General features: G+C 43.4%; 53 protein-coding genes (1 of these 53 only partly in view). 25 read left to right on the plus strand and 28 right to left on the minus strand.

Going from position 1 to position 53,719, the window contains the following annotated elements; translation table 11 throughout:
* The 3 genes in view from hisC to hisG are tightly spaced (at most 11 nt apart) and all read right to left on the minus strand, a layout consistent with a single transcriptional unit that may run on beyond the window.
* Positions 1 to 86, minus strand: the 5' end (the start) of a protein-coding gene (hisC, locus tag J1N09_RS06565) for a histidinol-phosphate transaminase (RefSeq protein ID WP_265199092.1). Its footprint begins 961 nt before the window's first position; only the first 86 of its 1,047 coding nucleotides appear in the window; its start codon is at positions 84 to 86; the stop codon falls past the left edge of the window.
* On the minus strand, positions 83 to 1,372 hold the full coding sequence (gene hisD, locus J1N09_RS06570) for a histidinol dehydrogenase (RefSeq protein WP_265199094.1): 1,290 nt from the start codon (positions 1,370 to 1,372) through the stop codon (positions 83 to 85). Before hisD ends, hisC begins: the two co-directional genes overlap by 4 nt.
* 11 nt (positions 1,373 to 1,383) lie before the next feature.
* A complete protein-coding gene (gene hisG / locus J1N09_RS06575; protein WP_265199096.1) occupies positions 1,384 to 2,238 on the minus strand; it encodes an ATP phosphoribosyltransferase in 855 nt (284 codons plus the stop codon).
* Positions 2,239 to 2,525: 287 nt separating this feature from the next.
* Here hisG and J1N09_RS06580 point away from each other — a divergent pair, with 287 nt between their 5' ends.
* From J1N09_RS06580 to J1N09_RS06590, 3 genes are read left to right on the plus strand one after another with little or no spacing between them, the layout of a single operon-like run.
* The gene (locus J1N09_RS06580) at positions 2,526 to 3,533 is read left to right on the plus strand and encodes an OmpA family protein (RefSeq protein ID WP_265199098.1); all 1,008 of its coding nucleotides are present in this window, start codon (positions 2,526 to 2,528) and stop codon (positions 3,531 to 3,533) included.
* Positions 3,526 to 4,215 carry a hypothetical protein gene (locus J1N09_RS06585; protein WP_265199099.1) on the plus strand — a complete coding sequence of 230 codons (690 nt, stop codon included), beginning with the start codon at positions 3,526 to 3,528 and terminating at the stop codon, positions 4,213 to 4,215. The genes J1N09_RS06580 and J1N09_RS06585 overlap by 8 nt, the downstream gene beginning before the upstream one ends.
* 1 nt (position 4,216) lies before the next feature.
* Entirely contained in the window at positions 4,217 to 5,944 is a 1,728-nt protein-coding gene (locus J1N09_RS06590) for a sodium:solute symporter family protein (RefSeq protein WP_265199101.1), read from the plus strand.
* A gap of 55 nt (positions 5,945 to 5,999) precedes the next feature.
* Here the strand turns inward: J1N09_RS06590 and J1N09_RS06595 are convergent, their stop codons facing one another.
* The 3 genes from J1N09_RS06595 to fabG are packed head-to-tail and all read right to left on the minus strand — an operon-like array spanning position 6,000 to position 9,618.
* Complete coding sequence (locus tag J1N09_RS06595) at positions 6,000 to 6,815, minus strand: prohibitin family protein (protein ID WP_265199102.1); 816 nt, start codon at positions 6,813 to 6,815, stop codon at positions 6,000 to 6,002.
* A gap of 15 nt (positions 6,816 to 6,830) precedes the next feature.
* A complete protein-coding gene (locus tag J1N09_RS06600) occupies positions 6,831 to 8,864 on the minus strand; it encodes a VWA domain-containing protein (RefSeq protein WP_265199105.1) in 2,034 nt (677 codons plus the stop codon).
* A 7-nt stretch (positions 8,865 to 8,871) separates the two neighbouring features.
* Positions 8,872 to 9,618, minus strand: coding sequence for a 3-oxoacyl-[acyl-carrier-protein] reductase (gene fabG, locus J1N09_RS06605; RefSeq protein WP_265199106.1), 747 nt, complete (start codon positions 9,616 to 9,618; stop codon positions 8,872 to 8,874).
* 140 nt (positions 9,619 to 9,758) lie between these two features.
* Here fabG and J1N09_RS06610 point away from each other — a divergent pair, with 140 nt between their 5' ends.
* Entirely contained in the window at positions 9,759 to 11,696 is a 1,938-nt protein-coding gene (locus J1N09_RS06610) for a S9 family peptidase (protein WP_265199108.1), read from the plus strand.
* 62 nt (positions 11,697 to 11,758) lie between these two features.
* On the opposite strand, the gene sucD is transcribed toward J1N09_RS06610, so the two are convergent.
* The 8 genes from sucD to J1N09_RS06650 form a co-directional block, all read right to left on the minus strand.
* The gene (gene sucD / locus J1N09_RS06615) at positions 11,759 to 12,631 is read right to left on the minus strand and encodes a succinate--CoA ligase subunit alpha (protein ID WP_265199109.1); all 873 of its coding nucleotides are present in this window, start codon (positions 12,629 to 12,631) and stop codon (positions 11,759 to 11,761) included.
* A 71-nt stretch (positions 12,632 to 12,702) separates the two neighbouring features.
* Positions 12,703 to 13,110 carry a nuclear transport factor 2 family protein gene (locus J1N09_RS06620; RefSeq protein WP_265199110.1) on the minus strand — a complete coding sequence of 136 codons (408 nt, stop codon included), beginning with the start codon at positions 13,108 to 13,110 and terminating at the stop codon, positions 12,703 to 12,705.
* Between the two features lies 1 nt (position 13,111).
* Complete coding sequence (locus J1N09_RS06625) at positions 13,112 to 14,050, minus strand: UDP-3-O-(3-hydroxymyristoyl)glucosamine N-acyltransferase (protein ID WP_265199111.1); 939 nt, start codon at positions 14,048 to 14,050, stop codon at positions 13,112 to 13,114.
* A 5-nt stretch (positions 14,051 to 14,055) separates the two neighbouring features.
* Complete coding sequence (efp, locus tag J1N09_RS06630; protein WP_265199112.1) at positions 14,056 to 14,622, minus strand: elongation factor P; 567 nt, start codon at positions 14,620 to 14,622, stop codon at positions 14,056 to 14,058.
* Between the two features lie 17 nt (positions 14,623 to 14,639).
* Positions 14,640 to 15,425, minus strand: a complete 786-nt coding sequence (lpxA, locus tag J1N09_RS06635; RefSeq protein ID WP_265199113.1) for an acyl-ACP--UDP-N-acetylglucosamine O-acyltransferase — start codon at positions 15,423 to 15,425, stop codon at positions 14,640 to 14,642.
* Positions 15,426 to 16,820, minus strand: a complete 1,395-nt coding sequence (locus J1N09_RS06640; protein ID WP_265199188.1) for a bifunctional UDP-3-O-[3-hydroxymyristoyl] N-acetylglucosamine deacetylase/3-hydroxyacyl-ACP dehydratase — start codon at positions 16,818 to 16,820, stop codon at positions 15,426 to 15,428. It abuts the gene before it with no gap.
* 8 nt (positions 16,821 to 16,828) lie between these two features.
* Complete coding sequence (lpxD, locus tag J1N09_RS06645) at positions 16,829 to 17,851, minus strand: UDP-3-O-(3-hydroxymyristoyl)glucosamine N-acyltransferase (RefSeq protein ID WP_265199115.1); 1,023 nt, start codon at positions 17,849 to 17,851, stop codon at positions 16,829 to 16,831.
* 37 nt (positions 17,852 to 17,888) lie between these two features.
* Positions 17,889 to 19,118, minus strand: a complete 1,230-nt coding sequence (locus J1N09_RS06650) for an HD domain-containing protein (RefSeq protein WP_265199117.1) — start codon at positions 19,116 to 19,118, stop codon at positions 17,889 to 17,891.
* Between the two features lie 116 nt (positions 19,119 to 19,234).
* Here J1N09_RS06650 and J1N09_RS06655 point away from each other — a divergent pair, with 116 nt between their 5' ends.
* The 5 genes from J1N09_RS06655 to J1N09_RS06675 all read left to right on the plus strand — a co-directional run bounded on the left by J1N09_RS06655 (position 19,235) and on the right by J1N09_RS06675 (position 23,717).
* Positions 19,235 to 20,785, plus strand: coding sequence for a bifunctional response regulator/alkaline phosphatase family protein (locus J1N09_RS06655; protein WP_265199118.1), 1,551 nt, complete (start codon positions 19,235 to 19,237; stop codon positions 20,783 to 20,785).
* A gap of 87 nt (positions 20,786 to 20,872) precedes the next feature.
* Positions 20,873 to 21,286 (plus strand): tRNA (adenosine(37)-N6)-threonylcarbamoyltransferase complex ATPase subunit type 1 TsaE, encoded by a 414-nt coding sequence (tsaE, locus tag J1N09_RS06660; protein WP_265199119.1) that lies wholly within the window; start codon positions 20,873 to 20,875, stop codon positions 21,284 to 21,286.
* A gap of 177 nt (positions 21,287 to 21,463) precedes the next feature.
* Positions 21,464 to 21,601: a hypothetical protein gene (locus tag J1N09_RS06665; protein WP_265199121.1), complete on the plus strand. Its 138-nt coding sequence runs from the start codon at positions 21,464 to 21,466 to the stop codon at positions 21,599 to 21,601.
* A gap of 536 nt (positions 21,602 to 22,137) precedes the next feature.
* Positions 22,138 to 23,337 (plus strand): alanine dehydrogenase, encoded by a 1,200-nt coding sequence (locus J1N09_RS06670; protein ID WP_265199123.1) that lies wholly within the window; start codon positions 22,138 to 22,140, stop codon positions 23,335 to 23,337.
* Entirely contained in the window at positions 23,337 to 23,717 is a 381-nt protein-coding gene (locus tag J1N09_RS06675) for a hypothetical protein (RefSeq protein ID WP_265199125.1), read from the plus strand. The genes J1N09_RS06670 and J1N09_RS06675 overlap by 1 nt, the downstream gene beginning before the upstream one ends.
* Here J1N09_RS06675 and J1N09_RS06680 read toward each other — a convergent pair.
* Positions 23,701 to 25,464: a helix-turn-helix domain-containing protein gene (locus J1N09_RS06680; RefSeq protein ID WP_265199126.1), complete on the minus strand. Its 1,764-nt coding sequence runs from the start codon at positions 25,462 to 25,464 to the stop codon at positions 23,701 to 23,703. The two genes, J1N09_RS06675 and J1N09_RS06680, sit on opposite strands and share 17 nt — an antisense overlap.
* Positions 25,465 to 25,965: 501 nt before the next feature.
* Between J1N09_RS06680 and J1N09_RS06685 the strand changes: the two genes are divergently transcribed.
* The gene (locus J1N09_RS06685) at positions 25,966 to 26,958 is read left to right on the plus strand and encodes a hypothetical protein (RefSeq protein ID WP_265199128.1); all 993 of its coding nucleotides are present in this window, start codon (positions 25,966 to 25,968) and stop codon (positions 26,956 to 26,958) included.
* Between the two features lie 41 nt (positions 26,959 to 26,999).
* Here the strand turns inward: J1N09_RS06685 and J1N09_RS06690 are convergent, their stop codons facing one another.
* The gene (locus J1N09_RS06690) at positions 27,000 to 28,064 is read right to left on the minus strand and encodes a family 16 glycosylhydrolase (protein ID WP_265199129.1); all 1,065 of its coding nucleotides are present in this window, start codon (positions 28,062 to 28,064) and stop codon (positions 27,000 to 27,002) included.
* 353 nt (positions 28,065 to 28,417) lie between these two features.
* Here J1N09_RS06690 and J1N09_RS06695 point away from each other — a divergent pair, with 353 nt between their 5' ends.
* Positions 28,418 to 28,993 (plus strand): hypothetical protein, encoded by a 576-nt coding sequence (locus J1N09_RS06695; RefSeq protein ID WP_265199131.1) that lies wholly within the window; start codon positions 28,418 to 28,420, stop codon positions 28,991 to 28,993.
* Positions 28,994 to 29,077: 84 nt separating this feature from the next.
* On the opposite strand, the gene J1N09_RS06700 is transcribed toward J1N09_RS06695, so the two are convergent.
* Positions 29,078 to 30,250 (minus strand): proline dehydrogenase family protein, encoded by a 1,173-nt coding sequence (locus J1N09_RS06700; RefSeq protein WP_265199133.1) that lies wholly within the window; start codon positions 30,248 to 30,250, stop codon positions 29,078 to 29,080.
* A gap of 66 nt (positions 30,251 to 30,316) precedes the next feature.
* Here J1N09_RS06700 and aroB point away from each other — a divergent pair, with 66 nt between their 5' ends.
* Together aroB and J1N09_RS06710 are read left to right on the plus strand one after the other, a co-directional pair.
* On the plus strand, positions 30,317 to 31,384 hold the full coding sequence (gene aroB / locus J1N09_RS06705; protein ID WP_265199134.1) for a 3-dehydroquinate synthase: 1,068 nt from the start codon (positions 30,317 to 30,319) through the stop codon (positions 31,382 to 31,384).
* Positions 31,385 to 31,459: 75 nt separating this feature from the next.
* The gene (locus J1N09_RS06710; RefSeq protein ID WP_265199136.1) at positions 31,460 to 31,768 is read left to right on the plus strand and encodes a hypothetical protein; all 309 of its coding nucleotides are present in this window, start codon (positions 31,460 to 31,462) and stop codon (positions 31,766 to 31,768) included.
* A gap of 6 nt (positions 31,769 to 31,774) precedes the next feature.
* Here the strand turns inward: J1N09_RS06710 and J1N09_RS06715 are convergent, their stop codons facing one another.
* The 3 genes from J1N09_RS06715 to J1N09_RS06725 form a co-directional block, all read right to left on the minus strand.
* Entirely contained in the window at positions 31,775 to 32,290 is a 516-nt protein-coding gene (locus tag J1N09_RS06715) for a DinB family protein (RefSeq protein ID WP_265199137.1), read from the minus strand.
* A 61-nt stretch (positions 32,291 to 32,351) separates the two neighbouring features.
* Positions 32,352 to 32,831, minus strand: a complete 480-nt coding sequence (locus J1N09_RS06720; protein WP_265199140.1) for an Lrp/AsnC family transcriptional regulator — start codon at positions 32,829 to 32,831, stop codon at positions 32,352 to 32,354.
* A 47-nt stretch (positions 32,832 to 32,878) separates the two neighbouring features.
* The gene (locus J1N09_RS06725; protein ID WP_265199142.1) at positions 32,879 to 34,081 is read right to left on the minus strand and encodes a M14 family zinc carboxypeptidase; all 1,203 of its coding nucleotides are present in this window, start codon (positions 34,079 to 34,081) and stop codon (positions 32,879 to 32,881) included.
* Positions 34,082 to 34,319: 238 nt separating this feature from the next.
* Here J1N09_RS06725 and J1N09_RS06730 point away from each other — a divergent pair, with 238 nt between their 5' ends.
* From J1N09_RS06730 to J1N09_RS06740, 3 genes are read left to right on the plus strand one after another with little or no spacing between them, the layout of a single operon-like run.
* Positions 34,320 to 34,724, plus strand: a complete 405-nt coding sequence (locus tag J1N09_RS06730; protein WP_265199143.1) for a helix-turn-helix domain-containing protein — start codon at positions 34,320 to 34,322, stop codon at positions 34,722 to 34,724.
* A gap of 41 nt (positions 34,725 to 34,765) precedes the next feature.
* On the plus strand, positions 34,766 to 35,140 hold the full coding sequence (locus tag J1N09_RS06735) for a DNA topoisomerase IV (RefSeq protein WP_265199145.1): 375 nt from the start codon (positions 34,766 to 34,768) through the stop codon (positions 35,138 to 35,140).
* 54 nt (positions 35,141 to 35,194) lie between these two features.
* Positions 35,195 to 36,028: a TerC family protein gene (locus J1N09_RS06740; RefSeq protein WP_265199147.1), complete on the plus strand. Its 834-nt coding sequence runs from the start codon at positions 35,195 to 35,197 to the stop codon at positions 36,026 to 36,028.
* 1 nt (position 36,029) lies between these two features.
* On the opposite strand, the gene mscL is transcribed toward J1N09_RS06740, so the two are convergent.
* The 4 genes from mscL to ychF form a co-directional block, all read right to left on the minus strand.
* Positions 36,030 to 36,455 (minus strand): large conductance mechanosensitive channel protein MscL, encoded by a 426-nt coding sequence (mscL, locus tag J1N09_RS06745; RefSeq protein WP_265199149.1) that lies wholly within the window; start codon positions 36,453 to 36,455, stop codon positions 36,030 to 36,032.
* 6 nt (positions 36,456 to 36,461) lie between these two features.
* Positions 36,462 to 39,158, minus strand: a complete 2,697-nt coding sequence (locus J1N09_RS06750; protein ID WP_265199151.1) for a DNA gyrase/topoisomerase IV subunit A — start codon at positions 39,156 to 39,158, stop codon at positions 36,462 to 36,464.
* A gap of 3 nt (positions 39,159 to 39,161) precedes the next feature.
* Positions 39,162 to 41,012 (minus strand): DNA topoisomerase IV subunit B, encoded by a 1,851-nt coding sequence (locus J1N09_RS06755; protein WP_265199153.1) that lies wholly within the window; start codon positions 41,010 to 41,012, stop codon positions 39,162 to 39,164.
* A 160-nt stretch (positions 41,013 to 41,172) separates the two neighbouring features.
* Positions 41,173 to 42,267: a redox-regulated ATPase YchF gene (gene ychF, locus J1N09_RS06760; RefSeq protein WP_265199154.1), complete on the minus strand. Its 1,095-nt coding sequence runs from the start codon at positions 42,265 to 42,267 to the stop codon at positions 41,173 to 41,175.
* Positions 42,268 to 42,397: 130 nt separating this feature from the next.
* On the opposite strand from ychF, the gene J1N09_RS06765 reads away from it, so the two are divergent.
* Entirely contained in the window at positions 42,398 to 42,877 is a 480-nt protein-coding gene (locus tag J1N09_RS06765) for a hypothetical protein (protein ID WP_265199156.1), read from the plus strand.
* On the opposite strand, the gene J1N09_RS06770 is transcribed toward J1N09_RS06765, so the two are convergent.
* Both J1N09_RS06770 and J1N09_RS06775 read right to left on the minus strand, forming a co-directional pair.
* Entirely contained in the window at positions 42,874 to 43,671 is a 798-nt protein-coding gene (locus J1N09_RS06770; protein WP_265199158.1) for an alpha/beta hydrolase, read from the minus strand. The two genes, J1N09_RS06765 and J1N09_RS06770, sit on opposite strands and share 4 nt — an antisense overlap.
* Position 43,672: 1 nt before the next feature.
* The gene (locus tag J1N09_RS06775; protein ID WP_265199160.1) at positions 43,673 to 44,533 is read right to left on the minus strand and encodes an alpha/beta hydrolase; all 861 of its coding nucleotides are present in this window, start codon (positions 44,531 to 44,533) and stop codon (positions 43,673 to 43,675) included.
* A gap of 762 nt (positions 44,534 to 45,295) precedes the next feature.
* Here J1N09_RS06775 and J1N09_RS06780 point away from each other — a divergent pair.
* The 5 genes from J1N09_RS06780 (at position 45,296) to J1N09_RS06800 (ending at position 50,136) form a co-directional block, all read left to right on the plus strand.
* Positions 45,296 to 45,571 carry a hypothetical protein gene (locus J1N09_RS06780; protein WP_265199161.1) on the plus strand — a complete coding sequence of 92 codons (276 nt, stop codon included), beginning with the start codon at positions 45,296 to 45,298 and terminating at the stop codon, positions 45,569 to 45,571.
* Between the two features lie 678 nt (positions 45,572 to 46,249).
* Complete coding sequence (locus tag J1N09_RS06785; protein WP_265199163.1) at positions 46,250 to 47,326, plus strand: peptidoglycan-binding domain-containing protein; 1,077 nt, start codon at positions 46,250 to 46,252, stop codon at positions 47,324 to 47,326.
* A 95-nt stretch (positions 47,327 to 47,421) separates the two neighbouring features.
* The gene (locus J1N09_RS06790) at positions 47,422 to 48,195 is read left to right on the plus strand and encodes a nucleotide-binding protein (protein ID WP_265199165.1); all 774 of its coding nucleotides are present in this window, start codon (positions 47,422 to 47,424) and stop codon (positions 48,193 to 48,195) included.
* 82 nt (positions 48,196 to 48,277) lie between these two features.
* A complete protein-coding gene (locus tag J1N09_RS06795) occupies positions 48,278 to 48,664 on the plus strand; it encodes a putative quinol monooxygenase (RefSeq protein WP_265199166.1) in 387 nt (128 codons plus the stop codon).
* Positions 48,665 to 48,696: 32 nt separating this feature from the next.
* Positions 48,697 to 50,136: a hypothetical protein gene (locus tag J1N09_RS06800; RefSeq protein WP_265199167.1), complete on the plus strand. Its 1,440-nt coding sequence runs from the start codon at positions 48,697 to 48,699 to the stop codon at positions 50,134 to 50,136.
* Between the two features lie 6 nt (positions 50,137 to 50,142).
* On the opposite strand, the gene J1N09_RS06805 is transcribed toward J1N09_RS06800, so the two are convergent.
* Entirely contained in the window at positions 50,143 to 50,745 is a 603-nt protein-coding gene (locus J1N09_RS06805; protein ID WP_265199169.1) for a DUF6252 family protein, read from the minus strand.
* A gap of 164 nt (positions 50,746 to 50,909) precedes the next feature.
* On the opposite strand from J1N09_RS06805, the gene J1N09_RS06810 reads away from it, so the two are divergent.
* Positions 50,910 to 51,179, plus strand: a complete 270-nt coding sequence (locus J1N09_RS06810; RefSeq protein WP_265199170.1) for a YecH family protein — start codon at positions 50,910 to 50,912, stop codon at positions 51,177 to 51,179.
* An 82-nt stretch (positions 51,180 to 51,261) separates the two neighbouring features.
* Positions 51,262 to 51,447: a hypothetical protein gene (locus tag J1N09_RS06815; RefSeq protein ID WP_265199172.1), complete on the plus strand. Its 186-nt coding sequence runs from the start codon at positions 51,262 to 51,264 to the stop codon at positions 51,445 to 51,447.
* Positions 51,448 to 51,457: 10 nt separating this feature from the next.
* Here J1N09_RS06815 and J1N09_RS06820 read toward each other — a convergent pair whose 3' ends face one another.
* The gene (locus J1N09_RS06820) at positions 51,458 to 51,901 is read right to left on the minus strand and encodes a hypothetical protein (protein ID WP_265199175.1); all 444 of its coding nucleotides are present in this window, start codon (positions 51,899 to 51,901) and stop codon (positions 51,458 to 51,460) included.
* 196 nt (positions 51,902 to 52,097) lie between these two features.
* Between J1N09_RS06820 and J1N09_RS06825 the strand changes: the two genes are divergently transcribed.
* Entirely contained in the window at positions 52,098 to 53,534 is a 1,437-nt protein-coding gene (locus tag J1N09_RS06825) for an anion permease (RefSeq protein ID WP_265199176.1), read from the plus strand.
* Positions 53,535 to 53,719 lie beyond the last annotated feature (185 nt).

A 53,719-nucleotide genomic window follows, 5' to 3' on the forward strand; every position in this document is an offset into this window, starting at 1 on the left:
GTATACTCGTCCCTTGCGGAACTGTAAGGTTTCAGCGACTTCACGCAGGGGCGTAAGAGTCGGTCCAGATCTATTCTCCTACTCATATCGAATCGATTTCGTTCAACCTCAGTGTTACTGCATTCTTGTGGGCCTCAAGCCCTTCGGCAGCGGCCATTAATTCTACCGCTGGTCCAATATTTTTTAAGCCTTCCTTGCTAACCTTTTGAAAAGTAATGCTCTTCATAAAACTGTCTAGGTTTAGTCCGCTATATTGCTTCGCATAGCCATTGGTTGGAAGGGTGTGATTGGTGCCGGAGGCATAATCCCCGGCACTTTCAGGCGTGTACGCACCCAGGAATACCGATCCGGCATTCTGTATCCGATTAGTGAATTCATCTTCGTCTGAAGCAACTACAATAAAGTGCTCCGGACCGTATTCATTGATTAGGGCTATGGCCTCATTCGTATCACTCACAAGGATCTGCCTGGAATTTGCCATTGATCTTTTAGCTATATCAGCTCTTGGGAGCGCTTCAATCTGGGTTTTAATTTCTTCGGAAACAGCCGTAGCCAATGTTTCACTGGTTGTTACGAGGATCACCTGGCTATCCGGACCGTGCTCGGCCTGGCTGAGCAGGTCGGATGCCACAAAGGAGGCATTAGCCGTCTCGTCAGCATACACAAGCAGTTCCGAAGGCCCCGCAGGCATGTCTATTGCCACTCCGTATTTCGTTGCCATCTGCTTGGCTACCGTTACAAATTGGTTTCCGGGTCCGAAGATCTTGTAAGTTGACGGAACAGTTTCAGTTCCGAAGGTCATAGCGGCAACCGCCTGGATACCACCCACCTTGAAAATATTGCTTACTCCACAGAGTTTTGCAGTGTAAAGGATAACCGGAGCCACATTACCCTGGGCATCCGGTGGTGTGCAAATTGAAATTTCTTCGCAGCCTGCAATTTTAGCAGGCAAAGCAAGCATTAGAATAGTCGAAAATAACGGTGCTGTCCCACCGGGTATATAAAGCCCCACCTTTTGAATAGCTCTCTTCTCCTGCCAGCAAGAAACACCATCCATGGTATCTATTGCTATTCGGTCGGTTTGCTGAGCCTCGTGGAACCTTTGAATATTCGATTTAGCTAGTTTTATTGCCTCTTTTAGCTCATCGGAAAGTAATTTCTCGGCAGCGTCGATCTCAGATTGAGCTACTTTTAATTCTTTCAGGGAGACGCCATCAAAGAGATCGGTGTATTTCCGTAAGGCCTTATCGCCTTTGTTTTTAACTTCAGAAAAAACTTCCTGCACCGTATTCTCGATCTCGTCGAAGGTTTGAGTAGGCCTCGAAAGTAATTCCGTCCATGTGGATGGGTTGGGGTATTTGTATAATTTCATAACTTTTCTAATTAAAGCACCATTTTTTCAATTGGGCAAACGAGTATGCCTTCAGCACCTTCATCTTTCAATTTGTCTATCACCTCCCAAAAGATATCTTGTCTCACAACAGAGTGTATACTGCTCCAACCCTCCTCTGCAAGAGGAAGCACGGTAGGACTCTTCATCCCGGGCAGGAGGCCTATTATGGAATCGAGCTTTTTATTGGGTGCATTTAGTAAAACATATCTAAAATCCCTTCCTTTCAGCACCGACTGGATACGGAACTGGAATCTTTCAAGTATTTCCCTCACACCTTCAGGTATCCGGGGTGAGGCTGCCAGTACGGCTTCGCTCTGCATGATAACCTCCACCTCCTTCAAATTATTCTTGAACAAGGTGCTTCCACTACTCACAATATCACAAATAGCGTCGGCCAGTCCTATGTTTGGAGCAATTTCAACACTTCCGTTAATGATGTGTAATTCAGCATTTACTCCCTGCTCATTTAGGAAATTTTGTGTGGTCATTGGATAGGAAGTAGCAATGCGTTTACCCTCCAGATCCTTTATGGTATCGTACTCGAATATCTTTGAGACCGCCAGCGAAACACGGCATTTTGAGAAACCCAGTTTCTCCAGTATCTGAATATCCTCTCCTTTTTCCACGAGTAGATTCTCCCCAATTACTGCACAATCTACCACACCATCCTTTAGGTACTGTGGTATATCGCCATTTCTGAGATAGTAGATCTCTAAGGGAAAGTTCTTCGCAGAGGCTTTTAACTGATCTCTTCCATTGTTGATGGATATCCCACAGTCTCTGAGGAGCTTCAGGGATTCGTCGTGTAACCTTCCTGATTTCTGAATTGCAATTTTTAGTTTCATAGTAACTGAATCGATTTAAAATAAAAAAACCCGTTTGATTTCTCAAACGGGTCCGATATATGTTGAATACAACCTAATACCACATCACCTCGCCTGAGCGTGGACTTCTATATGGTTATGATGTTGTTTTTGATTATTCATTACTTCACAATATTACACATTTTTTGTTTACTACTCTGTGAAAAACATATTAAATTATTGAAAAATATGTAGTAATAATTTTATAGATTTGAGTGAGTCCCAGTTAAAATTCGTTAACGCCTTATTTTACAGACCTTAACAGCAAAATGAAGAACTTTTTAATCGCCTTTTTAGTGTTCCTCGTATGGTCATTTTTTGGGCTTTGGCTGTATTCATGGCTTCAACCGGACGAACCGGGAGCTGTAAATAAGACCGAGGTAGCAATTGGAAATGACGAAGAACTTCCGGATAACACCAAGGTGGACTCCCCCACAATAATAACTGAAAATCCTGTGATCGACGAAGTCGACTCACTTTCGATTTCCGAGGCTTATAAAGAAGAATTCATCTCACCTCCGTCACAAGGGCTGAAGGCCAAGGGAGATTCGGGCGACATCATTTTCATGTATAACGAAGGGTTTCTAATTCAGAAAAACTCGCCGGAGGTTACTATTCCGAAAGATCTGGTTGATTTTAAATATAAATTGAATACTTACGCAGTAGAACACCCCGAAACGGAATTGCACATTACGTCTCAGTATAGCCCCAGCGAGAATATAGATTCACCTAACCTGGGCATCAAGCGTGGAAGGGCGGTTAAAGAAATTCTCGTAAACATGGGCATTCCTACCGAACGGATCGTAATTAAGCCCTTTATCACTCAAATTCCTTTCGAGGAGGACAATAGTTTCAAACACAGCTTCGAATTCGCATTCAAACCCATAAATGAAGACCGAATACAGGCATTAAAGAAAAGCATTCCGGAAACGAAAACCGTTTATCCTAAATTCTCATATCAGGGCATAATGGTGAACGAAGAACTGATTGCTCTTCAACAGGACGTTTCAGAAATAATAAAGGAAAATCCGAATCTACACCTGGAGGTGATCGGGCATACCGACAACGTAGGTAACGCCATAGACAATTACGGTAAAGGACTTGAATATGCGCGACAACTACGCTGGTTCCTGGTTACTAAGGCGGGTATCGACCGAAATAAGATTACAGCCGTATCCAAAGGAGAGTCAGAACCCATTGCCGGGAATGGTACGGTAAAAGGTCGTAACTTGAACCGGCGCCTGGAGGTAAAATTTTATTTAGACGCAAATGACTAGCATATCCGAATTCATAAAAGAATTACCCAATTTTACAGGAATCTTCATCCTGATGCTGAGTACGTTCTTAATCGGGTATTTTGCAGCCTCATGGTTTCAGAAGAACAAATACAAGAAGATCATAGCCCGGCTTAAGAAAGAGGTAAACCGACTCAAAACTCCTCTTCGTAAAAGCGAACCTACCGACATCGATTCTATCTTTTCAGAAATAAAACCTCGAATTATGGAGGTGGTCAAGCAAGCACAAGAGGAGATTGTGGAAGAAGAGTTGGAAAAAGAAGAAGAAGAGATGTTTCAGGAAGAAGTGGTGCCGGAAGAAAAAGAAATACCTGAACCCCAGAAAGAAGAATCCGAAGAAATTGAAGAGGGTAGTCGACCTGAGGCCATAGCACAAAGGGCTCGGTCCACTTTTGTAAACTACTCTATCGATAAACCCGAATTGGATTTCGATAGTTTTGGTTATGCAGATCACGATCAGAAAGACGACCTCACCAAGATCATGGGAATCGGCCCCTATATCGAACAAAAACTCAATGAAATAGGAATTTGCAATTATTCCCAGATCAGTAAACTCAATGATTCCGACATCCGCGTTATAACAGAACTTATCGACTTCTTCCCAGGAAGGATAGAACGCGACAACTGGGTGGGACAGGCCAAGGCTCTAAGCAAAGTGTATTAGTATGCAACTAGAATTCCTCGATTGGGCACTCATACTATCGTTTTTCGCCATTTTTATAATTATCGGTATTGTAGTTGCCAAAAGATCCGGGAAAAACAGCAAAGAATTCTTTTTATCGGGACGAAACATGCCCTGGTGGCTACTGGGGATATCAATGGTGGCGACCACCTTTGCAGCAGACACTCCAAACTTTGTAGCAGGAGTAATTAGGGAAGACGGAGTCTATGGTAACTGGATCTGGTGGAGTTTCCTGCTCACCGGAATGCTAACCGTATTCTTCTATTCGAAATTGTGGAGACGTAGTGGTATCACTACAGACCTGGAATTCTACGAATTGAGATACAGCGGGAAATCGGCAGCATTTCTCAGAGGATTTCGGGCCATATACCTTGGTGTATTCTTCAACATTGTTATCATGGCGAACGTGTGCCTGGCAGCAATCAAGATAGGTCATGTGATGTTTGGTCTAAGTGCTACGGAAACCTTGCTTATATCGTCGGTGGTAACGGTTATCTATTCTGCACTTGGAGGCCTTCGTAGCGTGCTGCTCACGGATTTTATACAATTTATAGTTGCCATGGTGGGAAGCGTATGGGCAGCCATTTATATAGTCAACTTACCCGAAGTTGGCGGTATCTCAAATTTACTTGCCGTTCCCGAAGTTGCCTCGAAAACCGATATGCTCCCTGATTTAACGAACATGGAAGTTCTTATTCCACTACTTATTGTACCGCTGGCCGTACAGTGGTGGAGTGTTTGGTATCCGGGTGCTGAGCCTGGTGGAGGGGGTTACATCGCGCAACGTATGTTGGCGGCCAAAGATGAAAAACACGCTTCATGGGCGGTATTGTTCTTTAATTTTGCTCACTATGCACTAAGGCCGTGGCCCTGGATTATAATTGGACTCGCGTCTATCATTGTTTTCCCAAACCTTGACAGCCTTGCCCAGGCCTTCCCTAACCTAGACGCCTCATTTGTGAGAAACGACCTCTCCTACCCTGCCATGCTTACCTTTTTACCGGCAGGACTTTTGGGCATTGTTATTTCATCTTTGATAGCAGCCTTTATGAGTACGATCTCAACGCACCTCAATTGGGGAAGTTCATACGTAGTGAATGATTTCTACAAGCGTTTCCTGAAGCCAAATGCTTCCGATAAGGAACAAGTCCTCGTTGGAAGGATTTCCACGGTAGTAATGATGCTTTTTGCTGCCCTATTGGCAACCATACTTGAAGAGGCCAGAGATGCTTTTAATTTGTTGCTTCAGATAGGTGCAGGAACAGGTCTGCTGTTCATCCTAAGATGGTTTTGGCGAAGGATCAATCCGTATAGCGAGATCGCCGCAATGGTTATTTCCTTCATGATCGCCCTTGCATTCTTCGTAAACGGCAAACTTGATAATCCTCTATTCGAAATGGCCTCTCACTGGCAGCTGGTCACCGGTGTGATAATTACCACCCTAGGTTGGCTAGTGGTAACCATGCTTACCAAACCGACCGATAAACAAACACTTGAAAATTTTGAAGCCCTCATCTTTGAGAAAGAGTCGAAATTCAAAGGTTTTGGGACTAAGATACTAGCCTTCTTCTCCGGGGTCATCGGCGTATACTGTTTCCTGTTTGCTACTGGGAATTTCATCTACGGTGACCATACCGAAGGATTTATCCTGTCGGGTATAGCACTTGTGTGTACTTTCCTGATCTTTAAATTCTGGAATCGATCCAAATAATACGACATAAAAAAAGACCGCAATAGCGGCCTTTTCTTCTATTTATCAGGTTAATTTATTGGTTACCAAGTATAATAGGCATTCCACTATCACCGGAGCCTATTACGATTACCTTGCTATTAGGAGACTCAGACAATTTTATTGTCGCATCAATTCCTTTATCCTGCAAGATCTTGTCTGTTAGCGAAGCACTTAAAATCCGGTTCGCGTCCGCCTTACCTTGTGCTTCAATTATCACCTTTTCGGCTTCCTTTGCAGCAGTTACAAGTCGGAACTCATATTCCAGTGACTCCTGCTCCTGCTTTAATTTACGCTCGATAGCTTCTTTGATAGTTGGCGGCAGGGTGACATCCCTAACCAATACTTCGTTGAGCTGAACATACTGATCTTCAAGTATCTTTTTTGTTTCAGTATAAATTTCATCCTGAATCGCATCACGTTTACTGCTATACAATTGTTCGGGGGTGTATCTACCTACAACGCTACGTGCGGCAGAACGTATTGCAGGCTGAATCACACGCTGCAGATAGTTTTCGCCTAAGGATTGGTGAAGATTCCCCAGATCGTTATAGACAGGCAAATACCATGCTGAGGCGTCAATCTGGATCTCCAGACCATTGGAAGACAACACTTTCATCTTTTCAAATAATTCCTGCTGCCTTACTTCATATTTAATTACGTCATTCCATGGGGCAACCAGGTGAAACCCTTCTCCCAAAGGTGGCTCATCCGTTACAACTCCGCCTCCGAAAGTTCGATATAATACACCCGCTTCACCAGATCCTATGGTAACTGCCGATTTTGCGAAGGCGATGATTACTATTATGACAACAATAATAAGGGGAATCCCAATTTTAGGTAATTTTTCCATTGATTAATTTTTTAGTTATATAAGTCCGTTATATTTTCTTGTGAACCACTCCAGACTCAAGAGTAAAGCGATGAGTCCAAGCAGGTATTTCCAGTCGATTAAAGGTACGACTTTTTGTTCGCTTTTCTGAACGGCAACAAATCGCTGATCCTCAAGTAGGGCGTTGATCAGATTTTCCCTTTCCGATACAAAAAACGCAGTACCATTGGTATTAGTCGCCAGTCTCTTAAGTTTTGTTACGTCAGCATTCAGAAACTGTTGCTCCACATTGAATTCCAGTATAGTAAAACTGCCACTTCGCGTTACAACTTCATCCCGAACCGATACCGTATATTGATAATTCCCGGCTGGTAAACTGTTCAAGTCCACCTCATAGAAATTCGACCGCAATAGCATGGGGAAGGTTCGCTGTTCGTTGGTCTCCGTGTTTACTACTGAAATGGTAACCGAAGCCCTGGGATCGAACACATAATTACTATCAAAATACTGTGCTGTGATCTTTATGGGTTCATTATTGTAGTAGAAAGTCTCCCCTACTACTTCGAGGCGACTCCTCCGTTTGGTAGAAGCCAGGTACTGAACCAGTTTGCCCGTAAATTCATCAAAAGCACTAAAATCCCCAGTTTCGAGGTAAGTCTGAGCTCGCCATCTCCAAAGATCCTCCCCATCCCAAATGGCATTGCGTACACCGTTCAATTCCATGGTTGCCAGCATGGGGCTATCACTTGAAAAGCCATCTATTGCCTGCTCTAATATGGTTTCGTGGGGTATTAACACCTCCAAGGTTCCGAAGGCTGTCTTAAGCGGCGGAAAGCCGTCAAACCCAATGTCCTCAACTGCAAAAGTTCCGTAATTCCGATTCAAAACTCCAGTTGCGAACTCGGATTGAAACGATGCCTCCTTCTCAAAATTTTGTTGCACGGTATTCAGATAATCCCAATTTGTCTGTGTTCCTGTGATGGTAAAGGTATTCTTCTTCAGTTTCTCGATCTCCTCGTATAAACTTGCAAATGTGCCATCCGGTTGATACAAAACGACCAACTGATGGTCATTCAGAAGAGAAACTGCTTCAGAAGGTTTAGCAAAACGCACTGTCCGCTGTTCATTCGAGCTAATTGATTTTCGCAGCGCCCCAAGGTCCGGGTGGATGATCTTACTTACCACCAGAACATTAGTGGCCTGGTCGATCACCTCAACAGCGAATTGTTTGGTGTTATTGGATTTATTCTTTTCCTCCTGAAGCGGGACAATCTGTGCCTGGTAACGCTGTAGTCCCACACTATTTGCCGGAAGTGTAAAGGAGAGTGTACGGGTGTTGTCCAGCTCGGTGAATGAGACTGACTCTCGGTACACCGTACTTCCACCCTGCGATATTAGGAACTGAGCACTCACCGGTGCCGTGCCGCTGTACACCAGTATGGCTTCCACCGGAAACTGGTTCTTCAGGAATGCGTAGCGATTGGTGTTGAGTTGTTCGATCTTTAGGTCGGTGTATTTGGTTGAATCTCCTAATATGAGAGGATAAATGGAGTTACCGAAATCCGAAACTCCAAATTCGTAATCATTGCCGAGGGTTTGGTTCCCATCGGTAAGTAGTACGGTTGGAGCGATCTCGTTCTTAAAAACCGATTTGATCGAAGAAAGCGCCTTATCGATGTTTGTATTCTTTTCTGAAAAACTCAGTGAATCGTTGTTTGTGAGGCCTTTTCCGAAGGAAAAATAGGTAATATCAAACTTGTCGTTCAACTCCGAATTATTCTTTAGCATCTCAACGAATTCGGTGACATTGCCATCTTGTTCCAATTCTGCGATGGAGCTTGAATTATCAATAAGTACCGGTAATTTCGGTTTCTGAACCGTGTAGGTCTCACTTCTGAATTTCGGATTGATGATCAGCAATAACAGTGCAAATAGGCTAAAGAACCTCAGTATACCAAAGATCCAGCGAAGTCTTACCGATTCTTTGGCTTTGTACCCGTACATAAAAACAGCCACCGCAAAAGCAACTACGGCGGCAACAATAATATATAATACGGTTTCTGCTGTCATAGAGTAATTAGGTCAACATCCCTCCGTCCACATTCAACACCTGGCCAGTAACATAGGAAGAAAGATCGCTGGCGAGATATACGCAGGCATTTGCGATATCTTCAGGAGTACCCCCACGCTTTAGTGGTATGGCATCTCTCCAGCCCTGAACCACGGCTTCATCCAGTTGCCCGGTCATTTCAGTTTCAATAAATCCCGGCGCTATGGCATTACAGCGGATGTCACGAGACCCTAGCTCAAGGGCTACCGACTTGGTAAAACCCAGAATTCCGGCCTTGGATGCTGCGTAATTGGTCTGTCCTGCATTTCCCTTAACTCCAACCACCGAACTCATATTGATGATGGAACCTTTACGCTGTTTCAGCATGGTACGTTGGACAGCTTTGGTCATATTGAAAACCGATTTAAGATTTACTTCAATTACTTTGTCGAAGTCCTCTTCGGAAATACGCATGAGCAGGTTATCCTTTGTGATACCTGCGTTGTTTACCAGGATGTCGATACTACCAAAATCTTCGACTACGTTAGCCGCAAGCTCCTGGGCTTCATCGAAGCTGGCAGCATTGCTTTGATATGCTTTTACTTTCACACCTTCCTTAGCAGCTTCAGCAGCAATGGCTTCTGCCGACTCTTTAGATGAGTTATACGTGAAAGCTACATTGGCCCCGTGTTTGGCAAAAATTTCAACAATTCCTTTTCCAATACCCCGGCTTCCACCGGTAACAATAGCGGTCTTTCCTTCAAGTAATTTCATTATGATTCTGGCTTAGTTATTTGAATGACTAAGATAAAAAGATATTGTGCTACCTACTCAATTTATCACCGATTTCTTTGTTATATAATTATTCTGAGAATATGTTGTAACTTAATCCATTACAATCTAAAAACGACCTTATGAAAAAAGTACTGTTGTTTGCATGCTTGATATTCTTTATTGCGTGCAAGAATTCAACCGACAAAGACACGGCAATTGCCGTTGCACCACCTCCCACGATTTCTGTGGAAGACTTTATGAAAAACTCCGATCAGAGTAGGTTCCGCCTATCTCCTGACGGCTCTCACATGGCTTATATGGCTCCTTACAAATCGAGAATGAATATTCATGTTCGAGCTATCGATTCGGATTCTGTTGTAAGAATCACCAGTGTTGAGGACAGGGATATCAATGGATATTTCTGGGCGAGTAATGACCGACTCGTATACATCAAGGACGATGGTGGCAATGAGAACTTCCATTTATTTTCTTTGAACAAGGACGGCGCGAATGAAGTGAATCTCACTCCTTTCGATGGAGTGCGTGCACAGATCATCGACGACCTTGAAAGTCAGCCGGAGGAAATGATCATCGGACTCAATAACCGCATCCCGCAGATCTTCGACCCGTATCGAATTAATATCAATACTGGCGAAATGAAATTGCTGTACGAGAATCCCGGTGACATTACCGGATGGGATACGGATCACGACGGAAAGCTACGCCTTGCCTACAAGACCAATGGCGTTGATACCAGCATCTGGTACCGGGAATCCGAAGACGAAGAATTTTCAGAAGTAATTACGCTAAATTTCAAGGAAACCTTATCACCTCAGTTCTTTGATTTCGACAATGGAGACGTGGTATATGCTATTTCCGATCTTGGACGGGATAAATCCGCCGTGGTCAAATACGATCTAAAGGAAAATAAGGAGATCGAAGAGATCTATCAAAACGACGAAGTAGACATAGATTATGTGGCCTATTCCGATCATCGTAAAGTTGTAACGGCTATTGGATATACCAAAGCCAAACACGAGCGCAAGTTCCTGGACCAGAAAGCTGAAGCTGTTTTCAACAAATTCGCTGAAGAAATAGGAACTGATAACGAGTATTATATCTCCTCTTCAAATAAAACCGAAGATAAACTAATAGTGTACAAAGCCGATGATAAGTCACGCGGCACCTATTACTTCTATGATGATAATACGGGAGAGATTGAAAAGGTTGCGGATCTCAGTCCGTGGCTGAACCCGGACCACATGGCTCCTATGAAGCCAATTACTTATACCAGCAGGGACGGACTTACCATTCATGGCTATCTCACATTACCTCTTGGTGTAGAACCTAAGAACTTACCCATGGTGATTAATCCGCACGGGGGCCCATGGGCGCGAGACAACTGGGGATACAATCCTGAGGTCCAATTACTGGCAAACAGAGGGTATGCTGTCCTACAAATGAATTTCAGAGGCTCTACCGGCTACGGGAAGGAGTTCTGGCAGAAATCCTTCAAGCAGTGGGGACAGGCCATGCAGGATGATGTTACAGACGGAGTGAATTGGCTCATCGAACAGGGTATCGCAGATCCCGATCGAGTTGCAATTTACGGCGGAAGCTACGGCGGATATGCCACCCTAGCGGGAATTACGAAAAATCCAGATCTGTATGCTGCAGCGGTAGACTATGTAGGGGTTTCAAACCTTTTCACATTTATGGAAACGATCCCACCTTATTGGGAACCTTATAAAAAGATGCTCTACGAAATGGTAGGAGATCCGAACACACAGGACAGCATTATGATGAAGGCCAACAGTCCTGTATTCCACGTGGATAAGATACAGGCCTCTCTATTCGTCGCTCAAGGCGCGAATGACCCGAGAGTAGTTCAGGCGGAATCGGACCAGATGGTTTCGGCACTTGAGAACAGGGGAATCAATGTTCAGTATATGCTGAAGATGAACGAGGGGCATGGTTTCAGAAACGAAGAGAATCGCTTCGATTTCTACAACGCCATGGTGCAATTCCTGGATGAAAACATGAAAAAGGAAGAGGAACTAGAAGAAGTTAAGACCTGATGGTTTATTGCTATAAGAAAAGGGCTCCGATGGAGCTCTTTTTTATTTTATGAATGTTATTATTAGCCTAATACTTCGGCAACTCTTTTGCCAATCTCGGCAGGAGAATCCACTACATGGATACCACATTCGCGCATGATCTTTTTCTTAGCCTGGGCAGTATCGTCGCTACCTCCTACGATGGCACCTGCATGACCCATGGTACGTCCGGCTGGAGCTGTTTCTCCGGCAATGAATCCTACGATAGGCTTCTTGCTACCGCTTTCCATATACCATTTGGCAGCATCCGCTTCCAATTGACCACCGATCTCTCCTATCATAACCACGGCTTCGGTTTCATCGTCATTGATCAATAATTCAACTGCTTCTTTTGTGGTAGTCCCAATGATAGGGTCTCCGCCAATACCAATGGCAGTTGTAATTCCCAGTCCCTGACGCACAACCTGGTCGGCGGCTTCATAGGTGAGTGTACCCGATTTTGATACGATTCCAACTTTACCTTTCTTGAATACAAAGCCGGGCATGATCCCAACTTTGGCTTCTTCCGGAGTAATAACTCCCGGGCAGTTAGGCCCAACCATACGGCAATCACGGTTTTTCAGATAGGCATTTGCCTTGATCATGTCTGACACAGGGATACCTTCTGTAATTGTAATAATCACTTTAATACCCGCATCGGCTGCTTCCATGATAGCATCTGCAGCGAAGGCAGGAGGCACAAAAATGATGGAGACATTAGCTCCTGTTGCCTTTACAGCTTCTTCTACCGTATTGAAAACCGGTTTATCCAGGTGTGTTTGACCACCTTTGCCCGGAGTAACACCACCAACTACGTTGGTGCCGTATTCAATCATCTGGCCAGCGTGAAATGTACCTTCACTACCTGTAAAGCCCTGTACTATAATCTTGGAATCTTTATTAACTAAGACACTCATGGAATATTAGAAGTTTACGTTGAATAATTTCGGTGCAAAGATATCTCTTTACAGCCGTTTTAAAAAGAAAATTACACCTTAACTCGGTGATAGGATTCGTTGGTGTCATCCTTATCGGTCACTGGTTGACTCACCTGGTATCCCCTGAAGAGTTTATCGTCTTTCACCTCCCAAATGGCGATGAAATGAGCAATGCCCAGTTCTTCATCGGGGTTCTCATTGGTACGGATATAATATTTATAGCGAATCGTGATATGGTTGTCGTCCTCCAGCAAATGACTCACCTCGATGCGGAGATCGTGGTAGGATCGTCTTACTTCAGCAAAAAAATCGATAAGGTCATCGTAATGCATGATACTCAGGCCATCCGCACTATTCCAGATTAGCACCACGTCTTTATGCATGAAGCGTTCTAAAACGGTGGTGTCTTTAAGGATATCGGATTTGTAAAAGTTTCTTACAACTTCTTTAGCGGTCATTTTATTTTAATTTGTCAAGTTTGTCTATAATGTCCGGAATCAGCCGAATCGATGCAATTTCTTTGTATTTCTTTCTGAATTCATCCGCTGGTGTTCCGAAGTATGATTTATGTCCTGGCAGTGATTTACTCACGCCACTCTGTGCCGAAATAACCGCCTTCTCACCTATGGTGATCCCACTGGTGATTCCAACCTGTCCCCAGATAGTTACCAGATCCTCTATGAGCACGCAACCGGCAATCCCAACCTGGGACGCAATAAGGCAGCGCTTACCGATAACAGAATCATGCCCTACATGCACCTGGTTGTCGAGTTTTGTCCCTTCTCCGATACTGGTAGACGCAGTTACTCCCCTGTCGATAGTACAGAGTGCCCCAATGTCAACATTATCTTTAATTACAACATTCCCTCCACTGATAAGTTTATCGAACTTTTCCGGGCGGTTCTTGTAGTAGAAGGCATCCGCCCCCAACACCGTACCCGAATGGATAGTAACATTATTCCCTATCACGGTATTGTCGTAGATACTCACATTAGCGTGTATCAAACAGTCGTTCCCGATCTGCACATTATTCCCGATAAAGACATTGGGTTGGATAACCGTATGCTTCCCAATTACAGCGCTTTCGGCGATTACGGCCCTGGCGGATACAAAAGGGTTAAAATGATTGGTGAGTTTATTGAAATCACGGAAGGGGTCATCGGAGATGAGTAGTGCTTTGCCTTTCGGGCACTCCACCTTCTTGTTGATCAAAATAATGGTAGCCTGCGACCTCAGCGCTTTGTCGTAGTATTTGGGATGATCCACGAAGACAATATCTCCGGGCTGAACCACATGGATCTCGTTCATACCCAGTACCGGGAAATCCGCACTCCCCACATACTCACAGTCGAGGATATGAGCTATTCCTTCGAGTGTTTGTGGGATTTTAAATTTCATAGTTATTACTCCTTTACTCTTTCGAGGTACTGTCCCTTTTCGGTGTCTATTTTTATCTTATCACCTTCGTTGATGAATAAAGGTACATTAATTTTTGCACCTGTTTCAACCGTGGCGGGTTTTGTAGCGTTGGTCGCGGTATTCCCTTTCACTCCCGGTTCGGTTTCGGTAACCTCAAGGGTCACATTTGAGGGCATTTCTACCGAGAGCGGCAAATTATCTTCAGTATTGATGATCACCGTTACGATCTCACTTTCTTTCATTAGTTCAGGTGTGTCCAGGGCATCCTTTTGAAGTTGAATTTGAGAATAATCTTCCGTATTCATGAAATGATAGGTGTCTCCATCGCTGTAGAGGTATTGGAATTTGTGAGTTTCCACCCGTACATCTTCTATTTTATGCCCCGCCGAGAAGGTGTTATCAAGCACTTTTCCCGTAGTTACACTTTTAAGCTTTGTACGCACAAAGGCCGGACCTTTTCCGGGTTTCACATGGAGGAATTCTATGATCTTATAAATATCGTTGTTGTACTTGATGCACAGACCTTTTCGTATATCTGAAGTTGTTGCCATTTCTTTTCTTTTCTGAATTAATTGGAGCTGAAATATCCTTTCATGATACCGCGTTTCGAATTCTTGATGAATTGAAGAATCTCATCGCGCTCAGGGGTAGCTTCCATTTCTGCCTCTATTATCTCCGAAGCCTGGGTAGTATTATAATTTTGCTGATAAAGTATTCGATAGATATTCTGAATCTCACGGATCTTTTCCGGACTGAATCCTCTTCGTCTAAGTCCTATGGAGTTAATCCCTACATAAGATAGTGGCTCACGAGCACCCTTCACATACGGCGGTACATCTTTTCTAACGAGGGATCCACCAGTTACAAAAGCATGATTACCTATCATACAAAACTGGTGCACAGCGGTCATTCCTGCCAGAACGACGTGATCACCAACTGTGATGTGCCCGGCCAGGGTACTGTTATTTGAGAAAATACAGTTATCACCTACGATACAATCGTGAGCAATATGGCAATAAGCCATGATCCAGCAGTTCTTTCCTACCACGGTTTTGCCACGATCTACAGTGCCACGATTGATAGTCACGTATTCCCTGATGGTAGTTCCGTCGCCGATTTCAGCAGTGGTATCTTCATCATTGAATTTGAGATCCTGAGGAATAGCGGAAATAACCGCTCCCGGGAATATATTACAGTTCTTACCGATACGAGCGCCTTCCATGATGGTTACATTAGATCCTATCCAGGTCCCCTCACCTATCACAACATTGTTGTGAATAGTAGTAAAAGGTTCTATAACGACATTCTTGGCAATCTTGGCTCCGGGATGTACATATGCTAGTGGCTGATTCATTTAACTATCTTTTGTTTTGACTATTTGGGCCATCAATTCGGCTTCTGTTACAAGTTTTCCGTTCGCATATGCGTTTCCGGACATATGTACAATCCCCCTTCTGATCGGGGTAATTAGTTCAAGTTTGAATACCAGTGTATCACCGGGGTTTACCTGTTGTTTAAATTTCACGTTATTGATCTTCATGAAGAAGGTCAGGTAATTTTCAGGATCTGGTACTGTGCTCAGTGCGAGAATACCACCCGTTTGCGCCATGGCTTCAACAATAAGCACGCCAGGCATAACCGGTGCTCCCGGAAAGTGCCCTACAAAGAAGGGCTCATTCATGGTCACATTCTTCAGGCCAATTACGTGCTGGTCTGACAATTCCAAGATTTTATCCACCAATAGGAAAGGTGGCCGGTGGGGAAGCATCGCCATGATCGCATTTACATCCTTAACCGGTTCCTTCATGAGATCGAAAGTGGGCACTTTGTTTCTCTTCTCGATCTTGATAAGTTTCGAGAGTTTCTTTGCGAACTGCGTATTTACATGATGCCCTGGTTTATTCGCGATCACTTTACCGCGAATGCGCGTTCCTATAAGGGCAAGATCACCCACTACATCAAGGAGTTTGTGACGCGCTGCCTCATTAGGGTAATGCAGTGTAAGATTATCAAGTATGCCGTTTGGCTTTACGGATATATTATCTTTTTTGAATGCTTCTCTCAATTTTTCCATGGTTTTCGGAGAGAGTTCCTTGTCAACATAGACTATAGCGTTGTTCAGATCTCCCCCTTTAATCAAACCATTATCCAAAAGCATTTCCAGTTCATGCAAGAAGCTGAAAGTACGCGCATCCGATATTTCTTCTTTGAAATCGGATAGGTGTTTTAGTGATGCATTTTGCGTACCCAGGACTTTGGTTCCGAAGTCAACCATGGTAGTCACCTGGTATTCGTCTGAGGGAATTACCGTAATCTCACTACCCGATTCCTCATCGGTATATGATATCACTTCTTTAACTATATATTCTTCCCTCGGCTTTTCCTGCTCTACTATCCCTGCGTTTTCAATGGCTTCAACAAAGAACTTGGAAGACCCATCCATGATAGGAGGTTCCGAAGCATTTAATTCGATAATGCAATTATCTATTTCCATTCCCACCAGTGCAGCCAATACATGTTCGGAGGTCTGTATTTTTACGCCTCTTTTTTCAAGATTCGTTCCTCTTTGAGTATTTACAACATAGTTTGCATCTGCTTCTATAACGGGAGAGCCTTCGAGGTCTACTCGCACAAAAGTATATCCATTGTTTTCTGGGGCGGGCTTAAATGTAATGGTAACCTCTCTACCGGTATGCAGCCCCACGCCTGTAAGGGAAACTTCCTTACCAATGGTTCTTTGTTTTACCATACATTCTGTCATTTCTTTTGGTTTTTTTCTAGGTTGTTGAACCTCTCAATGATCTTTGGGAGGTTTTTAAAATGGACATAGCTCTTATTGTAATCACCGTATTTTAACGCTGGCGAACCTTGTAATACCTCATCGTCTTTTACATTCCTTCCAATACCACTTTGTGCCTGAATACGCACATTGTTCCCAATGGTGAGGTGACCTACGATTCCTACCTGTCCTCCAATCATGCAATTCTTGCCTATTTTAGTAGATCCTGCAATCCCTGTTTGAGCAGCGATTACAGTATTCTCTCCAATTTCAACATTATGGGCGATCTGTATCTGGTTGTCCAACTTCACTCCTTTTCGAATAAGAGTAGATCCCAGGGTAGCCCTATCGATGGTCGTTCCTGCTCCTACATCCACATTGTCTTCTATGATCACATTACCTGTTTGAGGTACTTTTGAATACTCACCTTTTTCATTGGGAGTGAATCCGAATCCATCCGCACCCACAATGGCACCGCTATGGATCACACAATTATTCCCTATGATCGTTTCCGAATAGATCTTGGCTCCTGCAAAAACAACCGCATTATCACCTATCTCTACGTTATCACCTATATACACATTCGGGTATATCTTTGCATTGTCGCCAATTCGAACGTTCTCTCCTACATAAGAAAAGGCCCCCAAGTACAGCTTATCTCCAATTTCAGAACTCTCAGAAATGTAAACCGGCTGTTCAATTCCCGACTTGTTCATCTTTACCTGGTTATAGTATTCCAGGAGTTGGGAAAAGGCCTTGTACGCATCTTCTACGCGGATCAGCGTGGTAGAAAGATCATTCTCTGCCACAAAATCTCTATCCACAATAGTCACTGAAGCTGCGGTGGTATATATATACTGTGTGTACTTAGGATTCGCTAAAAAAGTAAGTGATCCTTCCGAACCTTCCTCTATTTTGGCTAATTTGGAAACTTCAACTTCCGCATCTCCTTCCACTTCACCGTTAAGTATTCCCGCTATCTGGGTGGCTGTAAATTTCATTTGTAGGATTCAGTGTTGCAAAAATAGAAAAAAAGGATTAGTAATCGGACTTGGGATAGCACAGATAAAATTTGGTTACTTCTTCCGAAAGTGCTTTTAAATTCAGTTGGTCGCTGGCCGTTGCTACATCGACGATTTCTCCATCTTTCGTGAACAGGTTTATTGCATCTTTTTCCATGCTATACGCCTGGTTACTAATATGACCCGTAAAAACGAAATAGGTTGCTTCATGTTCGGAAATATCGTACTTCTTACTTAGCTTTTTTATCTTCTTCTCTACTTTCTCTTCGGAAAAAGGACTATTCTGAAGTTTGATCTTAAGTAATTCACGGTTGATCAACATGTCTGAAATATTCCGTAATACAAAATCAGGATGCTCCATCCACATTTTCATAGCCGAAACAATATCGTAATCATCCATCCTCGAGAATATCTCCAGGGTTTCTGCCGAAAATGAGGCGTCACTCAGTTCTCGATTCAGAAAATACAACAAAGGACCACTGCCTGGCAGGATCTCACGATTTTTTGTTAGCTCCTTGGCGCGAATTAACAATTTCACCAGTAGTTGTTCGGCGACGATACCCGTTTTATGAAGATAGACCTGCCAGTACATCAAACGCCTTGCGACAATGAATTTCTCCACCGAATAGATACCTTTCTCCTCGATCACCAGGCTGTCGTTCTTTACATTCAGCATAAAAATAAGACGGTCAGAACTTATGGAGCCTTCGGCAACGCCAGTGTAGAAGCTGTCACGCTTGAGGTAGTCCATACGGTCCATATCCAGCTGACTCGAAATAAGCTGGTACATAAATTTACGGGGATATTCGTTTTTGAATATTTGAATGGCCATGGAAAGCTGACCGTCGAATTCCTCGTTCAGGGCCTCCATAAAAAAGAGAGATATCTGTTCATGAGAGGTCCCTTCTGCTATACTGTGTTCCATAGCATGGGAAAACGGACCGTGACCAATATCGTGCAGCAGAATAGCAATGCTTAGTGCCTCTTCCTCTTCAGAAGAAATAGAAACTCCTTTCATACGCAATGTGCTCACTGCGCGCCCCATAAGATGCAATGCACCCAGGGCATGGTGGAATCGAGTGTGGTGAGCTCCGGGATAAACCAGGTATGACATTCCCATCTGGCTAATCCTTCTCAGTCGCTGAAAATACCTGTGTTCAATTAATTTGTGTATTAAGGTGCCCGGAATGGAAATAAAACCGTAGATCGGGTCGTTAACTATGGTGAGTTTGGATGTATGCTTCAAACTTTAACTTTTAATTAATAGGATAAGCCAGGGTTTTGATTCACTTCGGAACTAATTTTGAGATAGTAAACTTACCCGCCACATGGCTTACCTAATTCAATAACAAATATACGTATATGAGCGACATAAAAGTTCTTTGGGTCGACGATGAGATCGACCTGCTAAAACCTCACATTCTTTTCCTGGAAAACAAAAACTACAACGTGACCACTGCTCAAAGTGGAACAGAAGCGTTAGAAGAGATCAAGAATGAGAATTTCGATATTGTTTTCCTCGATGAGAATATGCCGGGTCTCACGGGGCTTGAGACACTGGCAGAGATAAAGGAACGACAAGCGTCGCTGCCGGTGGTGATGATCACGAAGAGTGAAGAGGAATACATTATGGAAGAGGCGATCGGTTCTAAGATAGCCGATTACCTGATTAAGCCCGTAAATCCGAATCAGATCTTATTGAGTTTGAAGAAGAACCTGGATCATTCCAGACTGGTTTCGGAGAAAACCACTTCCAGTTATCAGCAGGAATTCAGGAAGATCGCCATGGATATGTCGATGATCAACAGCCATGAAGGCTGGGCTGAATTGTATCAGAAACTCGTATACTGGGAATTACAATTGGAAGATATCGAAGATACGGGTATGTTTGAGATCCTGGAATCTCAAAAAGCTGAAGCCAATAATCAATTCTTTAAGTATATCGACAAACATTATGAGGGTTGGTTCAATAATGAGGAAGAAGCGCCAGTGATGTCGCATACCTTATTCAAGGAGCGAATCCAACCGGAACTATCCAAAGGAAACCCAACCTTATTGGTTGTCGTGGATAATTTGCGTTTTGACCAATGGAAAGCCTTTGAACCATTCCTGAGTAATATATATAAGAAAGAGAAGGAGGAAGTGTTCTACAGCATCCTTCCAACGGCAACTCAGTACGCTAGAAATGCCATCTTTTCAGGTTTAATGCCCAGTGAGATGGAGAAACAGCATCCCGATCTATGGTTGAACGACACAGACGAAGGCGGAAAAAATATGTACGAGAAGGACTTTCTGGCTGCACAGCTGAGACGTCTTGGTCTTGACCTGAACTGGAGCTATCATAAGATTTCCAGCCTCAAGCAAGGAAGGAGACTTGTAGACAACTTCAAGAGTCATAAGAACGACGACTTAACCGTTGTGGTTTACAATTTTGTGGACATGCTGTCGCACTCGAAGACAGAGATGGAAGTGATCAAGGAATTAGCCTCCACGGACAAGTCGTATCGTTCCCTCACTCAAAGCTGGTTCAAGAATTCACCATTAATGGAGATTATTCACCAGGCAGCACATTTAGGGTTTAAACTTATCATCACTACGGATCATGGCACCATAAACGTAAAGAACCCTTCAAAAGTAATAGGTGATAAGAACACTAGTTTGAATTTGCGCTATAAAACCGGTAAAAGTCTTACCTACGAAGGCAAGGATGTACTCGCAGCTACTAAACCGGAGCGGATCAAGCTTCCTTCTATCCACATGAGCAGTTCCTTCATATTTGCAAAGGGTGATCTTTTCTTTGCATATCCGAACAACTACAATCATTATGTAGGTTACTTCAGAAACACGTACCAGCACGGTGGAGTTTCTTTGGAAGAAATGATAATTCCATGGGCTGTGCTCTCTCCTAGATAATGTAGGTATTTTCTTCAATAGTGCAGATTATCGGTAAATTATTACAAATAATCGGTATTTTGTTTATATTTGTTGCAACCCGCTTATATGGAACTTACCTTCACATTAGAAGAATTACCAGCAGTTGCTGCAAAATTACTCTCCAATTCGAAGAGTAAAACCTTCCTGTTTTATGGGGAGATGGGCGCTGGTAAGACAACTCTTATTAAGGAAATTGCTAAAAATTTAGGCGCGGCCGAGGCGTTAAGTAGTCCAACTTTCTCAATTGTAAATGAGCACGTTTTGGATGGCGAGAAGTTATATCATTATGACTTTTACAGGCTAGAAAGCCTGGAAGAAGCCTTAGATATTGGAATAGAAGAATATTTATATTCCGGGCACTGGAATTTTGTAGAATGGCCCGAAAAAATAGAACAGTTGCTTCCGGGAGAGAGCACCAGGATTGAACTAACCAAAAACGATAACGGAAGTAGAACATTAAGCATAATGCCAGTGAAATAGAGGATTGACAAAGAACATAAGGTAGCCGTACTTTTAAATAATCGCCCCAAATCGCATTGTTTTAAAGAAGATTTTTATTGCCAAAAGGGTAACTTATAAAGATACGGTGAACATAATTTAAATACTTGTTTTATTTCGTGATAGGTTTGTAGTAATAACCTCACAAAAACTAGTATTATGAAATTAACGAAAATCCTTATGATCGTTGCAATCTTTGGAGCAGGATTATTTGCTTCTTGCACCCCGGAAAGCATCGAAGATGAACAAACCCCACAACAAGTCGACAACAAACTTAAACCGCCAGTCAACGGGTAGGAGGTCATTGGTAATTGGTGGTCTTATTGTAATAGCAATTGCAATAACCCCATTTATCTTTTATTCATATAAAAGTTTCCCAGATAATTCACAAATCTGGGAGACTTCTCTATTTAGTCTTTCCACGGAATTTCCAAATTGGTTTAGCTATTCTTGGTACTTAGTTGGAAAGATTGTACCGTTATACTTGCTCCTCTTTTGGTTTTTTACTTGTAGACATTGGTGGCATTGGATTATTTTGGTTCCAATAGCTATGTATGCATTTCAATTGTGGGGATTACTTCGCGAAAGTTCGGGTAATTATGACGAGTTAGAAATATATTACCTGATTCCTCTAATGATGTTTCTTGTTCCTGCGGTTTATTTGATTAGAGCCAAGCTATTCTCAAAAATTCGAGGAAACGATCTCGAATCATTTGAAGCCGAACTCTTAGAAAAGAAAAGCTTCTGGGGTCAATTGAAGGATCTGTTCCAATAATTCACTTCCCTACTATCATTTAATTATGTAACTTAGGACTATAGCAACCAAAAGCAGTATGTCTCAACCTAAGTCACCGTTTACCAAAGCACAATTACTCCCCCAGGAAGAGAAATTGGAGGTAGCACGTCAAAAAGGCGAGTTGTTCATTGGATTACCCAAAGAAACTTATTTCCAGGAGAAACGAATTTGTCTTACACCCGACGCAGTTACCGCCATCACCGCAAATGGGCACAAAGTCTTAATTGAGAATGGCGCGGGTGAAGAAGCTGGATTCTCTGACCGCGATTATAGCGAAGCCGGAGCCATGCTCACCAACGACACAAAAAAAGTATTTGGCTGTCCTATGATCTTGAAGGTAGAGCCCCCTACTATCGAGGAACTTGAAATGATCAACACCAAAACGGTCCTTATTTCCGCCCTCCAGCTCAAGACACGTGAACACGCGTATTTCGATGTACTTTCCAGGAAAAAGATTACGGCACTCGGATTTGAATTCATCAAAGATGAAGATCACAGTTACCCTGCGGTAAAAGCACTCAGTGAGATTGCGGGAACTGCCTCCATTCTTATTGCGGCCGAGATCATGGTCAATGCCAAGAATCAAAAAGGATTGCTGTTTGGTAATATCAGCGGAGTGCCACCTGTAGAAGTAGTCGTTATTGGAGCAGGGACTGTTGGACAATTTGCTGTTCGGTCGGCACTCGGACTGGGAGCCAATGTAAAAGTATTCGACAGTTCGATCACGAAATTACGCAAGCTTCAGACTAATGTGGGACAGACATTATATACATCCACCATCCAGCCCAAGAATTTACTGAAAGCGCTGAGACGCTGTGATGTAGCCATCGGCGCGGTTCGCGGATCTAACAGGTCGCCTGTGATCGTTACTGAAGCCATGGTGGAGAATATGAAGCGCGGTGCCGTTATCATTGATGTTAGTGTTGACATGGGAGGCTGTTTTGAAACAACAGAAATGACCTCTCACGATGAACCCACCCGCATAAAACATGACGTAATCCATTATGGGGTTCCCAATATTCCAGCCCGCTATCCTAAAACGGCTTCAATTTCTATTAGTAATATTTTTACACCTTATCTCCTTCAGATCGCTGAATCCGGCGGACTTGAAAATGCCATCCGTGATGATCGTGGTTTGAAAAACGGTTTGTACTTTTACCGCGGCATATTGACCAACAAGGCCGTGGCCGATTGGTTCGATATGTCGTATAGCGATATAAACCTTCTCATCTTTTAATGAATTTAATCAAACGTATAGCCTGGTACTCCGGCGGCTTTGTAATTGGGATCATAGTTTTACTCTTCTTTTTAGGAGGTAAAAAAGCATCATGTGACTACGGCCCTACTGCTAGAACACTAAAGAATATTCGCACCAAAAACATTGTACTCTCAGAACAGGCCTTGAATCAGCTTGCTCAATACAGTCTTGATAGTAGTGCCGTTCATACCATCTTAAAAAAGGGGGATGTGATCTTTTCTGAAAGTAACACATCACTGGATTCATGCAAGATCTATGCGATCCAGGGAGAGCTGGAGAAAGTTGAAGTTAAGTTCTTTGCTGAAAATTGCTCGGACCAGGCAAAAATTGACAAAATAACCATCAATCGCCTTGATTAGTAGCCCCCTGACTTTTTTCCAGCTGTTTGATATAGTAAGACGGATAAATACCATTGCGCTTGTAAAAAGCCTTGGAGAACGATTCTGAGTTTTTATATCCACACTCCTCTGCAATCGCTTTAATGGTATACTTTCGCAACTTAGAATCATTTAGCAAATTGCTTATTGCATAATCAATTCTTAGGTCGTTTATATATTGTGAAAAATTTTTACCGATTCTTGCATTGATAACTCTAGAAAGGTAGTTCGGATTCGTTTCAAATAAACTGGATAACGAATGCAATGAAACATCATGATTTAGAAAGCTTTTATCTTTTTCGAATTGGTGTAACTTTTCTATTATTGAATTGATTATAGTTGTTGAAATTTCGTATGTATATTTTTGAGATTCCCCTTGATTTAAGGGTTTCTTTTCATTAATTAATTTATTGAATCTTGATTTATATACTTTTTGTCTATGAAAATAATAAATTAAAAGTCCTAAGGTTAGAATCAAAAAAAATAAAATCCAATAGCTTGTTCTTTTTGTTCTGAAGTTGACATCGTTAAGGCTCTTTATAAGTGCTTCTTTCTTGTTAATAAGGATAGACATATCAATTTCCCTAACAAGATTTGGCTCAAAGTGCTGGTGATAGACGGCAAGGAGGCTATCAAGTTCTATTAGTTTATTTAATGAAGAAATCTGGCCTTTTAAATCGTTCTTTTCTTCATAGTAACTATTAAAGGTCAGGAAGATATCACGGTGCCTCGGTTCAATTAATACTTCGCCACTATCAATTAACGAATCTGCTTTTTTTAAATATCCAATTCCTTCATCCTTATTATTCAATTTGAATTCAGATGATCCTAGCAATTGATACAAATTCAATTTTGATTCTGGGCTTATTGAGTCAATTTTTTCCTTCAGCATTAGCTTTGCTAATATTTTTGTTTGGTAATAGTTTTCTTTTAAAAATTGAAGTTCTACTTCAGCTTCTTGTAAAAATTCCAAATATTTTGAAAGTCCGACCCAGTGATAACTCGAAATTTTTGATTTCAGTTTGTTGAAATAAAATTCGGTAGAATCTACATTATTCAAATTATAATGGCATATAAAATAATTACCATAAGATAAAATCTGATCATGTATAAATAATTGATTGAGATCAATATGAGCTCCTGACCTAGTGGATTCCCTCAATGATTTAATATAATTTGGAGACATTAAAATTGAATGGCGTTTTTCTTGTAGCGCAAGGGCTTTGGTTTTATCTCCCCATTTAGATTGATTGATAATTAACAAATGAAGAATAAACAATTGTTGCGGCACATTGTCATTTTCTACAGATTTATCATACGCTTTATATAGATTATTTGTAGAATTTACTATATCATTTCTGACATTGTAATGGTAACCTTTTATTATATATCCTAAAGCTGGATATGTTTTATTTTTTAAGTTGTTTGTTAATTCAATAATACTATCCGCGAACTTAACATTCTTCTCCGGATGAAAAATCCTCGCCAATCTATCATAGCCCCTTGCCATTTTGATGGTGTCATTTTCTGCACGAGCCCGTTCCAAATAGGTGCGTGCAATGGCCTCTTGATTAATCGAATCACCATCGTGTGAATCAAATTCAGTGAGCAGCTCTTCATACCCTAAAGATTCTAGGTAGGAGGACGACAGGTTTTGTGATAAAGCACTGTTCACCAGACAATAAAACAAAAGAAGAACTAACAACTTGATATCTCCCTTTCTTCTCATAGTATACTACGTTGTGGTTCACATAAAGTTATGCGAATATTTGCTTCATTCAAACATACAGACCTTCACCGTAGGTTTTGTTTTTAGTAAATACCTCATATTCAATTATTTAGACATCCTTGTTTTGGTCTGATTTCGTGAAAAAACGGCTCCATTTCATGAAAGGAAAGTAGCATGACTTGTTTTGGAAGATATTTCGCTTAAAATTTGAACTGTTTTAAATCCGATTCGCAACCTGAATGATTTTGTTATTATTAACTGGGGAGTTAGAACTGCAGGTCTTCAGGTTGCTTTTTTTATCACCAGATGTCAATTTCGAACTCATACATATTCTTCAATTCGTCCAGGTTTGTAATACTCTTTACCTTTTGCATAATCCTAAAGTGCAATGCATCTGCATCATATCCGTATGAAAGAATAGATCCATTAGAAGAGTGTTTGATCAACTTCGAAGATGAAATTAGTGAGATTAATTTGGCCTACGATACACTACTGCCCAAAATGAAATTAAAAGTGTCTTCTATCGATGTATTTCTAAGGAACGTAGATGACCCAGCATCTAAAATTAACTTACTACTGGAAAAAGATCGATGGTTGGATTCAGTCCAATACTACATACAAAAACGTAAGGCAGAGCTTAACAAGCTGCGATATTTAAAAGGTATAGAAATCATTAAGATATTATATGAGAAGTCCCTTTCGCTGGACCATCATTACACGGCAATAGCGGCAATGCATAATATGGAGCAAATCTCTAACCCTAACAATTACAAGGAATTTTCCTTAGCCAAGGAACTGCTTTCACAAAACCCCCGAAGGAAAAGTGGTTTTAACCTGGGTTCAATTTTAGGCAGTAATATATACACCTCCATCATTCATTCTATGCTGGCTCTCTTTGGCAATCATAACCTTAGCAAAACGAACAAGGAAGGTATTATTGGTGATATTGAATGCATCCTGGATTTCACATTGCAAATGAACAACGACCTTAAAATCGTTTATTTCGAATCCATGTACCTCCGAACGAATAGTCAAAAGACCATACTCGATATTGAAAATTTGTTTGCTTCATATACCGAACCTATCGAGTATATGACCACCTTGCGAGAATGCAGGAATAAAGATGATTGGCTAACAATAAACAAGCAAGTAACCACCTATCTCCAGCGTCATGAGTTTCTGAGTAAATCGAAAATTAGTTGGGATGAGGCGGATGAGATGCAAATAGAACTGGAATTCTCAATAGACCGATTGCTGCAGCTCATTTACAGCTACAACCAATTCATCAACCAAAGTGCAAAATTCTACGAAAAATTTGCTTTTATGCTCGATAGCTATCAAAACGAGGATCTCTGCCTGGAAAGTATTCCTGTTGAATTCGTTGAACTAAAAGAAAGCATCAACATCACTATTCAAAAATTCAACAACACCTACAAACCCGTAGAACTCAACGGTAGCAAAATGAAACAGTTGCTATACGGTGTTGGTTACTAACCTACTAACATTCTAAAATACTAATATACTAATATACCAACCTACTCCTTCACCAACTTCACCATCTGCCCACTCCCCTGGCCTTGCAGGCGGGCCAGGTAAAGCCCGGGGCTCCAGTGAGCACTGTCTCTTACAACCCTGGTTTGGCCTATCTCGAAACGGTCTACCAGTCGGCCGGTGATGTCGTACACAAACATATTACTACCCACGGCGCTTTCGTGCACTAGCATTTCCAGCTGCTCCCCCACGGGATTTATAACAGCACCCATGCCTTTTGGCTCGGCATCTATGGTACCTAGTGTAACTTTTTCATACACCCTTACATAATCGATCTCCAGGCTGCTTTCGGTAAAGGAAGGAGCTATGTTGGGAAGGATGGCCACGTTCAACAAAATATACTGGTTGGCGGTAAAAGGCCAGGTGTCAGCATTCTGCACGGAGGGGTTGTAGGTATAATGCACTACATCGTCCACGGCAAAGACGATCTTGTCCTCATCCCATTCCATGGTGTATACGTGAAATTCGGTACTGGCCGTTGGAATAATAGTCCCGCCTTTGTTTACGGTATTCCCGAAACTGGAAGGCGTATGAATGGCGCTTTGTACGAAATTCTGGTTATCACCCCAATGCTCCATGATATCGATCTCCCCACAAGCAGGCCATCCAACACTGCCATAGGTAGGCTCCCAATACCCTCCCGGTTCGGCTATATTTTGTCCAAGGGTCCACATAGCGGGCCAGGTACCAACACCTGTAGGTAATTTAGCACGGATCTCCACCTTGCTGTAAGTGAATGCATACTTAGAATTCAACCGGGCCGACGTAAAATCCTTTGTCACTCCCTGGTCTGTATAGGTCTCCCGCTTGGCTACGATCTTCAGGGTGCCATTATCCACATAGGAATTCACCTGTCTGTCTGTGTAGTGCTGTATCTCGCCATTGTACCAGCTGCTCCCATTGGGAAGCAAGGTCTGGTGATGCCAGTTATCTGCATTGATGGCACCATTGCCCTCGAATTCATCGGCCCATACCAGTTCATAGGCCGGGTCCTGAGCATATATAGTGATACCAAGTAGAAATAGAAAACAGGAAGTGTAGAATTTCATAGCGATCCAAAGATATCCAATTCTATCCTATTAAGGCAATAATCTTCCTATACAGGACTACATCACGGTATTTTTTGAAAAATAATTCGAACCTTATTCCACAATAAACCTCATATCTGCCAAATCTTTATATGATCAATGACATTCTTCCATAATCCTTTAGGATGTAAGGAATTACATACAATTTATTTGAGCATTATTTGCGATAGTCTCTAAATTAATCCCTACCTTTTTACTATCGTTATCCTCCCCCCCCTATAGCGATTGTATTCTTATACCATTCCCCATTTGTATGTTGCGCCCGTAAGGGTTGTACGTTTTATTTCACGAATTAATAACTAAACCAATATATTATGAAAACAACTTTTAAAATTTCCAGTTTAAGATTTAGCCTTTTTGCTATTTCAGCAAGTGTTATGCTTCTATTTATGGGATGCTCCCAGGAAGATGTTCAGGTTCCTGATAACGACGCTCAAAACCTTACCCAGGAAACCACACAAACGCGTGCCAGCGGTCCTTCGGCTAGCGGACAGGGAACAATATCTCTGGAAGTTATTCCACCCAACGGTGAAGGATTCAGGCATTTTAGCTTCAATGCAAGAGTGAAGAATAACGGATCTGTACAAGGCGGTGGTGTACTCACCTATATCGGAGGCCAGCGTAACATTCAATTCGATATTGACTGTCTTGAAGTAATTGGAAATACAGCAGTTATGTCCGGTGTTGTTACACGAGACAACCAAAATCCAGCTAATGAAGGTTCATTGTGCTGGTTCAAAGTGACCGACAATGGTGAAGGAGCGAATGCGGCACCTGACCAAATGACTTTATTCTATACAGGAGTTAATCCGGCGGTTTATACGTGCACAAATAATTTCAACGAACCTGTGTATGATATTGAAGGAGGAAATATCCAGGTAAAAGAATAAATGATAATAATGAATCAAAAAAAGCTCATCACATTGATGAGCTTTTTTATTTTCTAATGCTTTGACCATTTCCAAAGAGATGCTCTACAGCCTCCTACGCTCCTTCTCCGTCTTTAGTAGATTTAGCTCCCGGCTGGTCTGCCCGGACACAGACGTGTTCTCCTCTGCCCTCCTTATTAAGTAAGGCATTACGTCCTTTACAGGCCCAAAGGGGATGTATTTGGCCACGTTATAGCCTTCATCGGCCAGGTTGTAGCTTATGTGATCGCTCATGCCGTAAAGCTGCCCAAACCAGATCCTGGGATCGTTCTTTGCAAGACCCTTCTCTTCCATGATCTCCATGCACAGGTACGAACTCTCTTCGTTATGACTACCCACAAACAAATGGATATCGTCCAGGTTGTCCAGGATATACTTCATGATCTCGTTAAAGTTGGTATCGGTTTCCTCCTTGTTTTTGCAAATGGGCGATGGATAACCGTATTCCTCCGCTCGCTCACGCTCTTTCTCCATGTAAGCCCCACGAACGATCTTAAAACCGGTCTTATAGCCTCCGGCCTTTGCCCTGGCATGTCTTTGTTTAAGGTGCTCCAGCCTGTCGTGGCGATAACACTGCAATGTATCCCACACCACTACTTTCTCCGTGTTATATTTGGCCATCATGGCCTCACATAGCTCGTCGGCGGCCTTTTGCATCCACATGTCTTCTGCATCGATAAGTAAGGTCACATCGCATTCCCTGGCAACATCACAAATAGCCTCATAACGCGCCACTATTCGGTCCCACTCACCCTGTTCAGATTCTGTGAGTTCCTTTCCGTCCGTTACCTTGTGCCACACATGAAAACGCCCCAGACCCGTGGGTTTAAAAACCGAGAACGGCATGGCCTCCTTATCCCTGGCGAAATAAGTGAGTTCAATGATCTGATCGCGCGCTCGATCAAATTGTTCCTCCTCTTCTTTTCCTTCTACCGAATAGTCCAATACGGAGTAAACTCCGGCATCGTAGACCTTGTCCACAACAGGCATACAATCCGCCTGGTTCACACCACCACAGAAATGGTCGAAAACAGTAGAACGTATCAATCCCTCCACCGGAAGGTGGATGTTCAGTGCAAATTTTGTAACCGCGGTACCTATTTTTACTAATGGTTCATTGGCGATCATCCTGAACAAAAAATAGGCCCTCTCAAGTTCCGAGTCGCTTTTTAAGCGAAACGCAACTTCCGTATTTTCAAAAAGTTGTTTTGATATCATAAGTGAAGAGTATTCTGAACAAATATAATTAGATTTGAAAATTCAAAACATGACCAAAAGCATTTCATGCAACAACTGAAAAATATCGGATCTGTTTATTGTGGAACTGGCGCCTGGAACAGCCTGAACGCCTATTTAGCAGAGAAGCATCACTCCCGTGCCTTTATCCTTACAGATACTAACACTCGTGTGCATTGTCTTCCAAAGTTGTTGGATGCCCTTAGTTTCGATAAAGAGCCTCATATTCTGGAGATCTCTGCCGGTGAACAGCACAAAACCATTGCCACCTGCATGAAGTTGTGGAATGAATTGTCTCGCTTAAACGCCGACCGATACAGTATTATCATCAACCTTGGGGGTGGTGTAGTGACAGATCTTGGCGGATTCGTAGCCTGCACTTTTAAACGCGGGATCGATTTTCTGAATATCCCAACCTCCCTCCTGGCCATGGTAGATGCCTCCATAGGCGGAAAGACCGGCGTGGATCTGGGAAGCCTGAAAAACCAGGTGGGGGTGATCCGTGAGCCATCTTTGGTATTACTCGATGTGAACTTCCTGGACACGCTGCCCTCTGACCATCTTCGCTCCGGACTAGCCGAAATGCTAAAGCACGGCATCATTGCTTCGGAAGACTATTTCGATGCTTGTATTAATTTCGAAATAAACACAGCTGAAACCGAGGATCTCATCTGGGAGTCGGTACTCATAAAGCATAAGATCGTGACTGAGGACCCTACCGAAAAAGGCCTTCGGAAGTTACTGAACTACGGTCATACGCTGGGTCATGCCATTGAATCCTATTTCTTAGACCAGCAACCAAATGCTCCGCTGCTTCATGGAGAAGCCATTGCCATCGGGATGATCCTTGCTACTTATATTTCTTCTGAACAACTTGGGTTTCCAAAGGAATCCCTTGAGAAGATAAGCTCCGGGATAAGTAAGATCTACCCTAAACAGTCTTTTTCCGAAGAAGACATCACTACTATCTGCAAACTCCTTATCTACGACAAAAAAAACAGTAATGGACGTATCAATTTTGTACTTCTTAAGGACTTCGACGATCACGAAATCAACTGTGAGGTACCAAACTCACTGATACTTGAGGCTTTTTCATACTACGCTGCACTTAGCTAAAAAGATTACACAAACGTAATGTTGACGCATTGATTTTTTTATTAGTTTTATTTCTATATCTAACCAGTCCCCAAAATGAAACGTATAATTGTTGATTTCAAGAAACTTACCCCGGAAATCCTTACCCTGCTTGTAGAGAAGTATCCTGATGGATATGACGACGACCACATTGTTGTTTTTAAGAATGCCAGGAACGAAACGGTTGAAGCCGTTGAAGTGCGCACAGACGATACTATTTATTTAGTGAAAGTGAGCTCTCGCCTTGTTACTACCATGGAGAATTTCGATGAAGACGATTACGATGAAGACGATTTCGATGAGCCAATCAGTGAAATTCCAGCGAAAAAGGATACGGAAGATGAAGAGGACGAGGATTATTCTTAATATATCCTAAAGATAACGTTCCGAAATTATTGAGCGATGATGAATTTCGTGTCCGCAGATGAGGAATCCTGCTGCGCGAACAGATAATTTGCTGTTATTGGCCTGTCCTATGCGTTTTAATGTTTCTTCATCAAAACTGCTAAACATCGCTATCGACGCCTTACGAACACTGCTGTATTCTTCCACAAGGTCTTCCATGCTGCGATCGTTTGCCATTGAATTCGCGGCAAATTCATTCTCATCAAAGCCAGGAAGGTTGGTGTTTTCGCATCGGGCAAAGCTCAACGCCCTGAAGCAAAACATTCGTTCCGAATCAATTATGTGAAGCAAGATCTCTTTAGCTGTCCATTTCCCTTCATCGTAGCGAAAGGTTTGCTTTGATTCGGGAATTGCCCTGAAAAAGGTTTCGGTGATTCGCATTCCTTCTACCAGACCATCTAAAAGTGCCTGCTCCCCTACCTTGCTTATATAACCCTGGAAATAAGGATTGTACTCCGATGGGCTTAGGTCTTGAACTTTCATACTTCAGAAAAAAGAAAAGCCCGAAATTGAAATTTTCGGGCCTTATTAGTTTAAATATTTTTTAGATCTCTTTGAAAATGGAATGCATCAAACGCTTTTTGTCGTTGATACTCTCTTCCAGGGAGATCATGGTTTCTGTCCTGGTTACTCCATCGATATCATCTATCAGGTAGATGATCTCCTTGGCGTGACTGGTGTCTTTCGCCCGGATCTTACAGAAGATATTAAACTTTCCGGTGGTAACGTGAGCTACCGTCACATAAGGGATCTCGTTAATTCGCTCCAGCACAAACTGCGTCTGCGATGTCTTATGAAGGAACACCCCCACATAAGCGATGAAGGAATATCCCAGTTTCTTGTAGTCAAGTGTGAGCGACGAGCCCGTGATAATACCTCCCTCTTCCATTTTCTTCACGCGCACATGCACGGTTCCGGCAGATATCCCTAATTTTTTTGCAATATCGGTAAAGGGAGTCCGGGTATTCTCGATAAGCATATCAAGGATCTGATGGTCGGTATCGTCTAGTTTAAATTTGGCCATTGCTTGTAATCTTTTATTGGTAAAAACCTATCAATGATACAACAAAATTAGCACATATCTGTTGAATTAAATAGGGTGTTTTCTGTGTTTTTATCAATAATTGTTACAATTTTCTCACCAATTCCCTCCTTTTTATGATAATTCAATAATGCAAACCCCTTATTTCCATCGTTTTCGTTGTGGGTATACCACTCGTCGAGCTTACCTATTTCCTCCACTATGGGATCGAAGAAAACTTTACCGTTTTTTAACATCTCCTTGTACTGAATTCCAACGGAAACAAGCTCATCGTATCCATCTACACGAATATTTCGGATAATTACATCCTTGAAGTTCACCTGGTTCTCGGGGATGTCAAAATAATCTTTGTACGTCAGCACTTCCGATTCGTGTTTTGTGATCCCGAAAAGTTCCAGCAACGCATAAAAGATAAACTCCCGTGTTCTTTCACGCTGATAATCAACCCTGTAATGCCCTGCTTCAATAAGAATAGAGGGTGTCCCGGCTGTAACGAAATAATCCCCCACACAATTCTCGTTGTACGTATCATCGTACCTGGCCACCTGGCCGGGTATAAGGGATTGTAGACGCCTGTTCATACGAACGATATGCGACATAGCCGTTTTTCGCGCATCGGTAACAGTTCTCTCAGGATCGGCTGCCGGTGCTAAGAAGGAGATCGTAGCCGATTTGCCTTCGGAAGTACCATAAATAGTGCGTTGATCGTGTAAATTGAGGTTCAGATCGGGTTGAAATTCTTCGTACACCTTGCGAAGGATACGGGATTCTTTCTGACTCTGATCTAAAGCATCCCTGTTCAGATCCACCTCATTTGCGTTGACTCTTGTGTACGCCAGGGCACCGTCTGGATTCAGAATAGGTATAAAGACAAAAGTATAACTGCTTAAAAATTGATGGATTTCCTGCTGAAAGGCCTTTTTATGACAAACAAACTGAAGGAAATCGAATAATACCTTGGTCGTTGTAGACTCATTTCCGTGCATCTGAGACCAACCCAACACTTTGATCGGACCATTTCCGATCGTCACCGAAAAAACCGGAAGCCCATTTTCGGAGGTTCCGATCTCCGAAATTTCCACATCATTTTTAGCCCGATCGAGTAGTGGAATAATATGATCATTATGAACATATCTGCCCTCCAATTCACACTTGAAAAGACCAGGGTACAAAGCTTGTTCGTCTTCCATGATTACAAAGGTAAACAAAGGCTTGTTTACAGATGTAAACATGTAAATCCTGGAATTATGATGACCTGTGTAAACAAATGACCCTTGAAATCGATATAAATCAACACAAATATTGAATACCTTCTAAATGTCAAATATAAATATTTATATTTCAACGTTTTAAATTACTTTAATTAATCTCTTAATTTAATTACAACCTAATAATACTTACTGTTTACTGGTGTAAAATCGAATAATATTTTACATTTGTAAACGTTATCTCTACAAAGGACTTGTTACAATGGTAAACAGTGCGGAATTTGCAAAAAGACTACAGAAAATACTGGATTATTACGGTATTTCTGCCACTGCTTTTTCCGAAGAGATCGAAGTGAATCGCTCTACAATTTCACACTTGCTTTCGGGTAGAAATAAACCCAGTCTAGATTTTGTCTTGAAGGTGATCGATCACTATCCCGAAGTGGAACTGTATTGGTTGCTGAATGGAAAAGGCTCCTTCCCTCCTGTTTCTTCAAAACCTGAAATTGAGCAAAGTGATGTTCAGAATAAAACCGAAGCGAGATTACCTTTTATTCCTTCAGAAGAGAATTCAGAAGAAAACCCGACCCTCCCAATAAAGGACAGTGAGATCGACCGAATCGTGATTTTCTACAAAGACGGTCGTTTTAAGTCGTACAAAAACTAAATAATTCTTCCTTTTTTCGGAAATTTGCAAAAAATTCGACTATGAGGGTCCTATTTGCTGCTTTCCTCCTTTTACTAGCCACTTCATGTTACGAGGTTGAACGGAATTGTGCCGACTTCAGAACGGGCACATTTACTTTTGAAGCAGTGAGCGGGACTGAGATCTTCACCACGCGCATCGTACGGAACGATTCCATAGAGATCGAATACTTCAAAGAAAGCGTGGATACGGCCGAGATTCGCTGGATCAACGACTGTGAGTATATTCTTCGAAAGCTCAACCCAAAAAACATGGCTGAAGAAAAGGCCATTCATATCAAGATACTCACCACCAAGGGCAGCAGCTATACCTTCGAATTCAACGAAGTGGGGAAACCCAACAAAAGCAGAGCCTCTGCCGTAAAGAAGAGTGAGTGAGATTTAATGCAGGGTTCCACAAAAATCTTGTTATTTTAGCTGAAATTTTCACCTATGTTCGACATCCTAACCACTCCGGATGCCCTGATGGCACTGCTAACCCTGACTTTCCTGGAAATCGTTCTCGGAATAGATAATATCATCTTTATTTCACTGGCTGCCAGTAAATTAAAGAAAAGCCTTCAGAAACGGGCCACTAATATTGGTCTGCTGATGGCTATGGGGATCAGGGTCATTCTACTCTTTGGGATCTCCTGGCTGGTGGCTATGGAAAAACCATTTTGGAGCATCAACCTTTCCTGGTTGAAGGTAGGAGTTAGCGGACAAGGCCTCATCCTCTTTGCCGGTGGGCTCTTCCTGCTTTATAAGAGTGTAAGCGAAATTCACGAAAAGGTGGAAGACAAAGGCCATGACGAGCGCGAAGTACGAAAAGGCCGCTCTACAACCTTGATGAAGGCCGTGGTACAGATCGCTCTTATCAATATCGTATTCTCCTTCGACTCTATACTTACAGCAGTGGGTATGACAAACGGGGTAGGAAATACACCCCAGGACGCGCTCCTTATCATGATCATTGCCGTGGTGGCTTCCGTGATCATAATGATGCTGTTCGCAAATCCAGTGGGAAAATTTGTAAACAAACACCCTACGGTTCAGATCCTGGGTATGGCTTTCCTTATCCTGATCGGCTTTATGTTAATTGCTGAAAGCGCACACTTAACGCACCTGGTGGTATTCGACCAGGAAATAGGCGCCATCCCGAAGGGATACCTCTACTTTACGATCGCGTTCTCGATCTTTATAGAGTTCCTGAATATGCGCTTCCGTAAAAAGACGAGTGATATTGTTACAACTGTCCCCCTTGAGGAGGACGAAGACGAAGCCTAGACTATTTCTTCTTCAGAAGTTCATTCTGCTCTTTCATCAAATGCTCGATATTGGAGAGTAGCTCTATGTTTTTGGGAGTTATCACCTCTTTATCTTTAGGGTCTTCCGCCTTGCTTTTAAAGCGATTCATACCCTTGATCACCACAAATATTGTAAGAGCGATGATAATAAAGTCTATAGACACTTCGATCAGCTCCCCATAACCAATGGCCACTTCTTCTATTCCTTCAGCAGCTTCCCTAAGGATATATTTCTTGTTAGCAAGCGTTACATCCTCTGTGAGCAGCGATAAGGGCGGCATGATCACTTTCTTCACGAGAGTACTTACAACCGCGTTAAACGCCGTACCGATTACCACAGCCACAGCCATGTCGATCATGTTGCCTTTTACAGCAAAGTCTTTGAATTCCTGGAAAAATTTCTTCATGATTGGTTAGAATAAGGTAGTCTGCCCTTCATCGTCGGTGTTTCCGGGAGGTATATCCTTTTTCACGTCTTTCTTGGTCGGACTCTTTTTCTCTTCTGAAGTTTCTTCGGATGTCACCGCTTCTTCGTCCACCACATCGATTTCCTCTGCTCGAACCGGCTCCGGCTCTTCGTAAGGCAGCGAATCCAACGTATTGATTTCCTTCACTTTGTCTGGGGTAAGTCGGTTCCCCTGGGCGGTTATCCCTTTAACGGCTATGAATTCTTCAAGATTCAGCTTCGCGTTGGGTTTTCGGTCCTTTCCACGCTCTTTTACGAACACTACTTCTGCCATAGGCCTATGGTCCGTGAACAGCTTCTCCAGATACGATTTAGGATGGTCGGAAATGATCAACTCGTCCTTGTCCGGATTCTCAATGAGAAAACGCTTAACGTAGAACAACTCCTTCTCACCGTCCCAGTATATAGCTGAAAGCGGCTTCTTACGATCCCACTTCTCAAGGATGATCATATCGTCATCAAAACGCATGGTTACCTCCGGAATAGCGGTCTTAACCGTTCCATCCTGCTTTACGATCAATAATCTGTCGTCCGCCGTAAACTCACCGAGGAGCTCACCACGACCGTCCACATTGAGTCGTTGCACCGTATCGTCAAACCAGATCTTGCGCGGTTTGAGTGTAGAAAGACCCTTTTCTTTCAGTTCCACACGCTTTACAGAGTATTTGGTCACGATATTACCTTTGGATCCGCGGCCTTTCACCAGTATGTCGGCGAAATCCAGGTCCCACTTCAGCTTTTTGATACTACCCGACTGACGAAGCAAAATAGTCACTACCTCTGCTTCTCCGTTCGGATTCGCAGTGAAATAGATCACCTTAGACCCCTTGCTGCCTGCTGTGAGGTCGTATTCCTTGTCGCGGGTGATGGAAGTAACGGCAAAGCGTTTTACGTAAGTCGCACCGCGCGTTCCGTCCTTGTAGATCATATTGTAAATGGTACGCTTGTCCTTCTTTTTGAAGACAGCCACATGAATGATCCCTTTACCCACAAAGGTCTTGCTATCCACCTTGGTCACCATCATCTTTCCTTCCCTGGTGAACACGATGATGTCGTCTATATCGCTACAATCGGTAACGTATTCATCCCGGCGCATACTGGTTCCTATAAAACCTTCTTCGCGATTCACATAGAGTTTCGTATTTCGGATCACCACCTTGGTACGCTCGATATCATCGAACACACGGATCTCCGTTTTGCGCTCTTTTCCTTTGCCGTAATCCTTCTTTAAACGCTTGAAATAGTCGATCGCATAGGTGATCAGGTTGTTCAAGTGATTCTTTATCTCAGCAATACTATCTTCCAGTGCATCAATTTTTTGCTGTGCTTTATCAATGTCAAATTTAGAGATTCGCTTGATACGTATTTCGGTAAGTCGGACGATGTCTTCTTCGGTCACTTCCCGCTTGAGATGTTTAGTGTGCGGCTTGAGTCCTTTGTCGATGGCAGCGATCACGCCTTCCCAGGTTTCCTCCTCTTCGATATCTCGGTAGATCCGGTTCTCGATGAAAATACGCTCCAGGGATGCGAAGTGCCATTGTGCTTCTAGTTCTTCCAGCTTGATCTCCAGCTCGCTTTTAAGCAGCTCCACGGTTCTGTCGGTGGAACGCCTTAGCATTTCAGAAACCCCAATAAACAAAGGCCTGTTATCCTCGATAACACAGCCCAGTGGTGAGATAGAAGTCTCGCAATTGGAGAAGGCATAGAGTGCATCAATGGTCTTGTCCGGAGAAATACCGCTTGGTATATGGATAAGGATCTCGACCTCAGCCGCCGTATTGTCTTCTATCTTCTTAATCTTGATCTTGCCCTTGTCGTTGGCCTTCAGTATAGAATCGATAAGGGAGGTTGTAGTTGTCCCGAAAGGAATCTCCGTGATCACCAGGGTGTTCTTGTCCCGCTGACTGATCCTCGCCCTGCTCCTGATCTTACCACCACGGTTGCCTTCGTTGTAATTCGTGGCATCCATGATACCCCCGGTTGGGAAATCGGGTACGATCTGGAACCTCTTGCCTTGCAGATGCTTTATAGAGGCATCAATTAGTTCAATGAAGTTATGGGGTAATATCTTGGTTGAAAGCCCCACAGCGATGCCCTCAGCCCCTTGTGCGAGCAGCATGGGAAACATTACCGGAAGGTTTATAGGTTCCTTCCTCCTGCCGTCGTAGGAAGCCTGCCATTCGGTGATCTTTGGGTTGTAGACCACATCCATGGCGAACTTCGAAAGTCGGGCCTCAATGTATCGGGAAGCGGCCGCTCGGTCGCCGGTAAGTATATTTCCCCAGTTTCCCTGGGTATCGATAAGCAGGTCCTTCTGTCCTATCTGTACCATGGCATCGGCAATACTGGCGTCTCCATGAGGGTGGTACTGCATGGTATGGCCCACGATGTTCGCTACCTTGTTATAGCGGCCATCGTCCAAATCCTTCATGGAGTGCATGATACGGCGCTGTACAGGCTTAAAACCGTCCTCAATGGCGGGAACGGCACGCTCCAGGATCACATAGCTGGCATAGTCCAGGAACCAGTCGCGGTACATCCCGGTGACACGGGTTATAGTTTCCCCGGAATCACCTTCGCCGATATCCTGAATTTCTTCAGACTCCTGGTTAAGTTCTTCTTCGTTGGTTTGGTCTTCGGTCATTTATTATTCCTCCACTTTATCCAGTTCCACTTTCAGGTTATTGATAATGAATTCCTGGCGATCGGGTGTGTTCTTACCCATATAAAATTTCAACAACTCCTCTATACTCATCGCCTTGTCCAGCATTACCGGGTCCAGCCTCATATCATCACCGATAAAATGCTGGAATTCATCCGGCGATATCTCCCCAAGCCCTTTAAATCGTGTGATCTCGGGTTTTGGCTTTAGCTTTTCAATGGCGTTAATTCTTTCTTCTTCTGAATAGCAATAAATGGTTTCTTTCTTATTCCGAACGCGGAACAGCGGTGTTTGAAGTATGTACAGATGCCCCTCCTTGATGAGTTCAGGAAAGAACTGAAGGAAAAATGTGATCAGCAGCAACCGAATGTGCATTCCATCCACATCGGCATCCGTTGCGATCACTATGTTGTTGTATCTGAGGTCTTCTATGGACTCTTCAATATTCAGAGCCGCCTGTAACAAATTGAACTCCTCGTTCTCATACACCACCTTTTTGGACATCCCATAGCTATTCAGTGGCTTCCCGCGAAGCGAGAAGACCGCCTGGGTGTTCACATCCCGGCTCTTGGTAATACTTCCACTGGCCGAATCTCCCTCCGTAATAAAGAGCGTAGTATCCAGTCGCTGGTCTTTTTTCATATCCCCCAGGTGCACACGGCAGTCCCTGAGCTTTTTGTTGTGAAGGCTCGCTTTCTTTGCGCGCTCCCTGGCAAGCTTTCGGATGCCGCTCAATTCCTTGCGCTCCTTCTCGGCTGTGAGGATCTTGCGCTGTATCTTTTCTGCTGCTTCAGGGTTCTTATGCAGGTAATTGTCCAGGTGGGTCTTTATAAAGTCGTTCACATAGGTGCGAACCGTTGGAAATCCGCCACCCATCTCGGTGGAACCTAATTTTGTCTTCGTCTGACTCTCGAAAACAGGCTCCATCACCTTGATGCTGATGGCCGCAACTACCGATTTTCGGATGTCGCTGGCATCGTAGTTCTTTCCGTAGAAATCACGAATAGTTTTCACGATACTTTCCCTGAAGGCCGACTGGTGTGTACCTCCCTGGGTGGTGTTCTGCCCATTCACAAAGCTGTGATACTCCTCGCTATACTGGGTTTTATGGTGTGTGATAGCGGCTTCAATATCCTCTCCCTTCAGGTGAATCACGGGATACAACATATCTTCTTTAGCCATATTGTCCTCCAGCAGGTCTTTCAGGCCGTTTTCAGAATAAAACTTCTCCCCGTTAAAATCAATGGTAAGTCCCGGATTGAGGTACACATAATTCCGAAGCATTTTCGCGACATACTCAACACGGTACTTGTAGTGTTTAAATATGCCTTCGTCCGGAATAAAAATTACGCGAGTACCTTTCCGCTTGGACGACTCTTCAATTTCGGGGTCCTGCTTAAGCTCTCCATGCGCGAATTCAGCCGCCTTCATCTTTCCGTCACGAACCGATTCAACCCTGAAGAAGGTAGACAGCGCATTTACAGCTTTGGTACCTACACCGTTCAATCCAACCGACTTCTTAAAGGCACGCGTATCGTACTTTCCACCGGTGTTCATCTTGGACACCACGTCCACGACCTTACCCAGTGGGATGCCACGGCCGTAATCACGAACCCGAACCTCTTTGTCCTTGATACGGATCTCGATGGTCTTCCCGGCTCCCATCACAAATTCATCGATACAGTTATCGATGACTTCCTTCAACAGAATATAGATCCCGTCGTCGGGTGAAGAACCGTCCCCAAGCTTCCCGATATACATACCGGGACGCATGCGGATATGCTCCTTCCAATCGAGCGATCTGATATTATCCTCGGTATATTGAGTCTCTGCCATAAAAGTTGCTGAATAAGCCCTAAATATAGGGTTTCACAGAGAAAATGAAAACCTAATAAAAGGAAAGTAATTAACAATTCTGAGCCGAAATTGTTAGTAATTATTCTATGATTTTTATACTTCGGAACACATTCCAAAGAAAAGAAAAGTAAGAAAGTGCTTACACGTTAAAGCGGAAATGCATCACATCACCATCCTGAACCACATATTCCTTCCCTTCAATGCCTAGTTTTCCAGCCTCTCGCACCTTTGCTTCACTACCGTATTTCACGTAATCATCGTACTTGATCACCTCCGCACGAATGAATCCCTTTTCGAAGTCGGTGTGAATTACTCCCGCCGACTGTGGCGCCGTAGCACCTACGGGAATTGTCCAGGCCCGAACTTCCTTCTCTCCGGCAGTGAAATATGTTTGAAGATTGAGTAGTTTGTATGCTCCACGGATCAGCTTAGCCGAACCGGGTTCGTCCAACCCCATATCCTCCAAAAACAATTGTCGTTCCTCGAAGGTCTCCAGTTCTGTGATGTCGGCTTCGGTTCCTACCGCAAGTACCAGTACTTCGGCATTTTCATCGGCCACGGCGGCTTTTACCCGTTCCACATAGTCATTCCCGGTTGCTGCTGAGCCCTCATCCACGTTACACACATACATCACCGGCTTGTCCGTGATGTACTGCATACGATTGATATAATCTTCGCGCTCGGCTTCGGTTACTTCTATGGCTCGCACCGAGATCCCTGCTTCCAGACCGGTTTTGATCTTAGTAAGGGCAGCAACCTCTTTCTGGGCTTCCTTGTCCCCTGTCTTAGCGGCCCTCGCGACCTTATCGATTCTTTTCTCGGTAGTTTCAAGGTCTTTTAGCTGAAGTTCAATATCTATGGTCTCCTTGTCACGGATGGGGTCCACACTGCCGTCTACGTGTACCACGTTGTCATTGTCGAAGCATCGCAGCACATGCAGAATAGCATCCGTCTCGCGAATGTTCCCCAGGAACTGGTTCCCAAGGCCTTCACCTTTACTGGCTCCTTTCACCAAACCTGCGATATCAACGATCTCGACCGTTGCAGGGATCACCTTTTCCGGGTCTACCAACTCTTCCAGCTTCACTAAACGTGCGTCCGGCACGTTCACCACCCCGATGTTCGGTTCGATGGTACAGAAGGGGAAATTCGCGCTCTGCGCCTTGGCATTCGACAGGCAGTTGAAGAGGGTTGATTTTCCTACGTTGGGTAATCCTACAATTCCGGCTTTCATTCCTTGATTTTTAGCGGTTGCAAATATACAGTTTCGATTCGGAAAAAGAACCCATCACCCATCCTGAATTTTTATCGTTCTACTTATTTCAGGATTTAGTAACTTTATGTGAACCTTACAAATTCAGAAAATGAAAAAAATACTACTTTTCAGTCTGTGCATGGCCCTGGGAATTGGCTTTAGTACGGCACAGGAGAACAAAACCATTAAGAAGGAGACTACCGTAAAGAAGGTTGTTAAGAAAGAAGGCAACAAAGTGATCGTCCAGGAGGTCGAAGCCACTTCTTCCGAGAAAGGTGCGGTTATCGTTGCCGACGATGGCGAGGAAAACCAGTATTTCCGGGAAGACACTAATATGGACCAACAGACAAAGACTTCAGATCAATTCGCCATTGACGAAGAGAACAGGAAAATGGTGGAAGCAAAGAAAAAGCAGGAGGAAGAAGAACTTCAGCGGTCCATAGAAGCTGCCAAAGCTAAAGCGGAGGAACAACGGAAAATGCTGGAAGCCAAAGAGGCCGAGCGCCTGAAAGCCCTGGAGGAATACCGCAAGAAGCTTGAAAAACGTGGAAAGGGTGTTGGGAAACTAAAGAAAAAGAAAGGTAACTAGAACCGCAATTCCTTCCCTATCGCATAGTTGTATTCCTGGAAATTGAAAAGGTCGTTGTGCTTACCCCCTTCGATCTTCACCATTTCCCTGCGATCTTCGGGTAACACCATGAACAATTGCTGTCCGGATTCGTAAGGCACGATGCCATCGTCCGTTCCGTGGATGATGACGATCCTGCATTTAACATCATCGGCAAAATCTGCTGTTGGGAATTCATATTTCACCAATCCCAAAGGCACGTAGGGTGCTTTCTGCTTCACCAGTTTCTTAAAATTGTAGAAAGGCGTCTCAAGGATAAGGGTGTTCGGGTCGTTCTTTGAGGCCACATAGGCCGCAATGGGTGTACCTATCGAGCGACCGTAAACAATGACCTTTCGGTCCGGAAGTAATTCCTTTGCCTTGTCGTACATAAGCTGTGCATCCTTATATAAAACTTCTTCCGAAAGCTTCCCCGTACTCTTTCCGTAGCCGCGATAGTCCATTACGAGTACTTCGTAGTTGTACTGAAGAAAATGAGAAGTGATCTGACCCCATTTGGAAAGATCTCCCGCATTGCCGTGATAGTATACGATGATCCCTCTGGGATTTTCCTTCTTGAAATGAATGGCGTTAAGTTTGGCACCATCTTCCGTTTCAATGAACAGCTCGTCGAAATCGTGCTCGAACTCATAGACGTATTCCTGGGATAGTTTGGAGGGTAAAAAAATGATCTTCTCCTGAAGGAAATAGGCGCCTGTCACTACAACAACTATAAGGACGGCAAGAACTATCAGCACTTTCTTTATGATTCTCATATTATCTCTTCGATGAATGTTTAACCTTCATACTGGTTGTTTCCAGGTCGATATCACGGTCGACAAAATTAATAATCTCGCCTAACATTTTGTGATAGGATTCAAAATTATTCAGGTTTTTATGTCCGCCGCCAATTACGGGCCATAAACGTGTACGCTCAGGGTTGATCTTTGAGAGCTTCACACTGGTCTTAAAAGGGATGAGTTTGTCGTTGGTACCGTGAATGATATGAATAGGACATTTCACGTATTTGATCCATTTGTAGGTTGGCATGGGGTATTTCAGAATAACAGATAGCGGCATAAAGGGCATATAGCGGCCCGTTACCTTGGTAAGGCTGTAGTAGGGTGCATCCAGGATGAGCATGCGCGGATTGTTCATGGACGCCAGCTTGGTTGCAAAACCGGAGCCCAGTGATCTGCCGTAAAGGATGATGTATTTTTCTGAAACCCGCTCGCGTATCTTATTGTAGACATGCTGAAGGTCGTGTTTCAGGGCCTTCTGCGTTCGTTTGCCTCTGCTCTTTCCGAAGCCTCGGTAATCCACCATGAATACGTCGTAGCCGTGCCTGGTGAAGTCCACGGCAAACTTTCCCCAGCCTTTCATGCTTTTGGAGTTTCCTTTCAGGTAGAGCACCACTCCCCTGGGGTTATCGGTGATAAAGTGCAAACCGTTGATTACAGCCCCGTCGCGGGTTTCCAGGTTGTATTCTTCTACTTTCTGATGTTCGTAATAGAACTGGAATTCCTTCGGAAGTTTTTCCGGCTTAAAGAGAAAGTAATCCTGAAGATAATACAGCGCCACGCTGATCCCGATGTATATCGCGACCACCCAAATCAGCGCATGTAACCAGACAGGCATGATACTAATGTACGATTTTCTTGGATTGTCCTGTGCTTAGGGACTCTGCAGTCGACCCTTCGATACGATTCACCGATGGTTGAGTGTCTGCCATTTGCGGAAGTATCGAAACCCGGTGAATCACTCAAGGTCCGAAGTATTGGTCACTGAGTATCAGCCCGTGGCTGTTGTATCGAAGTGACGAACAGCCATTGTCAGTTCGAGTGATCCACCTGAATGCTGAGCGGAGCGATGCGCTGAGTTAACCGAAGTGCCGAAGCATGGTGGATTGTGTCGAGAACCGTTTTTTTCAAAAAAGTACCAAACCACAATAGATCAAATAACAAATAAGCTCCAATAACTAATATTCAATCTCCGAAGTTGAGATTTTTGAATTGGTTATTATTTGTGATTTGCAGGTTGAGATTTGTGATTTCACACTTGTGTTGATTCGTTGATACGTTTATTTGTGTATGTCAGTTCGAGTGGCGAACGTAGTGAGGCGTATCGAGAACTGGTGAAGCGGAAATAAATACCAAACCACAATAGATCAAATTACAAATAAGCTCCAAATTCCAAGGCCAAAATAATTAGTTGAGATTTTTGTATTGGTTATTATTTGTGATTTGCAGATTGAGATTTGTGATTTCATACTTGTGTTGATTTGTTCATTCACACCTCTTAGTTCTTGAATCCTGATTCTTGGTTCCTGGTTCTCAAATTTGCATCCTGGTTCTCAAATTTGGTTCTTCATTTACTATCTTTATATGAAACTATCTGATCATGAAAAAAAAGCATCTCATACGATTTTCACTCCTCCTACTCATACTCGTAACCGTAACCTCCTGTGCTCCTGAAGGCATAAGCGACAAGACCTACGGCTTCTTTTACGGTATCTGGCACGGCATCTGCCTGCCTTTCGCGGTTGTGGGTAAGATCTTCAATATGGACGTGGGTATTTATGCCGAGAGCAATTCCGGTACCTGGTACTGGGTTGGGTATTTGATAGGGTTCATTATTATTGGTGGTAGTGGTGCTGCGAGGAAGAAGAGACGATAATTCCTTTATGTACTTTTTTGCATTGCCCAAAAAAGTACCAAAAAACTCTAGCGCTGCAGAGCCTTGTTCACCCGCCATCTCTTTACCTCGCAACTAAAAGAACTCACCACCGATGGTGGTTCAAACAGCTTTTAGTTGTCCTCTCGGTTGCATCCGGCGGGTCCCGAAGTCGTCTCTGAGGCGCAGTTTTGGGCGTAGGCCATGAGTAATATCCTTTTCGTCAGTATAGATGAGTAATTTCCGTTAAGAAATCGCGAAGCCTTGTAGTGATTTTTCTGCATCCGACGAATCACGCAACAGCGTGATGAGAGGAATGCATCCGAATGGTTTTAGGCTGAAAGCCTAAAAATACCTATCGAAATCGAAGATTCACGAACACCTAATTAATCAACTCCCAACACCAGTCACTTCGATACATTTCTCATTGCATTCGAAACACTCAGTGACCATTACTATCGGACCCTGAGTATCCGCCCTTGGCGGATGTACCGAAGGGTCACTTTGCACTTCTATCACCTGACTTCCCACTTCTGACTTTCGACTTCCGACTTCTGACTTCCGACTTCCGACTTTAAACTTTTAACATTTTTTCCCTATCTTTAAACTGTATTCTCCCCCCTATATCACGACACCATCGTGACTAGCGGGGTTTTTTATTGAACGGCCTAAAACTAACCAATGGAATGTTCTAATATTATTGAAGCGGCATTATCCCAACCCAACTTCGCCAACAGGCTTAAGAAAGGCTCCACAGATACCGAAATGGTAACCGACTTACAGCGGGTGCTTTTCGAGCTGGGGTTTAAGAAGGAACTCAAATGGGATCAGTACAATGCCGATGGCGACTACGGAAATGCCACGGCCAATACCGTAAAGGCCTTTGCCGCTAAGAACGGCATACAGACCGATGGCATGAAAGTCTCCAAGGACCTGGCAAAGGTGATCCTGCAGCGGCACGATTTCCTGCCGGAAATGTATGTGCTGTGGGAGATCCACCAAAGCGACCTGCGCACGCGCAAGTATATTTCCAAAGGGACCAAGATGAGTATCTCGGCCGTACAGGTACTGCTGAACACACTGGGCTATGGCGCCGAACTGAAATTCGCCCGCTTTGGGGCCGATGGACTCTACGGCAACAACACCCGAACCGCCATGATCAAGTATGCGGCGGATAACGGGGTGCAAAGCGATGGCGACTGGCTCACCAGGCCTCTTATTAATTTAATGCTGAAGGATATTGACAAGTTCTACGGAAAGCACTGGAGCGAACTGGCCTTGCAGAATTTACCACACAGTGGCTCACCGCTTATTTTGTACGAGGGATCCCGTTTCCAGGGCAAGCCCTGCAGGGCCGACATACAATTCCTGCCGAAACTTAAGAAGATCAATAAACATGCGGAGGATGCCGATGTGTTTATACATATTACAAGCTCCTTCCGCACTACCACCAACGTGAATGGTGCCATAGTGCCCCCGGCTACGTTTAGCAACCACCTGGCGGGTCATGGGATCGATATGAACCTGGTCTACGACAATGGAAAATGGGCCAACAGCTCTGTGTTGAGAAAATACCCCAATGTCCCGGGGCCGGTCCACCAGTTCCTGAAAGCCATTATAGACGACCCGGAACTACGCTGGGGTGGACTGTTTAATACTAAGGACCCGGTGCATATAGACGATCATTTAAACAAGGACCTCACCAAATGGCGCAAACGCTATGATGCCATGCAAAGAACAGTGCAGTTGGGGGGATGAACTATTGCTAACAATGTTGATAATCACTATGGGTAAACGTAGCAATGGTGGTTTAGGTTTAGTAACTTTATGCAACCGTTGGGCACAATTAAAGAATGGAAAATAAAATTAACGAACTAATTAACGAATCTAAGGATTATACATTCGAAAAATGCTCGTATGAGTCTTACGGTGAGCTATATAGCAAATCCACTCCTGAAATGCAGGCATGGGCGGCTGAATGTGAAGATTTTATACTTTCCAATTATGGAAAAGATAGCTCTCCATGGCGAATTTTTGAAAAATTCGACAGCAGCCGACTAGATGGAAACTACCAGTCCACCTTTGAATCTGAAATGAACAAAGTTATTTCTGCTTTACAAGCGTGCTTACGAATCAAGCCCGTCAAATTATCAAACTCAAGTCAACCTCGAACAAATTTGGATATTACAAAGGTTTTTATTGTCCATGGGCATGATAATGAGGTAAAGAATATCGTAGCTCGATTTATTGAATCTTTAAACTTAAAAGCTATCATACTTCATGAGCAAGCAAGTTCAAGCAAAACAATAATTGAAAAGATTGAAGAATACTCAAACGTCGGATTTGGAATCGTACTGTATACACCTTGCGATATCGGAGGAAAAAATGCCAAAACCCCTGATTTGAAACCCAGGGCTAGACAAAATGTTGTTTTCGAACACGGATTTCTAATGGGAAAAATTGGACGTGAAAATGTTTGTGCACTAGTCAAAGGTGAAATTGAAACTCCTAACGATATAGCTGGTGTAGTATATATCCAAATTGATAAAGCTGAAGCTTGGAAATTTCAATTGGCCAAAGAACTGAAAAATTCAGGCTATGAATTTGACATGAACAAACTAATATAACTGTGCCCAACAGTGGCTATAAATCAACGCCAAGGTTTTAGACAGAAATCACTAACTTCAATTTCACATTAACACATCCATAATGAAACCTATTCGCTCAATCCTCCTCATCCTCACCACCCTCCTCCATATGGGAATTGGCACTGCAACAGCACAAACAGCCAATTCCGAAAACGCCATTATCACCGTCCGCTTTAAGGCCCAGCCAGACAAGGGCGCGGAGGCCGTTCTAGCCATAACAAAACTACTGGAACAGGTGAAAAAAGAACCCAATTTTGTGAGTATCACTATGCATGTGGATGCTAAAGACGATACCAACATCCTGCTATACGAGGTATGGAGCGATGCCAGTTATTATTACGGTGCCCACATGGAAACCCCGCATTTGCAGCAATTCATGACCGACTCCAGGAACTTCCTGGCGGGGCCACCGGAGATCGTGGGTTGGAAACTGCAAGGTGAATTCTAATTAAAACAATACCCAATTCAAAAATTTCAAAAATGCTAAATAAGTTATTCTATGCTATTCTACTTGTTCTTGTGGTTAGCTGTAGTTCCAATGATGACAGTGTAAGCACAGTTCCGGCTTCTGTTTCCAATCTTACCTTAAATAATATTGGGTTTGATTCGGTTACGGTCAACGCCGAAGTGACGAGCAGCGGTGGTTCTTCCATTACACGCAGAGGTTTTTGCTGGAGCACAGAAGCCAATCCGGATATAAACGATTCTGTGGTAAATGCAGGTCAGGGAGAAGGTGCATTTTCAAGCACATTAACAGGATTAGTGCAAGGCACCACCTACTACGTGAGAGCATTCGCAGAAAATGCGAATGGAATCGCTTACAGCGGTCAGGCAACTTTTGAAACTCAGGTAAATTGCGATGCAAATACCTACACCGGGGATGTGTTACTGCGCACTCAGACCGATGTTAATAATTTTGCCAGTAACAACTATTGCACAATTGATGGAGTGCTCTTTGTTGGTAGTACACCCCCAGGCTCAACAGATTATATCAGTGATCTATCGCCCTTAAATGGGATTCAAAAGGTGGGCTCCCTAACTGTAGCTGTCAATCCGGAGTTGTTGAATTTAAGTGGACTTGAGAGTATACAGGAGATTAATAAGGCCCTGAGTATCGTTCAAAATGAAAAACTTATAGATTTAAATGAATTATCTAGCATTTCTACACCATTAAATGAATTGATAATTGACCGTAACGATAAGATTAAAAATCTTGGAGGGCTGATTAATATTCCTTCTATGAAAGTTCTCAATGGGGATAATCCTTATTTATCCGTTTCCGACAATCCTGAATTAGAAGATATCGATGGACTCACGAATCTTGGATTCCCAAATCGTGGAAATATTACAATAAATATGAACCCATTGATAACCAATATAAATGGACTTTCGGGCATCTCAGCTACAATTGACGCATTATTAATTTGGTCAAATGATAATCTAATTGACCTCTCCGGAATCTCCAATTTACAAACCGCTCAAGAAGGGATTTCATTAATAGATAATCCGTCATTACAAAGTTTAGACGGCCTCCAGAACGTAACAGATACTGGTAGTTATTTTGAACTGTTCGGGAATAGTCTTAATAACCTGAGTCCCCTTAACAACCTTACATCAGTTGGGGGAGAATTTTATATAAGATCAGAACAATCACTCACCGATTTAAGTGGACTGGAAAATTTATCATCCGTAGGCAGACTTCACATTCAAAATATGATCTATTTAACAAATTTGGATGCACTGAATAATCTGGTAAGCATTCAATCCGATCTTGAGATCATAACATGTGATAGTTTGACGGATTTTTGTGGTCTTCAAAGTTTGGTTGATCAAAATGGTATTGGGGGCCAATACATTGTGTATGGTAATGGATACAATCCTACCCTTCAAGACCTGATCGACGGAAATTGCAGCCTTTAAATTACATCAAATACGCGTAAAACGCAGGCTAAAAGTTCCGTTGGTGACTTGCTTGATATCCTCAGGATCGCCGGAGCTGCGCATGGCAAACTGGAAGCTGCCCTCTACTTCATTACGAGTAAGACGTGAGATAGTGATCGTACCCGGGTTGTCTTCCATTCCACTGGTCATAAACGCGTCTGCTTCATTAAAGTCTTCTTTGTAGAATCCCCGCATACCCATATCGGTAATGGCATAGGTACCCACGCCCACCCCGGATTCACTATAAACAGTAAGTGCCAAATAGGAGCCATCGGCCGCCAGGGCCTCGATACGTACCATGGTGTTGTCATCGGTGATGGCTTCCTCCTCGAAGTTCATTTCCGGATGGCCGGGAGGGCCACTCACCCACTGGGCCCCATCCAAAGTGAAACGTACCTCTCCATTGTCGGTAGGGTCTCCGCTCGAAGGGGTCGATAATGCGGTTGTGGATTCAGACACTTCTTCCGTCAAATCTTCAGAGGTCTCTGCTGTATCCGTGGAGCTAGTGCCTTCTCGGCATCCCAGGGAAACAAGAAATAGGGTGGATAAAAATAATATGGACAGTGTTGTAGTGGTGGCTCTTTTCAAAACGCGGGATATTTTAAAATGTACTCCTTAAAGTTACAAAAAAGTATTGGTCCTCAAATAGTTAACAATTCTTGCCCTAACAAAATAACATAATAATCATAGTCCAATTCGTTTGAAAGTTTCCACCAACTCCCCTATCTTTAACAAAAATCCGGATCTGCCTTATGAATAACATCAAACACATTCACGAAGTGATCTTTCTGGTTGAAAAGAACAATGCACAATGGACTCCCGAGGAACTGGTAACCGCCATTGGCGATACCTGGGGCGAGGATATTCACTTCGGCGCATGCTCAGGGACTGCCTTCCCAAAAGAATATGCATTAGACTTCCTGTTGAACAGGCAAAAAGTGGTCCTTTCCGAAGAAGGAAAAATAGCCCTTCACCCCTCCATGCAGATCTGTGACGGCCACGAGGAGTTTGAAAATAATTAGTTTTGTAACAAATTAGCACATTTCACTACTAACCATCATTACTAATTAGTCCATAATCTGGCAATAACTAAATTTTAGACCTGTGAAAAAACTACTTCTGATCAACGCCATCGTATGGGCTGCCCTCATTCTGGTAGCCGCTTTCCTCTTTAAAGATGTACCCAACTACAATTATTTCTTCATAGGAATGGTCTTTGCTGCCGGGCTTATGAACAGCCTTATCTACACCTATTCCAGACCAAAAAGGAAATCGAAATGTAGCTATTAGAAATAGCTAACTAGCCACCTAGTTCAGCAATATGCGCCTCAAGGGATTTCTTGATTTTCTCCAGGTGACAGAGAACGAATAAAGTCTTACGATACGCTTCTAGTTTTTCAGTGGTCGTGTCTAATTTTCTTCGGAACCGATCGGACATTTGACCAATCCACCCCTGCAGATGAAAAAATAGCATTGTGATTTCCAGATCGTTGATTTTTTCCTGACAGGCCTCTACTCCTTTCAGGTTTGCGCAATAATCCCTCGCATTACTTGTTCCGGCTACCTCAACCCAATATGTACGCATCGACCTGCCCGGACCGAAGGGAAAATCGGAAGTACACTCAATGGCCTCTTCATCCTTTCTACTCCATCTTGTTTCGTTTTCATAAATTGCTATCATCTGCTCCAAATGAAACAACAGACTGCGTATCTGTGCAACGGTGGTTTGAATTTCTTCCTTCATATTTTACTGTTTTGAATGAAGATACAAATTCATATCAAATATTTAATAATCAAGACATTAAGAATTTAAATCGTTAATAATGAAGAGATCCTTAGAAGTTTGGATTGCAAATAAATTCAAAGAATATTAAAGTGCCGAAATACCCGGATTTGTCATTCCCGTTCAACTCCCCTAACTTTAGCCAGAGCAAAATCCAATGGGCGATATCCAACCGCAAGTAGAAACCCCAAAAAACCAAACCCTCCTCTGGATAAAAAGAGTGATCACACTCGTCTTCGGACTGGTGATCTGGAACCTGCCCATCCCCTGGGACCTCAGCCCCGATGCCTGGCATTTGTTCGCCATCTTTATCACGGCCATCCTGGGCGTCCTGCTAGAAGCACTATCTATTTTCACGGCATCCATCATCGCGCTGGTCGCAGTGGTCATGCTCCGCGTCCTCACCCCTGAAAAGGCCTTCTCAGGCTTCTCAGAAAGTTTTATTCTCCTTATCCTCGCCGCCTTCCTGGTGGCAAAGGGAGTGATCAAGTCGGGATTAGGAAGGCGCATCGCATTTATACTCATACGTCGCTTCGGGAAATCAACCCTCAACCTTGGCTATTGCATAGTCGCTACCGACACCATACTTGGACCAGCTATTCCTAGTAATACGGCCAGATCGGGCATCCTCTACCCCATCACCCACGCCCTGGCGCTGGACACAGGTTCGCTACCCACCAAAGAAAGCCGAAGGAAAACAGGAAGTTATCTTATGATGACGGCTATTTCCGGGCATACCATCAGCTCTGCGCTTTGGTTCACCGGTATGGCGGCGAATCCCGTTGGAGCAGGAATTGCTGCCGACTTCGGCGTGAATATGAATTTTGGGAATTGGTTTTTTGTCGCTTCGGTACCTTGCCTGGTAGCGCTTATTGTTATTCCCTACGTACTTTACAAATTGTATCCACCGGAGGACAAATACACTCCTCACGCTCCCGAAATGGCTCGCAAGGCATTGGACGACATGGGTGCTATGAGCAAGCAGGAATGGATCATGGGAATCACTTTCTTCGGAATGATATTGCTGTGGGCACTTTCCCCGGTACTGAACATCAACCTGGCGATCGTCGCCTTCCTCGGACTCTCAATTCTCATCCTTTCGAATGTGTACTCACTGAACGATATTCGCTCCGGTGCGGGCGACGCCCTGGAAACCTATGTCTGGTTCGCCATTCTCTACATGATGAGTACGGCACTGAACGATATGGGCTTTATGAAGACCCTTGGCGTACAGATAGCAAGCTACATAGGCGATTTCCACTGGATAACAGCCTACATCTTTTTAACGGTGCTCTACGTGGTGATCCACTATTTGTTTGTGAGTCAGACGGCACACCTGCTCGCTTTATACGCCGTCTTCCTGCAAGTAGCAGTAAATGCGGAAGTACCGGCAGCACTCATGGCCTTTATGTTGTCGTTCGCCACCAACTACTTCGCGGTCATTACCCCCCAGGCTTCCAGTTCCAACGTTCTTTTCGCCGGGAGTGGTTATTTACCTTCAAGGGATATCTATAAACAAGGAGCCATCATCACGGTGCTGAACACAATAATCTTCCTGTTGGCTACGCCTTGGATATTGTGGGCTTCGTCGTAGAAGGTGATTAGATTATTAGTTTAGTGGTTTATTAGTTTATGAGGTTTTAAGACCATCTGACACCGGACAATAAACAGTTTGCAAGTTTAGGGGGTTGGGCCATTTTTAAAACCCTTTTCGTCAGTATAGATGAGTAATTTCCGTTAAGAAATCGCGAAGCCTTGTAGTGATTTTAGGAAATTACG

This window comes from Aureitalea sp. L0-47 (assembly GCF_026126405.1).
Classification (GTDB): domain Bacteria; phylum Bacteroidota; class Bacteroidia; order Flavobacteriales; family Flavobacteriaceae; genus Pukyongia.

What these genes read in the sequence shown, in the direction of transcription:
- J1N09_RS06655 (WP_265199118.1), top strand. Translation starts at nt 19,235, where the DNA reads ATGAGCGACATAAAAGTTCTTTGGGTCGACGATGAGATCGACCTGCTA.
- J1N09_RS06585 (WP_265199099.1), top strand. Translation starts at nt 3,526, where the DNA reads ATGACTAGCATATCCGAATTCATAAAAGAATTACCCAATTTTACAGGA.
- J1N09_RS06620 (WP_265199110.1), bottom strand. Translation starts at nt 13,110, where the DNA reads ATGACCGCTAAAGAAGTTGTAAGAAACTTTTACAAATCCGATATCCTT.
- J1N09_RS06785 (WP_265199163.1), top strand. Translation starts at nt 46,250, where the DNA reads ATGGAATGTTCTAATATTATTGAAGCGGCATTATCCCAACCCAACTTC.
- hisG (WP_265199096.1), bottom strand. Translation starts at nt 2,238, where the DNA reads ATGAAACTAAAAATTGCAATTCAGAAATCAGGAAGGTTACACGACGAA.
- lpxD (WP_265199115.1), bottom strand. Translation starts at nt 17,851, where the DNA reads ATGAAATTTACAGCCACCCAGATAGCGGGAATACTTAACGGTGAAGTG.
- J1N09_RS06825 (WP_265199176.1), top strand. Translation starts at nt 52,098, where the DNA reads ATGGGCGATATCCAACCGCAAGTAGAAACCCCAAAAAACCAAACCCTC.
- efp (WP_265199112.1), bottom strand. Translation starts at nt 14,622, where the DNA reads ATGGCAACAACTTCAGATATACGAAAAGGTCTGTGCATCAAGTACAAC.
- J1N09_RS06770 (WP_265199158.1), bottom strand. Translation starts at nt 43,671, where the DNA reads ATGAGAATCATAAAGAAAGTGCTGATAGTTCTTGCCGTCCTTATAGTT.
- mscL (WP_265199149.1), bottom strand. Translation starts at nt 36,455, where the DNA reads ATGAAGAAATTTTTCCAGGAATTCAAAGACTTTGCTGTAAAAGGCAAC.
- J1N09_RS06820 (WP_265199175.1), bottom strand. Translation starts at nt 51,901, where the DNA reads ATGAAGGAAGAAATTCAAACCACCGTTGCACAGATACGCAGTCTGTTG.
- J1N09_RS06795 (WP_265199166.1), top strand. Translation starts at nt 48,278, where the DNA reads ATGAAACCTATTCGCTCAATCCTCCTCATCCTCACCACCCTCCTCCAT.
- J1N09_RS06610 (WP_265199108.1), top strand. Translation starts at nt 9,759, where the DNA reads ATGAAAAAAGTACTGTTGTTTGCATGCTTGATATTCTTTATTGCGTGC.
- J1N09_RS06750 (WP_265199151.1), bottom strand. Translation starts at nt 39,158, where the DNA reads ATGACCGAAGACCAAACCAACGAAGAAGAACTTAACCAGGAGTCTGAA.
- J1N09_RS06800 (WP_265199167.1), top strand. Translation starts at nt 48,697, where the DNA reads ATGCTAAATAAGTTATTCTATGCTATTCTACTTGTTCTTGTGGTTAGC.
- fabG (WP_265199106.1), bottom strand. Translation starts at nt 9,618, where the DNA reads ATGAAATTACTTGAAGGAAAGACCGCTATTGTTACCGGTGGAAGCCGG.
- J1N09_RS06625 (WP_265199111.1), bottom strand. Translation starts at nt 14,050, where the DNA reads ATGAAATTTAAAATCCCACAAACACTCGAAGGAATAGCTCATATCCTC.
- hisD (WP_265199094.1), bottom strand. Translation starts at nt 1,372, where the DNA reads ATGAAATTATACAAATACCCCAACCCATCCACATGGACGGAATTACTT.
- ychF (WP_265199154.1), bottom strand. Translation starts at nt 42,267, where the DNA reads ATGAAAGCCGGAATTGTAGGATTACCCAACGTAGGAAAATCAACCCTC.
- J1N09_RS06740 (WP_265199147.1), top strand. Translation starts at nt 35,195, where the DNA reads ATGTTCGACATCCTAACCACTCCGGATGCCCTGATGGCACTGCTAACC.
- J1N09_RS06810 (WP_265199170.1), top strand. Translation starts at nt 50,910, where the DNA reads ATGAATAACATCAAACACATTCACGAAGTGATCTTTCTGGTTGAAAAG.
- J1N09_RS06670 (WP_265199123.1), top strand. Translation starts at nt 22,138, where the DNA reads ATGTCTCAACCTAAGTCACCGTTTACCAAAGCACAATTACTCCCCCAG.
- sucD (WP_265199109.1), bottom strand. Translation starts at nt 12,631, where the DNA reads ATGAGTGTCTTAGTTAATAAAGATTCCAAGATTATAGTACAGGGCTTT.
- tsaE (WP_265199119.1), top strand. Translation starts at nt 20,873, where the DNA reads ATGGAACTTACCTTCACATTAGAAGAATTACCAGCAGTTGCTGCAAAA.
- J1N09_RS06685 (WP_265199128.1), top strand. Translation starts at nt 25,966, where the DNA reads ATGAAATTAAAAGTGTCTTCTATCGATGTATTTCTAAGGAACGTAGAT.
- J1N09_RS06675 (WP_265199125.1), top strand. Translation starts at nt 23,337, where the DNA reads ATGAATTTAATCAAACGTATAGCCTGGTACTCCGGCGGCTTTGTAATT.
- J1N09_RS06775 (WP_265199160.1), bottom strand. Translation starts at nt 44,533, where the DNA reads ATGCCTGTCTGGTTACATGCGCTGATTTGGGTGGTCGCGATATACATC.
- J1N09_RS06790 (WP_265199165.1), top strand. Translation starts at nt 47,422, where the DNA reads ATGGAAAATAAAATTAACGAACTAATTAACGAATCTAAGGATTATACA.
- J1N09_RS06730 (WP_265199143.1), top strand. Translation starts at nt 34,320, where the DNA reads ATGGTAAACAGTGCGGAATTTGCAAAAAGACTACAGAAAATACTGGAT.
- aroB (WP_265199134.1), top strand. Translation starts at nt 30,317, where the DNA reads ATGCAACAACTGAAAAATATCGGATCTGTTTATTGTGGAACTGGCGCC.
- J1N09_RS06665 (WP_265199121.1), top strand. Translation starts at nt 21,464, where the DNA reads ATGAAATTAACGAAAATCCTTATGATCGTTGCAATCTTTGGAGCAGGA.
- J1N09_RS06590 (WP_265199101.1), top strand. Translation starts at nt 4,217, where the DNA reads ATGCAACTAGAATTCCTCGATTGGGCACTCATACTATCGTTTTTCGCC.
- J1N09_RS06725 (WP_265199142.1), bottom strand. Translation starts at nt 34,081, where the DNA reads ATGTTTACATCTGTAAACAAGCCTTTGTTTACCTTTGTAATCATGGAA.
- J1N09_RS06700 (WP_265199133.1), bottom strand. Translation starts at nt 30,250, where the DNA reads ATGATATCAAAACAACTTTTTGAAAATACGGAAGTTGCGTTTCGCTTA.
- J1N09_RS06695 (WP_265199131.1), top strand. Translation starts at nt 28,418, where the DNA reads ATGAAAACAACTTTTAAAATTTCCAGTTTAAGATTTAGCCTTTTTGCT.
- J1N09_RS06690 (WP_265199129.1), bottom strand. Translation starts at nt 28,064, where the DNA reads ATGAAATTCTACACTTCCTGTTTTCTATTTCTACTTGGTATCACTATA.
- J1N09_RS06735 (WP_265199145.1), top strand. Translation starts at nt 34,766, where the DNA reads ATGAGGGTCCTATTTGCTGCTTTCCTCCTTTTACTAGCCACTTCATGT.
- lpxA (WP_265199113.1), bottom strand. Translation starts at nt 15,425, where the DNA reads ATGAATCAGCCACTAGCATATGTACATCCCGGAGCCAAGATTGCCAAG.
- J1N09_RS06715 (WP_265199137.1), bottom strand. Translation starts at nt 32,290, where the DNA reads ATGAAAGTTCAAGACCTAAGCCCATCGGAGTACAATCCTTATTTCCAG.
- J1N09_RS06595 (WP_265199102.1), bottom strand. Translation starts at nt 6,815, where the DNA reads ATGGAAAAATTACCTAAAATTGGGATTCCCCTTATTATTGTTGTCATA.
- J1N09_RS06640 (WP_265199188.1), bottom strand. Translation starts at nt 16,820, where the DNA reads ATGGTAAAACAAAGAACCATTGGTAAGGAAGTTTCCCTTACAGGCGTG.
- J1N09_RS06680 (WP_265199126.1), bottom strand. Translation starts at nt 25,464, where the DNA reads ATGAGAAGAAAGGGAGATATCAAGTTGTTAGTTCTTCTTTTGTTTTAT.
- J1N09_RS06720 (WP_265199140.1), bottom strand. Translation starts at nt 32,831, where the DNA reads ATGGCCAAATTTAAACTAGACGATACCGACCATCAGATCCTTGATATG.
- J1N09_RS06710 (WP_265199136.1), top strand. Translation starts at nt 31,460, where the DNA reads ATGAAACGTATAATTGTTGATTTCAAGAAACTTACCCCGGAAATCCTT.
- J1N09_RS06755 (WP_265199153.1), bottom strand. Translation starts at nt 41,012, where the DNA reads ATGGCAGAGACTCAATATACCGAGGATAATATCAGATCGCTCGATTGG.
- J1N09_RS06765 (WP_265199156.1), top strand. Translation starts at nt 42,398, where the DNA reads ATGAAAAAAATACTACTTTTCAGTCTGTGCATGGCCCTGGGAATTGGC.
- J1N09_RS06780 (WP_265199161.1), top strand. Translation starts at nt 45,296, where the DNA reads ATGAAAAAAAAGCATCTCATACGATTTTCACTCCTCCTACTCATACTC.
- J1N09_RS06600 (WP_265199105.1), bottom strand. Translation starts at nt 8,864, where the DNA reads ATGACAGCAGAAACCGTATTATATATTATTGTTGCCGCCGTAGTTGCT.
- J1N09_RS06580 (WP_265199098.1), top strand. Translation starts at nt 2,526, where the DNA reads ATGAAGAACTTTTTAATCGCCTTTTTAGTGTTCCTCGTATGGTCATTT.